Annotated in this window: 31 protein-coding genes and 1 pseudogene (1 of these 32 only partly in view); 13 read left to right on the forward strand and 19 right to left on the reverse strand. The window is 69.9% G+C overall.

What is annotated here, in order from left to right:
• The first annotated feature begins 59 nt into the window (after positions 1-59).
• A complete protein-coding gene (locus OZ403_RS07840; protein ID WP_140788696.1) occupies positions 60-530 on the forward strand; it encodes a YqaA family protein in 471 nt (156 codons plus the stop codon).
• A gap of 159 nt (positions 531-689) precedes the next feature.
• Complete coding sequence (locus OZ403_RS07845; RefSeq protein WP_268783819.1) at positions 690-2,423, forward strand: lamin tail domain-containing protein; 1,734 nt, start codon at positions 690-692, stop codon at positions 2,421-2,423.
• Between the two features lie 75 nt (positions 2,424-2,498).
• On the opposite strand, the gene OZ403_RS07850 is transcribed toward OZ403_RS07845, so the two are convergent.
• Positions 2,499-3,683 carry an AI-2E family transporter gene (locus OZ403_RS07850; protein ID WP_268783820.1) on the reverse strand — a complete coding sequence of 395 codons (1,185 nt, stop codon included), beginning with the start codon at positions 3,681-3,683 and terminating at the stop codon, positions 2,499-2,501.
• Positions 3,684-3,804: 121 nt separating this feature from the next.
• Between OZ403_RS07850 and OZ403_RS07855 the strand changes: the two genes are divergently transcribed.
• Entirely contained in the window at positions 3,805-4,221 is a 417-nt protein-coding gene (locus OZ403_RS07855) for a DoxX family protein (RefSeq protein ID WP_140788702.1), read from the forward strand.
• A gap of 1 nt (position 4,222) precedes the next feature.
• Here the strand turns inward: OZ403_RS07855 and OZ403_RS07860 are convergent, their stop codons facing one another.
• From OZ403_RS07860 to OZ403_RS07880, 5 genes are all read right to left on the reverse strand, one after another.
• Positions 4,223-5,482, reverse strand: a complete 1,260-nt coding sequence (locus tag OZ403_RS07860; protein WP_268783821.1) for a threonine/serine ThrE exporter family protein — start codon at positions 5,480-5,482, stop codon at positions 4,223-4,225.
• Positions 5,483-5,619: 137 nt separating this feature from the next.
• Positions 5,620-6,063 carry a hypothetical protein gene (locus OZ403_RS07865; protein ID WP_268783822.1) on the reverse strand — a complete coding sequence of 148 codons (444 nt, stop codon included), beginning with the start codon at positions 6,061-6,063 and terminating at the stop codon, positions 5,620-5,622.
• Between the two features lies 1 nt (position 6,064).
• Positions 6,065-6,481, reverse strand: coding sequence for a hypothetical protein (locus tag OZ403_RS07870; protein WP_268783823.1), 417 nt, complete (start codon positions 6,479-6,481; stop codon positions 6,065-6,067).
• Entirely contained in the window at positions 6,478-6,906 is a 429-nt protein-coding gene (locus OZ403_RS07875) for a phage holin family protein (protein WP_140788708.1), read from the reverse strand. Before OZ403_RS07875 ends, OZ403_RS07870 begins: the two co-directional genes overlap by 4 nt.
• A 14-nt stretch (positions 6,907-6,920) precedes the next feature.
• Positions 6,921-7,358 carry a hypothetical protein gene (locus OZ403_RS07880; RefSeq protein WP_140788710.1) on the reverse strand — a complete coding sequence of 146 codons (438 nt, stop codon included), beginning with the start codon at positions 7,356-7,358 and terminating at the stop codon, positions 6,921-6,923.
• Positions 7,359-7,544: 186 nt separating this feature from the next.
• Here OZ403_RS07880 and OZ403_RS07885 point away from each other — a divergent pair, with 186 nt between their 5' ends.
• A complete protein-coding gene (locus tag OZ403_RS07885; protein ID WP_140788712.1) occupies positions 7,545-8,345 on the forward strand; it encodes a pseudouridine synthase in 801 nt (266 codons plus the stop codon).
• 32 nt (positions 8,346-8,377) lie between these two features.
• Complete coding sequence (locus tag OZ403_RS07890) at positions 8,378-9,937, forward strand: hypothetical protein (RefSeq protein ID WP_268783824.1); 1,560 nt, start codon at positions 8,378-8,380, stop codon at positions 9,935-9,937.
• Between the two features lie 18 nt (positions 9,938-9,955).
• Here the strand turns inward: OZ403_RS07890 and OZ403_RS07895 are convergent, their stop codons facing one another.
• From OZ403_RS07895 to OZ403_RS07935, 9 genes are all read right to left on the reverse strand, one after another.
• Positions 9,956-10,780, reverse strand: coding sequence for an aminotransferase class IV (locus tag OZ403_RS07895; protein WP_268783825.1), 825 nt, complete (start codon positions 10,778-10,780; stop codon positions 9,956-9,958).
• A gap of 17 nt (positions 10,781-10,797) precedes the next feature.
• Positions 10,798-11,367, reverse strand: a complete 570-nt coding sequence (locus OZ403_RS07900; protein ID WP_140788718.1) for an anthranilate synthase component II — start codon at positions 11,365-11,367, stop codon at positions 10,798-10,800.
• On the reverse strand, positions 11,364-12,818 hold the full coding sequence (locus OZ403_RS07905; RefSeq protein ID WP_140853362.1) for an anthranilate synthase component I family protein: 1,455 nt from the start codon (positions 12,816-12,818) through the stop codon (positions 11,364-11,366). Before OZ403_RS07905 ends, OZ403_RS07900 begins: the two co-directional genes overlap by 4 nt.
• A gap of 224 nt (positions 12,819-13,042) precedes the next feature.
• Complete coding sequence (locus OZ403_RS07910) at positions 13,043-16,519, reverse strand: helicase HerA domain-containing protein (protein WP_268783826.1); 3,477 nt, start codon at positions 16,517-16,519, stop codon at positions 13,043-13,045.
• Positions 16,520-16,539: 20 nt separating this feature from the next.
• Complete coding sequence (locus OZ403_RS07915) at positions 16,540-17,649, reverse strand: hypothetical protein (protein WP_268783827.1); 1,110 nt, start codon at positions 17,647-17,649, stop codon at positions 16,540-16,542.
• On the reverse strand, positions 17,636-18,859 hold the full coding sequence (locus OZ403_RS07920; protein ID WP_140873725.1) for an endonuclease domain-containing protein: 1,224 nt from the start codon (positions 18,857-18,859) through the stop codon (positions 17,636-17,638). Before OZ403_RS07920 ends, OZ403_RS07915 begins: the two co-directional genes overlap by 14 nt.
• A gap of 192 nt (positions 18,860-19,051) precedes the next feature.
• Positions 19,052-20,629, reverse strand: a complete 1,578-nt coding sequence (gene mhpA, locus OZ403_RS07925; protein ID WP_140788725.1) for a bifunctional 3-(3-hydroxy-phenyl)propionate/3-hydroxycinnamic acid hydroxylase MhpA — start codon at positions 20,627-20,629, stop codon at positions 19,052-19,054.
• A gap of 39 nt (positions 20,630-20,668) precedes the next feature.
• The gene (locus OZ403_RS07930) at positions 20,669-21,616 is read right to left on the reverse strand and encodes an SDR family oxidoreductase (protein ID WP_140788726.1); all 948 of its coding nucleotides are present in this window, start codon (positions 21,614-21,616) and stop codon (positions 20,669-20,671) included.
• Positions 21,613-22,434, reverse strand: coding sequence for a 1-acyl-sn-glycerol-3-phosphate acyltransferase (locus tag OZ403_RS07935; protein ID WP_174259221.1), 822 nt, complete (start codon positions 22,432-22,434; stop codon positions 21,613-21,615). The genes OZ403_RS07930 and OZ403_RS07935 overlap by 4 nt, the downstream gene beginning before the upstream one ends.
• Before the next feature lie 115 nt (positions 22,435-22,549).
• Here OZ403_RS07935 and OZ403_RS07940 point away from each other — a divergent pair, with 115 nt between their 5' ends.
• Genes OZ403_RS07940 through OZ403_RS07950 form a run of 3 tightly spaced genes read left to right on the forward strand, consistent with a single transcriptional unit; the run spans position 22,550 to position 26,039 of the window.
• Positions 22,550-23,500 (forward strand): ABC transporter ATP-binding protein, encoded by a 951-nt coding sequence (locus tag OZ403_RS07940; RefSeq protein WP_268783828.1) that lies wholly within the window; start codon positions 22,550-22,552, stop codon positions 23,498-23,500.
• A complete protein-coding gene (locus OZ403_RS07945) occupies positions 23,500-24,525 on the forward strand; it encodes an ABC transporter permease (RefSeq protein ID WP_140788729.1) in 1,026 nt (341 codons plus the stop codon). Before OZ403_RS07940 ends, OZ403_RS07945 begins: the two co-directional genes overlap by 1 nt.
• Before the next feature lie 14 nt (positions 24,526-24,539).
• The gene (locus OZ403_RS07950; RefSeq protein WP_268783829.1) at positions 24,540-26,039 is read left to right on the forward strand and encodes a class I SAM-dependent methyltransferase; all 1,500 of its coding nucleotides are present in this window, start codon (positions 24,540-24,542) and stop codon (positions 26,037-26,039) included.
• Between the two features lie 9 nt (positions 26,040-26,048).
• Here OZ403_RS07950 and OZ403_RS07955 read toward each other — a convergent pair whose 3' ends face one another.
• Positions 26,049-27,563 (reverse strand): class I SAM-dependent methyltransferase, encoded by a 1,515-nt coding sequence (locus tag OZ403_RS07955; RefSeq protein WP_268783830.1) that lies wholly within the window; start codon positions 27,561-27,563, stop codon positions 26,049-26,051.
• 90 nt (positions 27,564-27,653) lie between these two features.
• Here OZ403_RS07955 and OZ403_RS07960 point away from each other — a divergent pair, with 90 nt between their 5' ends.
• The 4 genes from OZ403_RS07960 to OZ403_RS07975 are packed head-to-tail and all read left to right on the forward strand — an operon-like array spanning position 27,654 to position 35,751.
• On the forward strand, positions 27,654-31,571 hold the full coding sequence (locus OZ403_RS07960; RefSeq protein ID WP_268783831.1) for an SDR family NAD(P)-dependent oxidoreductase: 3,918 nt from the start codon (positions 27,654-27,656) through the stop codon (positions 31,569-31,571).
• Positions 31,572-31,619: 48 nt separating this feature from the next.
• On the forward strand, positions 31,620-33,668 hold the full coding sequence (locus OZ403_RS07965; protein ID WP_140788733.1) for an ABC transporter permease: 2,049 nt from the start codon (positions 31,620-31,622) through the stop codon (positions 33,666-33,668).
• Positions 33,665-34,975: an ABC transporter permease gene (locus OZ403_RS07970; RefSeq protein ID WP_140788734.1), complete on the forward strand. Its 1,311-nt coding sequence runs from the start codon at positions 33,665-33,667 to the stop codon at positions 34,973-34,975. Before OZ403_RS07965 ends, OZ403_RS07970 begins: the two co-directional genes overlap by 4 nt.
• A complete protein-coding gene (locus tag OZ403_RS07975) occupies positions 34,975-35,751 on the forward strand; it encodes an outer membrane lipoprotein-sorting protein (RefSeq protein WP_268783832.1) in 777 nt (258 codons plus the stop codon). Before OZ403_RS07970 ends, OZ403_RS07975 begins: the two co-directional genes overlap by 1 nt.
• 9 nt (positions 35,752-35,760) lie before the next feature.
• Here the strand turns inward: OZ403_RS07975 and OZ403_RS39640 are convergent, their stop codons facing one another.
• The 3 genes and pseudogenes from OZ403_RS39640 to OZ403_RS07990 form a co-directional block, all read right to left on the reverse strand.
• Positions 35,761-36,507, reverse strand: coding sequence for a thioesterase domain-containing protein (locus OZ403_RS39640; protein WP_442929807.1), 747 nt, complete (start codon positions 36,505-36,507; stop codon positions 35,761-35,763).
• 110 nt (positions 36,508-36,617) lie between these two features.
• Positions 36,618-55,628 (reverse strand): annotated as a pseudogene (locus OZ403_RS07980) (amino acid adenylation domain-containing protein).
• Positions 55,629-55,648: 20 nt separating this feature from the next.
• On the reverse strand, positions 55,649-57,067 hold the full coding sequence (locus OZ403_RS07990; protein WP_140788745.1) for a hypothetical protein: 1,419 nt from the start codon (positions 57,065-57,067) through the stop codon (positions 55,649-55,651).
• Between the two features lie 476 nt (positions 57,068-57,543).
• On the opposite strand from OZ403_RS07990, the gene OZ403_RS07995 reads away from it, so the two are divergent.
• Positions 57,544-57,671: the 5' portion of a Xan family putative trans-acting RiPP leader peptide gene (locus OZ403_RS07995; RefSeq protein ID WP_140788747.1), read on the forward strand. Its footprint extends 55 nt past the window's final position; only the first 128 of its 183 coding nucleotides appear in the window; its start codon is at positions 57,544-57,546; its stop codon lies beyond the right edge, outside the window.

A 57,671-nucleotide genomic window follows, 5' to 3' on the forward strand; every position in this document is an offset into this window, starting at 1 on the left:
AGCGCGTGCGCCGCGGCGGGAGGCATGGCAGGCTTGGGGCTCTCACCTTCGAATCGTTGATGCCCGACCCGTCCGTCTTCGCCACCTGGGGCCTCCCGGGGCTGTTCCTCATCGCGATGCTCGCGGGCTCCGTGGTGCCAGTGCCGTCGGAGGCGCTGCTGGCCGCGCTCGTCTACGGCGGGACGGCGCCCGTCACCGCCATCGGAGTGGCCACCACGGGCAACGTGCTGGGCGCGCTGTCGCTCTATGTGCTGGGCCGGTGGGTGGCGGGCGGTGGTGGTGGCGCCTTGGGGCGCTGGTACGCGCGGCGCCGTGAGAAGGAGGGGCCTCGCATGCAGCGCGTGGAGGCCTGGACACGGAAGTGGGGCGCGCCCGCGCTCGTCATGTCCTGGCTGCCCGTGGTGGGTGACGCCTTCGTCATCGCCGGCGGCATGCTGGGGGTTCGCCCGCTGCCCTTCGTCTTCTTCGTCACGCTCGGCAAGGGCCTTCGTTACCTCGCTGTCGCCCTGTCCGCCGCCGCCGCGCTGTAGGGCCCGTCCCGGACGGTTTCACCGATGTCTCACGCAACGTGTCTGCGTTCCGCTCGATAAAGGAGACGGGTGAGCATCGCATTCCCCGTGAATCGGGTAGCGTGTGGATGTCTCATCCGACCACTCAACAGCTCCTTGTCAGGGGCAGGACCGGACATCATGCGTGACGACGCAACTCCTTCAAGCCATGTGCAGTCGAACTGGCGGCGACATGCCGCCGCGCTGTTGCTGGCGGTGCTCGCGGCGTGTGGTGGCGAGGACTCGGCGCTGGAGTCCGTGGGGCTCGACGGCGCGGAAGTCGGGCAGCGGCAGGACGCGCTGGGCGAGGTCCGACTTCGCCTGGTGGCGGCCAACACGTCCAGCGGCAACGGGCAGGACTACGACCCGGGCCACGGCATCCGCATCTTCCAGGGCACGGACGCTGACGTGGTGATGATTCAGGAGTTCAACTACAAGTCGAACTCCGCGGCGGACCTCCGCGGCTTCGTGGACACGGCGTTCGGCACGCAGTTCCACTACTACCGCGAGGGTGGGGCGCAGATTCCCAACGGCATCATCAGCCGCTACCCCATCATCGCCTCGGGCGAGTGGGATGACCCGTACGTCTCCAACCGCGACTTCGCCTGGGCGCGCATCGACGTGCCGGGCCCGAAGGACCTCTGGGCGGTGAGCGTGCACCTCCTCACCACGAGCAGCGGCAGCCGCAACTCGGAGGCCAGCAGTCTGGTCAGCCGCATCAAGGCCAACATCCCCGCGGGCGACTACCTCGTCATCGGCGGAGACTTGAACACCGGCAGCCGCAACGAGTCCGCTTTCGGCACGCTGTCCCAGGTGGTGCGCACGGCGGGCCCGCACCCGGCGGACAAGAATGGCAACACCAACACCAACGCGGGCCGCAACTCCCCGTATGACCACGTGCTGGTGGACAATGACTTGTTCGCGTACCAGACGCCCGTTGTCATCGGCGGCAGCACCTTCACCAACGGTCTGGTGGTGGATACGCGCGTCTACTCGCCGCTGAGCGACATCGCGCCCGCGCTGTCCGGTGACAGCGGGGCCTCCGGCATGCAGCACATGGCCGTCATCAAGGACTTCATCATCCCGGGCGACAGCTCGCCCGGCAACAATGCCTCCGTCACGGTGACGTCGCCCACCGGCGGTGAGAGCTGGGCGGGCGGGAGCGTGCGCAACATCACCTGGACGTCGACCAGTGTCACGAACGTGAAGCTGGAGTACACGCTCAATGGCAGCACCTGGAGCACCCTGGCCGCCAGCACGGCCGCCTCCGCGGGCAGCTATGCGTGGACGGTGCCGTCCAGCGCCACCACCACCGCGCGCGTCCGCATCAGCGACGCGTCCAACGCCAGCGTCAGCAACACCAGCAACGCGGCCTTCACCATCACCACGGCTCCGGCGGGTGGCACGGGCAATGTCATCATCAACGAGGTGATGGTCAACGAGCCGGGCTCGAACGTCGCGGGCGAGTTCGTGGAGTTGGTGAACACGGGCACCGGGGCGGTGGACCTGAGCGGGTGGACGGTGTCCGACGCGGCCAGCCTGCGTCACACCTTCCCCGGTGGCACCTCGCTGGCGGCGGGCGGCGTCATCGTGGTGTTCGGCGGCGCGGCGGGCATCCCGGCCGGCACGCCCAACGCGGTGTCCGCCTCCACGGGCACCCTGGGCCTGTCCAACAGCGGTGACACCGTCACCGTGAAGACGGCCACCGGCACGGTGGTGGAGTCCGCGGTGCTGTCCTCCGGTGTGAGTGGCACGGATGGCGTGTCCGCCAACCGCAGCCCGGACCTGGGCGCCACGGCGACCTTCGTGCTGCACACCAGCCTGTCCAGCCTGCAGGCCTCGCCGGGCCGTCGCGTCAACGGCTCGGCGTTCTGAGCCTCCCCGCTTGAAGTGTCGCGGCCCTGCTTCCCGTTCGCGCGGGAAGCGGGGCCGTGTTGTTTCAGTGGAGCCTCAGTGGTTCTCCGGCGGCGTGGGTGACAGGGGCACGCGCTCGCGCGTCTCCGCCGACAGCACGGAGGGGCGGATGATGAGGCCTTCGCCGCCCGGGCCTCCGGGCGTGGCCGGGTCCCCGGGGCGCGGCGTGGGCCGGCCGTAGTCGCGCTCGTAGATGCGCAGCAGGGCCAGGAAGAAGGCCACGATGAGGGGCCCCAACAGCAGGCCCACCGTGCCAAACGCGGCCAGGCCTCCGAGCAGCGCGAAGAAGACGATGGCCGCGTGCTGGTGCATGCCGCGCCTGGCCAGCAGCGGCTTCACGATGTTGTCCACCAGCCCCACCACCACCGTGCCCCAGATGGCGAGGAACAGCGCCGCCCACGGGTGGCCGCTGAAGAACATCAGCGCCGCGGCGACCAGCACCACGATGGCGGCGCCCACGGCGGGGATGAGCGCCATGAAGAACGCCACGCCCGCGAAGAACAGCGCCGCGGGGACGCGGGCGATGAGGAAACCGACGAGCGCCGCCGCCGCCTGCACGCCCGCGGTGGCCACCGACGAGACGAGCACCGCCACGGAGACACTGCGGAACTCCCGCAGGATTTCCCCCGTCTGGCCGCGCCGAAGTGGCGAGACGCTCTCCACCCACCTCACCAGCCGCGCGCCCTCCGTCAGCAGGAAGAAGAGGGCGATGAGCATCATCACCGTCTGGAACGCGATGGAGCCCGTCGCCGCCACCGCCCCGGTGACGGCCCGCGCCGCTGTGCCGCCCTGGGTGCTCACCTGCTGTTGTAGCGTCTCGTCGAGCTGGGCCTGCTCCAGGGGGATGCGCTCCAGCAGCCTCTCTACCGGGCCTCGCACGGGGCTGGGAAGCTTGCCAATCAGTCCTTCCATCCCTTCCCGCTGCACCGTGTCGGAGACGAACTTCACGCCGTCCGACACCTCGGTGACGACGAAGGCCGTGAGACCTCCCAGGGGGAGGAGCAGGGCCAGGATGACTCCCGAGACGATGACCCCCGCCGCCAGGTTGTTGTGTCCGCGGAGCTTCCGGCTCAGCCGCGAGTAGAGGCCGTAGAAGGTTCCCGCGAGCACCGCCGCCAGGAAGAATGCCTTGGCGAACGGGCGGACAACCAGGGCCAGCAGGATGATGGAGAGGATGATGAGGCCAGTGAACACCCGCCGGGCGGTCTGCTCGGTTGCCATACCCGCCAAGGTAGGGCTGCCATCACAGAAGGGTAGGGACGGGCGGCGCTTTTGCCTGCCCGCCTGCTGTCCTGCCAAGAAGACTTGGGCCCGGCCCCAAGGCGGCTAGAGTGGCCACGCCATGCCGCCCTTCGAATCCTCCCAATTCACTGTCTGGCTGCTCCAGGCGCTCTGCGCCGTCTTCCTGGCCATCCTCTTCCTCCAGTCTGGCCTCGACAAGGTCATCGACTGGAAGGGCAACCTGGGCTGGCTCACGGGCCACTTTTCCAAGAGCCCCCTGCGCGGCGTGGTGCCGCTGATGCTGGCCACCGTCACCGTGCTGGAGCTGGCGGCGGGCGCGCTCAGCGCCGCGGGGCTGGTGGCGCTGGTGGCCACGGGCAGCGCGACGCTGGCCTTCTGGGGCGCGCTGCTCTCCGCGGTGTCGCTGGTGGCGCTCTTCTTCGGCCAGCGGGTTGCGAAGGACTACGCCGGCGCGGGCGGGCTGGTGCACTACTTCCTGCTGACGCTGGTGGCGGTGTACGTCACCCGCCTGGGCTGAGTCAGAGCACCTTGCGCGTGGGGACCAGGGCGTTGGCGGACAGCAGTCCGGCCACCAGCGCCACGGCCACCATCAGCATGGAGAAGGCCGTGTCCACGCCGGCCACCACGTCCCGCTCCAGCAGGGATGACAGGCTGCGGAAGCCCACACTGCCGGGCACCAGCAGCATGAGCCCGGGCACCAGCGTGGTGATGGAGGGCTTGTTGCGCAGCCGGGCCAGCGCGTTGCTGCCCATGGCCAGCAGCAGCGCGCCTACGAAGGCACCCAGCTGAGCCCCCAGCAGCAGCGAGCCCAGACGGGCCCCCGCGAAGGCGAAGGTGCAGGCTCCGGCAATCCAGCCCCAGTCCCTGGGGCGCGCGCGGAAGAGCACGCACACCGCGAAGATGGCCACCAGCAGCATGGGCAGCTGCGTCCAGTCCGGCAGCGCGGGCGGCAGCGGCGTCACGGGCGGCGCGGGCAGCACCACCGACAGCCGGCTGCCCAGGGCCACGCCGAAGCCCAACTGGAGGAAGACGAGCGCTGCCGCCGTGAGCCGTGAGGTGCCGGAGATGAGGTTGCGGGTGGCCAGCTCGTTGATGGCCACCGTCAGGGACAAGCCGGGGAGCAGGACGATGAGGCCCGCCAGCGTGGCCACCTGCGCGGACAGCGGCCCCATCAGGCTCGCGGCCAGCGCGGCGACGGCGGAGGACAGGATGGCGGCCACCGGCTCCAGCACCCGGGCCGTGGTGGGCTGCTTCCGGGTGAGCACGCCCAGGGTACCGATGAGCAGGCTGCTGAACCCGGCCACCGCCATCTCCTTCAGGCCTCCGCCGAACAACCGCCCCGCGGCGCCGCCCGCGAGCGTCCAGCACAGGAGCTGGAGCGCGGGGCCGAAGCGCTCGGGCTGCGCGAGGATGGCGTCCACGCGCTGGGCCCCTTCCGTCGGGGGCACCTGACCGTGGATGACTTCGTCCGCCAGCGTGTCCAGCAGCGTCAGCCGTTCCAGGTCCATGTCCCCCGGCTCCACGCGGATGAGCGAGGTGCGCAGGGCCTCCGGCGGTCCGAAGGATGAGAAGATGGACGTGGGTGTGGAGAAGAAGCGCCCCTCCAGTCCGAAGCGCTCCGACACCCGCTGCATCAGCAGCTCCAGGCGATGCGCGGGCGTGCCGTAGCGGTGCAGCGCCTCGCCCAGCCGGATGGTGAAGGCGACGGCGGGGCCCGGCGGCGGGGGATGACTGACGGCAGTGAGGAGTTCGGGAGGGACGGCCACGGCGGCGCACATGGCAGAGGCTCCAGGCCGAGTCAAACGGCAGTGGGGCACACCCCTGGCTCCAGGGGGCCGCCCACCTGATTGGGCCCGGCGCCTCGCACCTTCAACGTCGCGGGTTCAGGTCCGCCTCCTCCTGGGAGTTCCGCCCATCAGAGCGTTTTTCCTGAATCCTCCAAGCGGGTTGTTTCGATGTGGCCCGCGCTGACGCTGGAGGTGTCGGACGCTGCCTGATTCGAGCTCCCTGTGCCGCCAGGCGCTTGCTGTTCCTCTCCCTGGAGCTTTTCCTGGAGTTGCCCACGGAGCTGGGAGACACCTTCTGTCGCGCGGCGCTTCGCGGGCTCGATGAGCTTGCGCTCCTTGCCGGTCACCGGCAGCAGGGCGGACGCCAGAATGCCCAGCGTGAGGCCTCCCACGGCCAGGAGCAGGGGTTGCTCATCCACCGTGCGGTTGAGCCAGTCGGAGGCCTGATGCTGGACGGCTTCACGCGAGGGAACCCGCTCGCGCGCATGTGAAGCCCGCTCCCGGGCCATGTGCACGGCGCCCGTGGTCCGCTCCCGAATCGCGCTGGCTTTATCGAGCGCCTTGCCCTTCACCTCAATGCGCCTTGTCGCTGGCGCTGGCCTTCATGTCGGTGTGGGGGCCTTCGCTGCCAGCCCCGGCGCGCAGGCCGTCATGGCGCCACCGTTCGTCTCTCCTCCATGCGAGCTCGCTGTCCTGGCGCGCCGCGCGTGTGGTGAAGGCCTTGCGCATCAGGGCCGAGCCAACGCCCGCTCCCGCGAGGGCGCCGAGCAGGCTCCAGCCCTTGGGCGAGTCGGCCCGGTCCTTCAATTCCATGCTCTGGTGCATCACTGTCTCCCTGGCCTGCGTCTTGAGTTCCGTGGCTTTCTCCACGGCGGCCTCCTTCGCGTGCTGTTTGAGCGCGGTGGCCTTGTGCGTGGCGGCCTCACGGGCGCGTTCCTTCAGCCGGTCGGGTTCGGCCTTCCGGGCCATTTCGCCCGCGAGTTCGCTCATGCGTGCCCGTGCATCTGCGATTTCATGGAGTGCGCGCTCCTGCTCGCCCATCGCCCATCCTCCTTGAGGGTTTGAATCGTTCGTTCAGGCCCGTGGACCCGCTTCATCCGATGGCGCCCGCTCCAGGCCATGGCGCCGCCCACCGCGAGCAGCACCGCCGCGACGATGAGGAGGGAGGCCCAGAGAGGCAGGGCATCGGCCAGCACCGCCACCAGGAAGGCGACAAAGGTGATGGCCCCTAGCAGCAGCACCCCGCCGCCGCCTGTCAGCAGGCCCGCTCCGGCAGATGCCTTCCTTGCCTCCGTTCGCAGCTCGGCGCGCGCCAGGGACACCTCGGCGCGGACCAGGCGGCGTGCCTGCTCGGTGAACTCGGAGAAGAGCGCTCCGAAGCCGCCTCCGTCCCGGTGGGGAATCGTGGGTTCCATGCTGGACGCTCCCCTCAGGACTTGATGAGCCGGCCGAGGACGAAGCCCGCGGCCACGCACCCCGCGATGAAGAGTCCGGGCCGCTCGCGGACCTGTGTCTGGGCATCCGCGAGCAGCTCTTCGGTGGTTTCGTTCTCCAGTCGGTCGGATGTGCGGCGAAGCAGCCCCGCCGCGCTGCCGAGCAGCGGCCGGGCCACTTTCGCCTCGTCTCTGTCCGAGATGCTCTCCAGCGTGGAGACGAGTCCCCGCATTCCCTTGGCCACGTCACCCCGGCGGCTCTCGACCTGGCGGTAGAGATGCTCCTTCGCGGCGCTGCCCAATTGCTTCGCCTGCTCCTTGCCGGCCTGCCCGATTCCGGACGTACCGGACTCGCCACGGGCGATGCGGGAGCCCTCTTCCGAGCGCTGTCCGTACCCGCTGCCTTGGATGCTGCCGTCAATGACGCTTCCCATGCTGACTCCTTCAGGTTCCGAGGGGGCAAACTGTCGCGGGGGCTTCACAGGTCATCGTCCCCGCGTGCCTTCACCTCAGAAGGTAGACATGCTGCATGGCTGGCCTGGACGGAGACTGGTACGCAGGCAGGGTGGGCGGTGGAGGGCGCGGGCGAAGGTGGGTGGAATGAGAGAGGACGTGGGTGGATGGTGCGCAAGCAGCGGACCCCGAGGTGGCTGGAAGCGGCACGGCGGAGGGGACCGGAGGACGTGCAACCCTCTGGAAGGTCGGACTGGTTGGCGAGGGCCCTGGGGAAGGCCGGAGTGATGCCTCGCGCCCAGGCGGAAGCAGCCATCCGCGAGGGACGGGTGACGCTCGATGGGCGGGTGGAGCACGAGCCCTTCGCGCCGGTGCGTCCGGGGATGGAAGTGCGGGTGGACGGGCTGGCGCGGCACCTGGAGGCGCCCGTGTTGGCGCTGATGTTCCATAAGCCAGTGGGGCTGGTGGTGCACGGCTCGGACGCGGAAGGCGTGGGCACCGTGTTCGAGTGTCTGCGTGAGCGGCTCACCCATCCGCTGCGCGACTATGAGTGGCTCGCGGTGGGCCGTCTGGACCGGGACACCACGGGGTTGCTGCTCTTCACCAACGACGAGCGTCTGGTCCAACACGGGACGTCGCCCGAGCGGCACCTGCCCAAGCGCTACGTGGCGGGCGTGGTGGGGCCGCCGCCGGAGGATGCGCTCCGTCGGCTGCGTGAGGGCCTGGTGCTGGAGGACGGCCCGACGCGGCCCGCGGGTGCCCGGCTGCGCGCGCCGGACGTGGTGGAGCTCACCCTGACGGAAGGGCGCAACCACCAGGTGAAGCGGATGCTGGCGGCGGTGGGACATCCGGTGCGGACCCTGCACCGCGAGGCCGTGGGCGGCGTGACGCTGGACGTGCCCGAGGGCGCGTGGCGGTTGCTGACGGACGAGGAGGTGTCCCAGGGGTTGTCCTTCTCCGTTTCCTGAGGCGCCGCCCGCCGAGTGTAGACTTCGGGGCCATGGACGATTCCGCGGCCCGTGAGCGTGGCGGCTTCCCCGCTCGGGCCTTCTGGCTCGGTGTCTTCGGCGTCACGGCGGCCTTCAGCCTCTTCTGCCTGGGCGTCGAGTACACGCCGGACTCGCTGCACTACCTCTCCGTGGCACGTGGGCTGCTGTCGGGCTCGGGGTTGTCGGGCACGCTGCTCGCGGTGGACACGGCCATGCCCCGGCCGCTGGACTTGTGGCCGCCCCTGTTTCCCATGGCCTGGGCGGCCCTGTTGTGGCTGGGGCCGGATTCGGCGGTCGTCACCCTGCACCTGCTGTGCTTCGCCGTGCTCGCCGCGGCGCTCTTCTCCATGGCTCCCGAGGGACAGGGCGCGCGCTACATCTGGACGTGCGCGGTGCTCATCGTCCTCTACCGTCCCTTCGGGCACGTGGCGGCGGCGGCGTGGTCCGAGCCCTTGTGCGTCGCATTGCTCGCGCTCGCCCTGGCGTGGGAGGTCCGGGGCGCGGACAGTGCCGGCTGTTCCTTCCTGGTGGGGGCGCTGCTGGGCCTGGCGGTGCTGACTCGCTACGCGGCGCTGTTCGTCCTGCCCGGGCTCCTGTTGTGGCGCTTCGTCCGGGCGCGTGAGGCGGGGGGGCCGCGGCGGCATGCCGTGCATGCACTGGCGCTGGGCGCGGGGCTCGGACTCGTGGTGGCGCCGTGGTTCGTCCGGAACGGTGTGTTGTTCGGCAGCGCCATGGGGCCTCCGAGGGCGCCACGTGGCGCGGGGCTCGTGTCCTCGCTGCTCAGTGGGGTGGAGACCCTGTTGGGGGAGGCGTCCTTCGGCGCGTTTGGTGTGCTCTGCGTGGCGGCCACGGTGTGGCTGCTGCTGCCCGCGCTGCGCGGTGTTCGAGGGGAGCGCCTGCCGGATGCATCGCTGGAGCGGCTGCAGCCCGCGGCGCTGATGGCCATGTCGTATGTCGCGGGCCTGTTCTGGACGGCCACCCGCACGCAGATGGACACGCTGGATGGCCGGCTGCTGGCGCCGCTGGGCGTGGGGCTGGTGCCGGTGACGGCGGCGGTGTTGGTGTCGCTCGTGGAGCGTTCCCGGTTGATGTCACCTCCGGTGCTCATCATCACCGGAGTGGTGGTGGTGGCGGGACACCTCTGGGCGCCGCTGCACGCGCGCGTCCGTCAGCCCCGGCAAGGGCTCCATCACCTTCGCGAGCGCATTGCCCCGCTGCCGGCGTGGGTAGAGGCCCACGTCACCGAGCGGGACCTGCTCCTGGGGCCGCAGCTCTGGTGGGTCCATCCCTTCTCACGTGCCCCCGTGGTGGCGGATGGCTACCCCGAGCGAGGCTTCCTGACGCGTCAGACACTGGGGGCCTACCTGCGGCGGCACGGCGCCGCCTACGAGCGCTTCTTCTGGTTCGATACCAGGCCTCCGCCCGTCGACGCGGCTGCCTTCGAGGCCGTCGAGGTCGCCCGGTTGGAGACGAACGCCTACTGGTCCACCGTGTGGAACACCGTCTGGGAAATCCGTCCCGTGGGCCGCGCGTCTCCCGTGGACGGACGCGAGGCGGTCCCCGCGCCGTAGGCATCCTCCGCGTGGGCCTCAGCGCTCGCGCGCCGCGACGGCCTCGACGAGGCTCCGAAGGCCCTGGGCCAGCGCCAGACTGGTGGGGAGCGGTCGGCCGAGGAGGCTCGGTACGCCGGTGGCCACCTGGGCGGAGTTGGTGAAGACGCAGGCGCTCACCTGCGCGAGCTGTGCGAACGAGAAAGGCCGCTCCACGATGGGCAGTGTCCCCACATGTCCGGCCTCCAGAAGCACTTCGCGGATGATGCCGGGGAGACACGGCGCGGACAGAGGCGGCGTGACGAGTACCCCGCCGCACTGGAAGAAGACGTTGGCCGTGGGCAGCTCGCAGACCTCGCCGGCCTCATTGCCGAGCAGGGGCAGGCGCTCCATCACGCTGTACTGCCGGAAGTAGGCGAGGCCTTTGTGATTCAGCGTGGACTCGCCGCGGCGGTAGGCCCCCGGCTCCTGACTGTCCAGGGCCCGTCCCTCGCGGTGCATCCGCTCCAGGTCTGGGGCGTGCTCGCGGAAGGTGAGCAGCACGTGGCCATCACTTGCCGACAACTTGCCCACACCGCGGAACGTGGGGCCCATCGCGGCGTCGGCTCGCAGGCAGCGCTCAATCGCTTCGCGCACCGCGGCTTCAGCGAGGTGCTCCGACGGTGGCGTGCGGACGGCGCCGGGGAAGGCGGCCAGGCTCGCGCGCAGCCGCGCCAGGTGCCGGGCGAGGAACCAGGGCTCGCCGGCCTCGATGCGGAAGGTGGTGAAGAAGCCCGCGCCGAAGAAGAAGCCCTGCGCGAAGTCCCGCAGGTGCAGTTCTTCCCAGCGCCGTACCTCACCGTCCATCGCGACCGTGGAGAACATGGCGGCCTCCCGTGCGCTCAGTGCGCCGGCTCCAGGAAGTTGGCGAGCAGCTGGGGCCCCTGGGGCGTGAGGAACGATTCGGGGTGGAACTGGACGCCTTCCAGGCGCGGCAGCTCGCGGTGCTTGAGGCCCATGATGAGCCCATCCTGCCACGCCGTCACTTCCAGGCACGCCGGCAGGCTCTCCGCGTCCACGACCAGGGAGTGGTAACGGGCCGCGGTGAAGGGGGCGGGCAGTCCCCGGAAGACGCCCTGGCCCGAGTGCTCGATGGCCGCCGTCTTGCCGTGCACGGGCACCGGTGCGCGCACCACCTTCGCGCCGAACACCTGGCCCAAGCACTGATGTCCCAAGCACACCCCGAGCACGGGCACCCGCCCGCCCAGGGTCCGGATGACGTCCATGGACACGCCAGCTTCGTGGGGCGTGCAGGGACCGGGCGAGATGAGGATGTGGTCGGGCCGGAGCGCTTCGACCTGCGCGACAGTGATGGCGTCATTGCGCACCACCTTCAGCTCGGCGCCCTGGGCACCCAGCGCTTGCACGAGGTTGAAGGTGAAGGAATCGAAGTTGTCGATGACGAGAATCATCCCGGCCTCCCCACCGATGCCAGGGCCAGGAGCTGCGAGCGCGCCTTGTTGAGCGTCTCCTTGTATTCCTGTCGAGGCTGCGAGTCGTGGACGATGCCGCCTCCCACCTGCGCGTAGGCCTGGCCGTCCTTCACCACCAGCGTGCGGATGACGATGTTCAAATCCAAATCACCCGTGAAGGACAGGTACCCCAGCGAGCCCGTATAGAGCCCCCGCGCATGTGGCTCCAGCTCGGTGATGATTTGCATCGTGCGTATCTTCGGCACGCCCGTAATCGTCCCCCCTGGGAAGAGCGCGCCCACCACGTCCAGCGGCTCCACGCCCGGCGCGAGCTGGCCGACGACCTCCGATTCAATGTGGAGGACGTGGGCGTACTCGACGATGTCCATCAGCTTCGTCACCTCGACCGAGCCATAGGTGCACACCCGGCCCAGGTCGTTGCGCTCCAGGTCCACCAGCATGGCGTGCTCGGCGCGCTCCTTCTCGTTGGTGCGCAGTTCGTGGACGAAGCGCGCTTCCTCTTCGGGCGTGCCCCGCCGACGCGTTCCGGCGATGGGCCGCGTGGTGGCCTGGCCGTTCTCCACGCGTACCAGCCGCTCCGGTGAGGCGCTGACGACGTGGAAGCCGTCACCTTCGAGATAGCTGGCGAAGTGGACGGGGTTGATGGCGGACAGCGTCTCGTAGAGCGCGAGCGGCTCACCGGGAAAGTCCACCTCCAGCCGCTGTGAGAGATTGACCTGATACGTGTCACCGGCGCGGATGTACTCGCGCACGCGCTCGACCGCGTCCAGGTAGGCATCGTGGGTGAAGTTGGAGCGATACGCCGAGGTGGGCCCATCCATCGCGGGTGGCACGCGTGGCGCAGTGGGCGTAGCGGTGCGGACGTGGGCCTCCAACGCGTCCAACCTGCGCTCACAGTCCTCCCAGTCCGAGCCCGTCGCCACCGCGAGCAATTGGCCCTCGTGGTGGTCCACCGTCAGGAAGGTATCGATGAACGCCAGGTCGATCTCAGGCAGGCGCAGGTCGTCTCGTGGGTGCCGGGGCAGGGACTCGAAGCAGTGCGCGGCCTCGTAGCCGAAGAAGCCCACCGCGCCGCCGCAGAAGAGCGGCATTCCGGGATGACGGACGCCACGCCACCGGCGCAGCAGCGAGCGCAGTACCTCCAGCGGCGTGCCCTGCTGGAGCGCGCCGTCAATGAAGCACTGTCCCTCTTTCGTGGTGAAGCGCAGGAAGGGCTTCGCGCCGAGGAACGAATAGCGCCCCTCGGCGCTGACCCGGGTGCTCTCCAGCAGGAACCGGCTTTCCGCTGGGAGGGCTCGCAGGAGGTCCACGGGACGCAGCGCTCCGAGCGGGAGCCGCCGCACCACGGGCACCTGGTTGTAGCCCTGGGCCACGAACGTCTCGAAGGACGTCCGGTCCGGGAAGCGCGTGGGAGAGGGCGGGCGGCTCATGTCGAGGCGCTTGATACCAGGAACGGCGGCGGCCGCCGCCTGGAAGGAACGTTCCGTCCAGGCCGCCTCGGCGATGGGCCCCCCTTGGGCAGGGCGTCACGGTGGACTGAACGTTCCGTCCATGCCGCCTCGTTCCATGGGCCCCCCTTGGGAGGGGGGCGCGGTGGAAGGAACGTTCCTTCCACGCCACCTCGTCCGGGGGCGCCCTGTAGTAGGCAGTGCGGTCAGCGTGAGCCGCGTTCCCGCGTGCGGCGTGCCTCCTTGAGGATTTCGTCCTCGGAGAGCTGGTCGGTGCGAATCGCGGAGCGGTCTGCCTTCAGTTGCTGGACCTTCCCCTCGCGCAGGACATGGAACTGGCCCGGCTTCTGGCCGGGGAGGCGGGTTTCGGCGTCAATGCGGGCCTCGGTGAACATGGGCTTGAGCTTCTTCAGGGCGTTGTCTTCCTTCACCCCGCCGACGAACCAGGTGCGCACGTTCTCCCGGCACTTGTAGTCCAGGTCTCCCGGGCTCTGCGTGCCCAGCATGACGCCCACACCCGCCGAGCGCGCGCGCTTGAGCAGGTTCTCCATCGGCTGCTTCGTCGCGGGCTTGCTCGTCGCGGGCAGATAGATGTCGGCTTCGTCGAAGAGAATGACGGCCTGGAGCTTGGATGCGGGGTGCTGGCTGGTCCAGCGGTTCGCCTCCAGCAGCAATTGAGACACCCAGAAGCGGACGCGGCTGAGGTCTCCCAGGTACTTTGTGCTGATGATGCTCAGTCGCGTCTTGCCCGGTGTGCTCGCGGCGCCGCGCCCAAGCAGTTCGCTGATATCCAGACGTTCTCCACCCGTTGCCAGCAGGGGGCGGAGGTCGAGCCGGAGCACTTCGAGGTCCTGGGCGAGCTTGGCGAACGTCTTCGTCGGAAGGCCCCCCGTTTCCTGCCGGAGCGACTCGTCCTGCTCCGCGACGAACTTCTGGACCATCTCCAAGGTCAGTTCTGTGCCCGGAGGCCGCTGGACCAACAGGCGCAAGGCCTGCGTGAGCAGCGCCCGGGCTGCCTTGTCATTGGGGCTGGTCTTGTATTCGAGCATGCCTGCGATGGCGTCCGCAGCCTGCTGCACGCCCTGCTCACGCTCTTCCGGCGGCAGGCTTTCAAGGCCGCGTGGAATCACAGGGATGGCCAGCGGCCGTCCGTCGGAGCGGCCCGGCGTGTAGAGCGCGACCTCGACGCGCTCGCGCAGCAGGCGGCGCCGCTCGATGAGGGCGGGGTCGTCCAGACGTTCCTCCCAGGAGAGGTCTCGCGCGTACGCGGCGAGGTCCCCCTTCCGGTCGACGAGGATGGCGGGCACGCCTCGGAGGAGCAGTTGCTCCAGGACGTTGAGCGCCAGCGTCGTCTTCCCGCTTCCCGTCGTGCCCAGGAAGGCGCTGTGGCGGGTCAACTCAGAGGGGTCCACGGTCACCACCTGGCTGAACACACCTTCCGAGGAGCCAATCCGCAGTGGCCCCGTGAGTGTTTCCGAGAGAGGCGGGGCGGAGGGGCTCTCGTTGCCCCTGAAGCCGATGGGGGGCTTCATTCCCTGGGGCGGTGTCACGGTGCGGCCCGTCAGCATCGGCGATTCGATGGTGATGTCCTGCAACGGGTCATCCGAAAGGGATTCGGCCCGGCCTTGCCTGGCTCCCTGGGCGACGATGGGCTCGCGGGCGGAGCGCACGTCTCTGGCCTCCAGTGCGCTCGTTCCGGCACGGGCAGGAGGAGGGGTGGACTTCGCTCCCGAGAGGACTTCGGCCGGGACAGGCGTTCCATACGGCAAGGTCGGTGGGCTGTTGAACAGCTCCGTCTGTGCCTTGGTTGCGGTGCTCCGGGCTCCGACATTGGCCGTCGGGACACCCGTGCCACCCTTGGGCGTGGTGTCCGGCTTCTCCAGCCCCAGGATGTCGCCCACGGACTTGAGCCGGGTGATGGGGCGAGCCGTCCGGCTCCATTCCAGGAGGGCGGCTTCACCCGCATGCCGCTCACGGAAGGTGCGCAGGGCCATGAGGTCCCGAAGCTCCGTGTCTCCGACGACGACCCGGCGCCCGCCTTTGCGGAGCAGCGCGCCCAGTTGCTCGGCGACGACACCGCCGGGGCGGGCCGGAGGGAAGTCGGTGGTCCGCACAATCACAGGTGTCTTTCCCGAGGCTTTCTTGAGCGCTTCGGTCATCTGCCTGCCGAGGCCGCCGCCACGCGAGTCCCTCTCACACAGCGCGACGAGGAGCTTGCTTCCCTCCGGGCGGACCTGGACGTCCAGCATCTCCTTGTCCTTGGGCTTGACGTCGAAGCGCTTCGCATCTCCGAGCTCCTTGCCGCCGGCTTCAATGGCCCAGGCCAGCAGTTCCGCGACATCCGCGGGCTCTTCGGGCGGGTCAATTCGCAGGGTGGCGCGGAAGTCCGTCCACAGCTGGTCCATGTCCGGCTTGGAGGCTTGGGGCTGCTGAGCCACATGTGGCTTCGCCACGCCCTGTCCCTGGGGACGCTGCAGCGGGAAGCTGGCGGGCAGCTTGCCATCTTGGATGGCGCGGTCGCGGTAGCGGCGGCACTCATCCAGGACGTCACGGGCGCGGTGTCCGCCCAGCGCGTCGAAGCCGTTCGCCGGAATGGGCCAGGTCGGGTCCGACGGGGAGACCGTGAAGCCTCGCTGTTCGAACAGGTCTTGCAGTCGCCGCGCCGCGAGGTCCCTGGCCGTATCGGCCGTCACCGTCTGCTCCAGCGTCACGGGCTCGGGGTCGTTCTCGATGCGATCCACCGTTCCTTGGTTGAGCAGGGGCTTCATCTTCGCCCAGTAGTCGGCGAGGCAGCAGAAGACCACGACAGCGCGAGGCACCTTGCTCGCGATGGCTGCCAAGCTGTTCATCGCGCGCCGGAAGGAGCTCTCCATCTGCGGGCGCTGCTCGAAGTCGCTGACGTCCTCGACCTGGTCGACGCAGAGCACGAGCGCCTGGCCCAGGCCGCCCATCAGCCGTCCCAGATGTTCCACCATCCGCGCCGGCGCATCGTCGGCGGTCCGGGGGATGAGGTTGCCAATGACGCGCTGGTCCGCCTCGGACAGTTCCTCGCAGCGCAGCCAGTGGAAGATGCGGCGGTTGAGCCGAGGGTCTCTTCGATGCAGGTAGATGAGGGCGCGCAGCAGGTCGACTTCCACTTCCCGGAAGCGAGGGTCCAGCAGCAGCTCGTCCGCCACGGCCCGGATGGTGCCGTGCAGCTCTTCATCCTCCAGAATCTTCTCGTCCTGCAGGTGCAGCACGAACGCGCTGTTGCACTGGGCCATGAGCGCGTCCGACAGGTGCATCAGCCCGCTGTCGTCATCGCCTCCCGCCCGAACGAACGGCTTGTCCAGGGAATCGATGAGGTTGGACAGGATGTAGCGGTCGTACTGTGTCGCATCGACGGTCATCGGCATGTAGCCGACGAAGCCCTTCCGCTGACCATGCGCGAGGTTGCGGAAGGCGCGCACCAGGTGCGTCTTGCCGCTGCCGGATTCGCCGAGCAGGAGCAGCAGCTTTCCGGCGCTCGGGGGCGTGTCCGAGGAAGCCTTGTCGAGCAGCCGCTTGAAGGAACGGCGAGCCGGCGCGTTGAGGGCCTCTACGTCGAACGGGTCCGCCTGCCAGATGTGCTGGCCCTGTTCGACGCTGGTGAAGACCTCGCGAGAGTCATCAAGGAAGATCTCGAGACGGGGGTCGTTGGCCACGGGGCGCTCCTGGGTTCGGGCTAGACGACAACGAAGTGGAAGCTGGCGCCGAAGGACCGGACCTCGGACTCGGCGACGTCCTTCGGATCCATGGCGGACACGAGGTCCGCGCGCGTTAGCGACAACAGGCGGGTCCGGTTGGCCTCCAGGAGCGCCGCGTCGAATGCCTCGCGGGTGCTCCACTCCGGCTGGAGGGCCTTCCACACGTGGGAGATGAAGACCTTGTTCTCGCCGAAGCGGCCCGTGGGAAGGGCGCGGGCGACCGACAACACGCGCTCGGCGAAGGCGGCCGGAGAGGGAGGGGCGCCCGGCTTCGTGTCGGCCCCGTCGTCGCTGCGGCGAGGGATCGCGGTTTCATCCGGCGTAGTGCCCTGTGTAGCAGCGCCCGCCCCAAACGGCGTCGAGGCCGGTGCCGCCGGGCTCGTTGACGCACGGGCTGCTGGCTTGTCCTCGGAGGCGCCGGCGTCCTGTGCAACAGCCCACCGTCGCATCAGTGACAAGCGCACGGCCTCCGCATCCACGCGGGGGGCGCCAGCCGCACGTGCCGCGAGCTGCTCCACGCCCTTGCGCGGGTCCGTCGTTTTCGCGTCCAGCATCTGCCCGAGCAGGTGGGCCTGCACCGCGCTCAGGGTGAAAGGCCGGTTCGTCTCGACGCCGAGCTGCCGCCACAACAACCGGTCCCGCGTTTGCGCCAGGGTGAGGCCTTCCTCGGCGTCCAGTCCATGCTGGCGCTGAAGCGCGGCGGCGCGCACGCCGTCGGCGCCCTTCATCCGCGCCACCACCGTCTTCGATGGCGGCAGGTCCAAGCTGTGCGCCACCAGGTGCGTGGCCTTCAGCTTCTTCCACGTCAGCCCGCGCGGCGGCTGGTCCAACTGGAGGAAGCGCAGCACCTCTGTCCGGCCCTTGGGCGTCAGCTCCAAGCCGCTGCGCCCGCGCACCGCCACGGTTCCTCCGCCCAGCAGCGCCTCCATGAGCGCCTCGAAACGGAGCTTCCATTCCGCACGGCTGAGCTGATGCTCCACGAAGGGCCGGAGCGCATCATCCAACTCCTTGCGCGTGCCGCGCCGCTCGCTGCGCGTCATGAGCCAGGATAAGGCAATGCCTGACAGCCGGTGGTCAGCGCTTCCCATTCGATGCTTCCTTCCCGGTGAACTCACCCCTGCGGGTGGCAATCAACGTGTCGAGGGTTTCAAGAATCTCTTCCAGTCGCGTCACCACGTCGTCCGCGAGGAAGCGGACCACCCAGTAGCCCGAGCACTGGAGCGCAACGTCCTTGCGCCGGTCTCGGCGGAAGCCGTCGGGGCTGCGGAAGTGGAAGTAGCCGTCGATTTCCACGGCCAGGTTCAGCTCCGTGCAGAGCAGGTCCACTTCCAGCCTTCGGCCACCTCCGACCGGGTCCACGTGGCCATTGAGGACGAAGAGGCCCCGGGTGGAGGCATGGTCCTGGAGCCGGGCGTGCAGGAACTTCTCCGCCTCGCTCCGGGCGCGGCCATTGGCGTCCCGGTAGGCCGAGGCGATGGTGCGCACCGCTGAGTCGTAGAGCGCGACGACCTGTTCGGACGAGCCTTCCTGCTGGAGCCGGGCGCGCGTGGACGCCACCGCGGCATCGGGGAGTTCGCGGGTGTCTTCGTCGAGCTCCGGCTCGGGTAGGTCCAGCCGGCCTTCCCGCAGCATGGCGAGGATGTGGGACTCCTCCCTCCGGAGGTACTCGGCGAGTACCTCGGCGGCGAGCACGCAACCCGTCGTGAGCGCGGGGGCCGCGGTGCACAGGGCCGCGGCGGTGCGGAGCGCCCGGAAGTCAGAGGGGCCGGCCCGCACGCGCAGGGCCGGCGTGCTTCCGGCGGGGACCAATGCCATCAGCGCCTGGAGGGCCGGCAGCGGCGCGCGCGCAATGGCCTGGCTCACCGCGTCTGGAAGCGCACCGGACGGCGGCGGGGCCGGGCTCTCCAGCAGGGCCCGGCACAGCTCCCAGGTGGCGGACTGTCCCTGCGGGGGCGTCAGGCCTTCCATCAACACCTGCAGTTGGTGCGCCGTCTTGCCTCGGAACTGGAGCGTCTGTGCCCGGTTCGGCGGCTGGGAGCGAACGACGAACGCCTCCGCGTCACCCAGCAGGTCCCGTTCCCTGGCGAGCGCCGCCGCCCACGCCGAGACGACGGCGCGCACGTCATCCCCGTCCACGATGACGACACTCAGCCCCCGGCGGTGAATCCACTCCGTCCAGACGGTCAGCGCCCGCTCCGGCGGCCCGACGAGCGTGCTCAGCGTTGCAATGCCTTGCGCGCGTCTCCGGGCATGCCGGTCCAGTGAGTCGAGAAGCGCTGCATCCAGTCGTGGCTGCAAGCCATTTCCCCCGAGGTCGCGTGGTGGTCTGCCATCGCGGAGGGTTGGAAGCCTGCTCCTCTCATGGACTCCGATGCAACCCCGGGGGGAGGTATGGACAGATGAGAGTGATTATGCTCGGGCGAGTCAGGCATTACATCCCGAGGTCTTCCGGACCCCCGTGCTTGCAATGTCTGTCGTCCGTGCAACAGCTCACACGTCCTCCACGCCCAGCGCCGCGCGCAGCTCGGGCATCCGGGCCAGGGGCACCGCGCCGAAGACGAAGCGGTCCGGCCGCACCACGGCCACGTCGGCGCCGTGCTCCCGGAACCACTCGGACAGCCTGCCGGTGTGGTCCTCCACGCTGTCGTCGCCCAGTCCCGGGACACCCGCAGAGCGCACGGTGACGGCGCGGGCACCCAGGGACTCGGCCAGTTCGCGGGCCACCTCCGTCCCCGGGCTGCGGCCCCGGCTCAGCACGGCGAAGCCGGAGCCCAGGCTGTCATCCAGCAGGTGCTCCTCACCGGACGCGCGCCGAACGCGAGGTTGGGGAAGGTAGCTTCCTTCAGCGGCCTTCCGGCCCGAGCGGCGGCCGCCCAGCAGCCAGCCTTCCTCGATGGCGGGCGCCGGCTTGAAGCGGAAGCCCTCTACGAAGCGGCGCGCGGCTGGAACGGCCTGGAGGCCCCGGAGCACGGTGTCCCGGACCCACGCCATGGGCGTGCTGCGCGCGGTGAACACGGAGCCCAGCCTCGCGGTGGCCTCCAGCAAGGCGCGCACGTGCGGACGGCGCTCCACGGCGTAGGTGTCCAGCAGGGCCTCGGGGGCGCGGCCCTGGAGGACCCACGCCAGCTTCCACGCGAGGTTCGCCGCGTCGCGCAGTCCGGACACCAGGCCCTGACCCATGAAGGGCGGCAACAGGTGGGCCGCGTCTCCCGCCAGGAAGGTGCGGCCCACGCGCCAGCGCTGCGCCACCACCGAATGAAAGCTGTAGAGCTGCGCGCGCTCCACCGTCACCCGGTCCGGATTCACATAAGGCCCAATCAAGCGGCGAATCGTGCCGGGCTGCGTCATCTCCTCGCCCGTCTCGCCCAGGCGCAGGCGGAACTCCCAGCGGAACCGCCCCAAGGGACCGCGCCCCACGAAGCCGGGGCGGGCCGGGTCGCAGACGACATGACATTCGGCGGGTGCGTCTTCCTCCGCCACGGTGCCGGAGATGGCAATCCACGGCTCCTGGCCGCCGCGTCCTTCCATGGGGATGCCCAGCAGCGCGCGCACCGTGCTCCGCCCGCCGTCGCAGGCCACCAGGTAGCGGGCGCGCACCCCGTGCCGGACACCGGACGTGCGGTAGCGCACGGTGACGCCCGCGCCGTCCTGTTCCAGCGATTCCACCTCGGTGCCCGTGCGCAGCTCGGCGGCGGGGAAGCGGGAGAGGCCCTCGCGCAGGGCCTTCTCCAGGAGTGGTTGGTGGAAGAACCAGATGGGCGCGTGGCCGTAACCGAAGTCCACCTGGCCCAGTTGGACCTGGGCAATGGGTTGGCCGCCCACGCCGGTGAAGGTGACGTGCCGGCCCTGGCGCAGGTCGGGCTTCAGCGCGTCGAGCAGGCCCGCGGCCTGGTAGATGCGCAGGGCCTCGTCGTCACAGGAGAAGGCCCGGGGTTGGCCATGCGGCGCGGCCTCCCGTTCGAGGACGAGCACTCGCACGCCCTGGAGTCCCAGGAGGTTGGCGGTGAGCACGCCCACCGGCCCGCCTCCCGCGATGACTACCTCCACTTCCTCGATGTCGGCCGACATGGACTTCCCCCCGGAAGCAGGTCCGCTGCGGGGAGAAGTCTAACGTCCTTGGCCGCCCGCGGGGAGGATGGGCGCGGATTCGCGGTAGATGCGCAGCGAGTCCGCCACGCTGTGGCGATATTCGAAGCCCGTGGCGTCCAGGAAGCGGCGGTTGTCCACGACGATGGGGAAGCGCAGGTGGTCCAGTGCGCCCATCGACAGGCGGGGGAGGCCCGCCCGGCCCAGCAGCATCGACAGGAGCGGCGCGGGCAATGGCACCGCCGTGCGACCCGTCTCCCGGACGATGACGGACAGCGGAATCGGCGGAGGGCCCGCCACGTTGAAGAGGCCCCGGACCTGCTTCTCCAGCGCCAGCGTCAACGCCGTCACCACGTCTTCCTCCTGGAGGACGTGGAACAGCGGGTCGTACCCGAGCACCAGCGGTACGCGACGACCCTTGAGGAAGGAGGACAGCGTGCCGGTGCCGGGAGCCCCCAGCGTGTAGGGCAGCCGCAGCACGGCCGTCGTTATCTTCGGCAGGCGCCACAGCGCGGTGGCCGCGTACAGGTCGGCGGCCACCAGGTCCGCCAGCTCCGGAATGGCCTCCAGCGCGCGGGGTGGCTCGTCCTCGGAGTGGTACAGCGGCGAGTCCGGCGCCGCGCCGTAGAAGGTGTGCCGCCCCACGAAGAGGACCTGCTTCACGCCGTGGGCCGCGCAGTGGTCGAACACCGCCTTGGTGCCGTCCAGGTTGATGCGTCCACGCTCCTTGCCCGGCACCGTGAACGCGGTGACGGTGGCCATGTGCACCACGGCTTCGGGACGCCAGCGGCGGAAGACGTCCTCCGCGGCGCGCTTGCGCACGTCGCCCCGGTAGACCTGGATGCCGGCCTCGTTGGCCTCGGGCCAGGGGCGGGTGTCGATGCCCGCCACCTGATGTCCGCGCGCGTGCAGGTGCAGCGCGAGCTGGCGGGCAATGCCTCCGGAGATGCCTGGAATCAGCACCCTCATGGCAGCAGGTTCCTTCCAATCCGCCGGCTGTGCCGCTGCGCGCGGCCGCGCTCGATGAGCCCCGCGATGCGCTGCTTCACCTTCGCCACATAACCCTCGATGACGTGGTCCTCTTCATCCCCCGTGCCCTGGAAGACGAGCGGCTCGCCGTAATGGATTTCCAACTGCACCGGCAAAGGCAGCGGCAACAGGTAGGGCGTCAACGGGACGTAGGGCACGCCGAGCAGCTTCCCCAGCGTGTACGCGTTGAACACGGTGGGGACGGCCGAGCCCCCGCCCAGGAACGCGAAGGGGATGATGGGCGAGCGCGTCTGCAGCGCCAGGCGGACGAAGCCGGTGCCGAAGTCCACCAGCGAGTAGCGCTCGTTGTAGAGCTTGGCCGTGCCACGCGCGCCCTCGGGGAAGATCATCAGCAGCCGGTCATCCTCCAGCAGCCGCTTCGCGTGTTCGGGCAGCCCGATGAACTGGCCGGTGCGGCTGGCCCACAGCGAGGACACAGGGAAGTTGTGGAGGAAGCGCTCCACCATGCCCTGCGCCAGCCGGGGCGGGTCCATCTCCAACATGGTGGACGTCAGCACCATGGCGCCGTCCACCGCCACGCCGCCAGAGTGGTTGCCCACCAGCATTCCGCGGCCCCGCGGGGGGATGTGCTCCACCCCGTAGCAGCGCACGCGGAAGTAGTACCGGTAGATGGCGCCAAAGACGCGCAGCGCATGTTTCACGTGAGACTTGGAGATGCCGTACGGGTCGACGCCGTATTCGTTGAACGGCAGTTCCAGCCGGTCCACCCGGGCTTCCAATGAGTCGGTCAGGGCCACGGGGGCACCGTAGCACCCCGACGTGCCCAGCCCCGCCGCTTTCCACACCGGGTTCGTTGGGCACCCGCCGGGTGTTGAGCGATACTCGCCCGCGCTCCCCCCAGCCCCCCCATCCATGACACACCAGGACGAGCTCGCCATCGAGGTGAAGGGTTTGGTCAAACGTTTCGGCGACGTCACCGCCGTGGACGGAATCGACCTGGACATCCGCCGCGGCGAGTGCGTGGGCCTCCTGGGCCCCAACGGCGCGGGGAAGACGACGACCGTGGAAATCCTCGAGGGCCTCCAGATGGCCACCTCGGGGGAGGTGCGGCTCCTGGGTTTGCGCTGGGAGACGGACGCGCCGGTGCTGCGAGAGCGCATTGGCATGACGCTCCAGGAGACGCGGCTGGTGGATCAGCTCACGGTGGAGGAGATGGTGCGGCTGTTCACCTCCTTCTACCCACGCCCCCTGGAGGTCGAGGCGCTCATCGGGCTGGTGCAGCTGGGTGAGAAGCGCCATGCCCGGGTGGGCAAGCTCTCCGGTGGCCAGAAGCAGCGGCTGGCGCTAGCGCTGGGGCTGGCGGGCGACCCGGACGTGCTCTTCCTGGACGAGCCCACCACCGGACTGGACCCCCAGTCGCGCCGCGCGTTGTGGGACGTGGTGGCGCAGCTCAAGGCGCGCGGGCGCACCGTGGTGTTGACCACGCATTACATGGATGAGGCCGAGGTGCTGTGCGACAGGCTGGTCATCATCGACCGGGGCCGGGTGATTGCGCGCGGGACGCCGCGGGACATCATCACCTCGCTGGGCGCGGAGCAGGTCATCGAGCTGGAGGCGGAGCCGTCGCCGGACCTGGAGCGGCTGCGTCCCCTTCCCGCGGTGGTGGCCGCGCAGCGGCACGCCGGCCGCATCACCCTGCGGGTGCGGGAGCTGCACCTGGCGTTGCCGGAGGTGCTGCGCGAGGTGGCGGCGGGGGGCGGCCAGTTGCTGCACCTGTCCACCCGGCGGCCCACGCTGGATGATGTCTTCATCGACATGACGGGCCGCTCCCTGCGCGAGTCCGCGGAAGAGAAGGCGGCCTGATGAACGCCCTGGGCCAGCTGGTGTTGATGCGGCTGCGCATGTTGATGCGGCAGCCGGAGGTGCTGTTCTGGACGTTCATCTTCCCCGTCGTCACCACGCTGTTCCTGGGGTTGGCGTTCCGGAACGACTCCCTGGGCCCGGTGCGTGTGGCCGTGGCGGAGGGGCCGGGCGCACCGGCGCTGATGGCGAAGCTGGAGGGTGTGCCGGAGCTGTCGGCCGAGGTCGCGGACGAGGCGTCCGCCCGGCGGCGACTGGCGCGCGGGCAGCTCTCCCTGGTGCTGCTGCCGGGCACCGTGCCCGAGGCGCTGGTAGACCCCAGCCAGGCGGAGGGCCGCACCGCGCGGCTCCTGGTGGAGCAGGCGCTCGCCGCGCCGGAAGACACCGCGCGTCCCGCCGTGGTGAAGGCCACGCCGGTGTCGGAGCCGGGAAACCGCTACGTCGACTTCCTCATCCCCGGCCTGCTGGGCTTGTCGTTGATGTCCAGCAGCCTGTGGGTGGTGGCGGGCTCGCTGGTGGCGATGCGCGGAGGCAAGCTGCTGAAGCGGCTGGCCGCGACGCCCATGCGGCGCTCCCAGTTCTTCCTGTCCTACATGCTGGCGCGCGCGGGGTTCGCGCTGGCAGAGGTCCTCTTCTTCTGTGCCTTCGCGCGCTGGCTCTTCGGCGTGCCGATGTTCGGCAGCTACTTCACATTGACGCTCGTGGGGCTCGCGGGTGCGCTGTGCTTCGCCGCGCTCGGCGTGCTCGTGGCCATCCGGGCGCGGACGGAGGAGGCGGTGGGCGGGCTCGTCAACCTCGTCTCGCTGCCGATGATGTTCGTCTCCGGCGTCTTCTTCGCGTCGGGGAACTTCCCCTCTTGGTTGCAGCCCGTCATCCGGGCCCTGCCGCTCACGGCCATCAATGACTCGCTGCGGGCCGTCATGCTGGAGGGCGCGGGCCTGGCTTCACTGGGTGCGCCCATGTTGGTGCTGGCCGCGTGGACCGTGGTGCCACTGCTGTTGGCCCTTCGTTGGTTCCGCTGGACGTAAAGGAGCGCTGCTTCGTGTCACAGCCCGTTTCCGCGCCGTCCCCCGCCTTCGTTCAGCAGCTCAACTTCCACGCGCGAGACGCCAGCAACGAAGCGGCGGCACTCCAGGCCGCCTTCGCGCTCGGCCTCTTCGGACACCTTCCGGAGACGGGCTCGCGCGAGCCGGTGTCCCTGGATGCGCTCGCGAAGCGGGTGGGTGGCACCTGGCGAGGGACGCGCTCCGTCGTCGAGCCGCTGGTCGCGTTGGGCTTCGTCCACCTGGAGGACGGGCGGGGGTATTCGTTGCCCGCGTCGACCGCGGCCTTCCTCCGGGATGAGGCGTTCACCGCGGGGCTGCGGGAGGCGCGGCGGTGGTGGCATCCGCTGTCGCTGCTGCCCCAGGCCGTGCGCGGTGGCGGCCCCGTGGAGTGGGGCGGGGAGTCGTGGGACGTGCTCGGGTGGTACCGCGCGCTGTTCCTGTCGCCTGCGCCATCCACCCCGAGCGCCGAGGCCCGGGACTTCCATGACCGCTTCGCCCGCCACCCCGCGCGCACGCTGGCGTTGGTGACGGCCGCGGAGCTGGACGTGCTGGTGAAGCTGGTGCGAGGGCCTGTGCCGCTGGACGTGCTGGCGGGGGAGGTGGGTGCGTCGGCGGAGGCGCTGGAGGTGCTCCTGGGCGCGCTGGCGGCGATGGGCATCGTCCAGGCACAGGAGACAGGCTGGGGTTTCACGGAGGCCGCGGGCCGGGCGCTGGACGCGCAGAGTCTCCCGTACTTCCAGCGGGCGCTGCCGGCGACCATGGCCTACTGGGAGGCGCTGGGGCACCTGGACGAGGCGGTGCGGGAGCAGCGCTTCCGGTTGGACTTGCGCGACCCGGAGACGGCGCGCCGCATCTACCAGGAGAACGCCTCGCGCATCTCCAGCATCTTCGCTTCGCACCTGCGGCTGAGCCGGCAGGCCGCGGCGCTGGTGCGGTCGATGCGGCCTTTGGCACAGGCGCGCGTGTTGGACGTGGGCACGGGCTCGGGCGTGTGGGGCGCGGCCTTCGGGTTGGCGGACCCCACCACGCACGTCACCTACCTGGATTCGCCGCACGTGCTGGACGCGGTGCGCCCCCACCTGACGAAGCTGAAGCTGGAGGCCCGTTCCGAGCTGTGGGCGGGGGACTGCCTCTCCGTGGACTACGGCGAGTCCCGCTACGACGTCATCCTGCTGCCGCAAATCATCCCCGCGTTGCCGCCCTCGGAACTTCCGAGCTTCTTCGCTCGGCTGGCCCGGGCGCTGCGTCCCGGCGGGCTGCTGCTCATCTCCGGTTACCTGCTGACGGACCGGCGCGATGGCCCTCTGGACGCGCTCTACTTCGCGCTGCGCCGGTACGTGACGAACGAGGGCGACGTGCTCTCCCTTCCGGAGTTCCGCGCGCTGCTGTCGCCCGTGGGCCTCACGGAGGCTCGCGGCTTCGACATGCCCATCCAGCAGGTCGTCATCGCTCACCGGGGCGACGTCGCGTGGGCGGAGCCCGTGTCGTCGCGTTGAGCTTCCGCGTCAGGCCGCGCTCTTTCGGGAACTGTCCGGAGGCGGCGCCAGCGTCGTGGGCAGGGGCACGCCAGGGCGCGCGGCCAGCACCAGTTCCTGGGTGGGCAGGGGAATACACACGCTGGAGGACAGCCCCACGTCCGCCAGGAACTGGCCGTACTCCGAGGCGGACAGCAGGTCCCCCTCATTGGTCATGAAGCGGCGCAGTCCGAAGTAGAGGTGGTCCAACGGGCCATCTCGGCGCTCGTCGAGGACGTACTCCGCGATGACGAGGACGCCGCCGGGCCGCAGGGCGCGCGCCACGCGGGCGAACATGCCTGGGAGGTCTTCGGGCCGCAGCACGTTGAGCACCTGCGGGAGGATGATGAGGTCGAAGTCCGCCTCGCCGAAGTCCTGGGTGAAGAGGTTGCCTGGCCAGAAGCGCGCGCGGTCCGACACCTTCAGCGCCTCCACGTTGCGGCGCACCTGCTCCAGCACCACCGCCTGGTCGAAGTAGGTGACGTGCGTGGTGGGTGTGGCACGCGCGAAGGCCGCGCCCCACACACCCGAGCCGGTGCCGATGTCCAGCACCTGGGCACCTTCCAGGGCACGGGCTTGGGCGACCGTCGTGGCGGCGCGCCGGCTGAGCTGGAAGTGCGAGGCGAACACCGCCGTAATCTGGCTCGAGTTGTCCGCGTAGAAGCGCTGGCTCAGCTCCGGGTCCTTCAGGTCCAGGATGAAGCGCTCCTCGCGCACCGTCTCATCCAACCGGCCCAAGGCCTCCCAGTACCGCTCGGACACGGACAGCGAGCGCAGCAGGTAGGGCAGGGCCTTCCCGTCCAAGAGTCGCCGGGCCTCGTCCGTCAGCCGCCACGTTGCTCCTTCCTGCTGGGCGATGCCGAGCTGCTCCAGCAATGCGACCAGCAGCGACAGTCCCTCGCCGCCGAGCCCCGTGGCGGCTCCCAGCGTCTGCTCGGTATGCGCCTGCGAGGACAGGGCCTCCAGCAGCCCCAGCCGGCCCGAGGCCAGCAGCACCTGCATGCGGAGGGCGCTGCGCGCGAAGCGGTCGAAGAAGTCCTCGGCCTCAGGTGAGGGCCCCGGTGCGGGAGCCGTGAGGAACAGCGCGCGGTAGTGGCCGAGCACGTCCCAGCTCGCGCCACCGTGCGCCACCGGTCCGCCTTGTTTCACCGCCTCGTCCAGCCGCCCACCGGCGTCCCACCATGGATACTGGGCTTCGAGCCGTTTCCGGAAATCCACGTCGCGCAGGAACGCCGCGGCGGTGGGGGTGAGCGCCAGCTCGCGCGCGTCGTCGAGATGGACGAAACCCAGGCAGACGAGCAACTCCGTCAGCGCCCGAGTTCCCCGGTGTGTGCACTGGATGCGCCGTGCCAGCTCCGTCATCGACACGGGCGGGGCTCCCCCCTTCACCGGTAGTGCGTCGAAGAGTCCCAGTGACAGTGCGGTGCGGAGCAGGGCCGACTCGTTCGAGGCATTGCGCGCCCAGAAGTGGAGGGACTGCGCCAGGGTGCGACGGTCGACGGTCATCGATACCTCGTCCGGGGGGATTTCAGCTTCGCCCTTCACTGTCCCGGGGCGCAACCCCGGGGCGGCGGGCCCTGCGCTACGATGGCGCCCATGGCTCCTCGAACGACTCCGGTGGACGCGGCCCTTCACCTCCTGCGCGAGGATTCGCGGGTCCAGGACGTCCACGTAGGGGAGCTCTCCGGAACCGCGACGGCATGGGTGGTGCCTCGTCGCGCGGTCCAGGCCTCGGCCCTGGAGTCGCTGCTGCGCGAGCACCTGGGAGACGCCGCTCCGGCCGTGGCGCTGGTGGACGCGCTGCCGCTCCAGGACACGGGGACGCCGGATGAGGCGCGGCTCGCGCGGTGGACGTCCGCCACGCCCGCCATGCTCCAGCAGATGGAATCGCGATGGCGAAGCTCCGGCCGGGAGGTGGCCGTGCTGGCCGGGCCCCGCGTGCGGGAGGAGCGCTACACCCCCTTGGATGAGCTCCTGCCCGGGCCGCTGATGCCCAGGCCAGGCGAGGCGTCGGGCGCTTCGTCCCAGACGTCCTCCGCGGATGCTGTCGACTTGGAGCAAGCCCCGCCCGCGCTGCTCGATGGCGGCCCGCCGTGCCGGCCGGAGGGAGAGCCTCGCCTGCTTGGGGAGATGCTCCTCCGGGCCGTGACGCTGCATCCGGAGAAGACGCTGACATTCATCGATGTGGAGGGCCGCCGCGAGGTGCTGCGCTTCGATGCGCTCTGGCGCGAGGCGCTGCGGCTGTGCGGTGGCCTGCAAGCACGCGGGCTGAAAGCGGGGGACCGGGCTGTGCTCGTGTTGGAGCGCCCAGGCGAGGTCATCCGGGCGTTCTGGGCGTGCACGCTCGCTGGCGTGGTGCCGTCGCTGCTGGCCTGGCCCGCTTCGTTCGAGCGCTCGCATCCCACGATGGCGCGCGTGCTGTCGGTGGCGAAGCGCCTGGGCGGGCCGTGGGTCCTCGCGGGGCCCGCCGCGGTCGGCACGCTGGAGGCCGAGGGGCTTCGAGTGGCCACGCTCGCCGCGCTGGACACGGGGGGGGACGGACAGCCATCCGCCGTGCCCGAGGGCGCTCCCGCGCTGATGTCGTTCACCTCCGGCAGCACCGGGCTGCCCAAGGGCGTGGTGCTCACGCACGACAACCTGCTGGACATGTGTGACGCGATGATGGCGGGCGGCTGGTATACGCCTCAGGACGTGGGCGTGAGCTGGATGCCGCTGGACCACGTCGCGGGCATCACCTATTCGCACCTGCTCTGCCTGCGGGCGCGCACGTCGCATGCGCTCGTGTCCCGCGACCATGTCCTGGCGGACGTGCTGCGGTGGATGGACCTGCTGTCCGAGCTGAAGGGGACCCATGGGTGGGCGCCCAACTTCGCGTTCGGACTGGTGGCGGACCGGTTGGAGCGCGGCGAGCGCCGTGCCTGGACCTTGTCGCATGTGCGGGTGCTGAGCTGCGCGGGTGAGCCGCTCGTCGCGCGGACGCTTCAGCGCTTCACGGATGCGCTGGCGGGTGAGGGGCTTCGGCGGGACGTGGTGTGTCCGGGCTGGGGCATGGCGGAGACCACCTCCTTCTTCACCAACACCCGGGGCGTCCGGACGCATGACGGAGAGGCCGCCGTGGAGCTGGGACCGCCGCCCGCGGGCTCGGCGCTGCGCATCGTGGATGACGCGGACCAGGTGGTGCCCCAGGGGCGCGTGGGGCATCTCCAGGTGCGGGGCGCCTCGGTGCTGGCGGGCTACCTGGATGACCCGGAGCTCAATGCCCGCTCCTTTACCACCGACGGATGGTTTCGCACGGGGGACCTCGCCTGGGTTCGCAACGGGCAGATGGCCATCACCGGACGCGAGAAGGAAGTCCTCATCCTCCACGGCAACAACGTCTATCCGCAGGAGATAGAGACGGTGGTGGAGGAGGTGCCGGGCGTGTTGCCCACGTACTCCGTGGCATGCGCCACGCGCGTGGGCGGCGCGCAGACGGATGAAATCGTCGTCTTCTTCGTCCCCGCGCCAGACGCGCCTCCGCTGGGCGGACTGCTGCGCGCCATCCGCGAGGCCGTGGGACGGCGGCTGGGCTTCCAGGTGGCATGGCTGGTGCCGCTCGCCCGGCAGCAGGTGCCGCGCACGGAGCTGGGCAAGCGCGGGCGCACCGAGCTGCGCCGACGCTTCGAAGCCGGGGAACTGGCCGAGGAGCGCCGCGTGGCGGAGCGGTTGTTGGGTGGCCGCTTCACGTTGCCCCCGTGCCTCGCCGTGCCTCGCTGGCGGCAGCGGCAGCCCGGCGCTGGCGGCGCGGATGCGGGGGCCGTGCTCGTCGTGGGAGACGCCTCCTGGGCCGAGGCGCTGCGCGCGCGGATGGCTCCTCGGGAGGTGCTGCACGCGGAGCCGGAGGATGGCTCCGCGCTGTCGCGGCACCTGCCCTCCGCCGAGCGCCGGGTGCACGAAGTCGTCTACGTGGCGGCGCCGTCCACTGGCGCGCCTTCGCGGGACACCCTGGTGCACGCGGTGGCGCCCCTGTTGGGGTTGGTTCAGTCCCTGGCGCCGCTCGTGGAAGCCGCGCCCTGCCGGCTGCGCGTGGTCGTGCCTCAAGTGGGGGCTTCGCTCGAGACCGGGGCGGGAGCCCACCTGCTGCCGGGGTTGCTCCGCGCGGCGGAGGCGGAAGTGCTGGGCCTGGAGACCTCGCTCCTGTGGGTTCCGCAAGAGCGCCCGGCCGCGGTGGACAGCGTGGCCACCGAGCTGGCGCAGCCGCGTCCGGCGTTCGAGCTGGCCTGGCGGGAAGGGCGCCGCTGGGAGCGCGGGTTCGTGGCCTGGACGCCGTCCCAGGTCCCCGAACCGGTGCGCCTGAAAAAGGCGGGCTTCTACGTGGTGACGGGAGCGCTGGGCGGACTGGGACAGGCCTGGGCGCGCCATCTGCGAAACGGCCTGGGCGCGCGCCTGCTACTCGTGGGGCGCCGCCAGCGGGACGCCGCCGTGGCGTCGCTGGAGCGTGAGCTGGGGGCGGCGGAGTATGTCACGGCCGATGTCACGGAGCCGGAGGCGCTGCGGCGGGTGTTGGCCGACGCGGAGGCTCGCCACGGCCAGCGGCTTGATGGCGCCTTCCACTTCGCGGGCACGCTGAACTCCGTGCCCCTCATGCGCGAGGCGCCCGCGCCGTTCGTGGAGGGCGCCGCGGCCCATGTGCTGGGCGCCGTGGCGCTCGCGGACGCGTTCCGGGAGCGGCCGGAGGCCCTGCTCGTCTTCGCTTCCTCGTTGATGGGGACGCTAGGGGCAGGGCTCCACGCGGGTTACTGCGCGGCCACGGGCTTCCTGGACCGGTATGCGGAGGCGCTCGTGACAGACGGCCGGCGCGCGGTGTCGGTGGCCTTCAGCTCCGTGCGCGACACGGGCATGGCCCGTGGACTGACGGCGTCGCCCCCAGGCTACCGGATGCTGGAACTACCCCAGGCCTTGGCCGCCCTCGCGTTGGCGGTGGAGTCGGGCGAGGCCCGCGTGCTGGCGGGTGTCGAGGGTTCAGCGCTGCCCTGGCGGACCGTGGGGCTGGGGGAGGGGGAGTCGTTGGACGTGGCGCACGTGTTCCTCGCGGCGGGCGGCTCGGGGGCGGCCGGTGTGGACGGAGCGGGGGCACAGGTGCACGTGCTGGAGTCGTTGCCCAGGCAGGCCAGTGGCGCCGTGGACCGCGAGGCGCTTGGTGCGATGCTGTCGGGCGGCGGCGCGCGCATCCCGGAGGGGCCGCTGGAGGTCGTGGTGGCGGAGGCCTTCCGCGACGTGCTAGGCGTGGATGACGTGGGCGCGCACGCGGACTTCTTCGTGCTCGGGGGCAGCTCGCTGCAGGCCACTCGCGTCCTGGCTCGTGTCCAGGAGCGCACCGGCTTGCGGCTGCCCGTGACGGCGCTGTTCGAACACGCTTCCGTCGCGAGGCTCGCGGCGCACGTCCGGCATCTCGTCGACCCCGAGCAGCTCGATGTTTCACTGCTCACCGATGCGCAGGTGGCCCTGCTGCTCAGCGTCATGCAGGCTTCCTGAGTGCGGCGCTTGTTTTCACGGGACTCGAATCCTTAGGATTCGGGGTTCATGCTTTTCCACTTCGCGCTGCAGAGCGTGCGCTCCCGCCCCCGGAGCTGGCTCGTCGGCCTGCTCGCGGCCAGCATGGCGGCCCTACTGACGCTGGGGCTGTCCCTGGTCGGCAGCATCTACGACGGCACCCGTCTCAGCATGATTGAGAGCGGGGCGGGCCATCTCCAGGTCTACAACGCCAACTCCGCCGAAGGGCCGCAGATGTCGCTGGGGCCGGGCGGGGCTCCGGAGATGGTGCCCCTGCCGGACTACGCCCGCACCCGCGAGCTGTTGCTCGGTGTGGACGGCGTTCGCGACGTCGTTCCCCTGGAGGTGGGAACCGGCCGGGTGTTCCGCGGCAACTATCTGGACGAGAAGCTCTCCGCGGTGCGCGACGTGGCGCGCGCGCCGGTCTCGGCCGAAAGGGACGCGCGGCTGGGCCGCATGGCCGATGACCTCCGGCGCGCGCTCGAACGCGTCGCTCGGGACTCGCGTCGCCGCGAAGAGGCCTTCTCCCAAAGTGCCGGGAGCGATGAGGACACGCGCGCGCTGGAGCAGGCATTGACGCCGTCCTTCTGGGAGCGCTTCGTGGCCGAGCCCCTCCCGGTGCTGGAGTTCCTGGAGAACCGGGTGGCCAAGCAGGTGGGCGAAGGCGAGTCCATGTACCTCGACTACGTGGGCACGGACCTGGGGGGCTTCGCGAAGGCGTTCGGCCGTTTCGAGCTCGTCTCCGGCGAGCTGCCTCCACGGGGCACGCGAGGATTGCTGCTGGGGCAGGCCGTCTATGAGCGTTCCTTCAAACTGCCCATGGCCGTCCGGTTGGACGAGCTGAAGCGTGAGCGGGAGCGAGGGGCGACCTTCGCGGGCGACGAGCGGCTGGGCACGCTGGTGGAGCGCAGCCTCGCGGAGATTCCCGACCTGCTGTCGCGCCTGGACGTGGAGCGAGCCACGGCGCTGCGGGCCGCGCTGGAGGCGGTGCTAGGGCAGCCCGGGGAGCTGGAGCCGCTGCTGGAGAAGTTCTGGGCGCTGGATGACGGCAACTTCGACGCGCGCTTCCAGGCGTTCTACAGCACGCTGGCGCCACACCTGCCGCTGTACCGGGTGCGTCCGGGGGACACGCTGGTGCTCAAGGGCACGCTGGACAACGACCCGGGCGTGGCCGTGAAGGTATGGGGCACCTACCGCTTCCGGGGACTGGGCGGGGACGGCAGCCAGGCCAATGGCGCATCGCTCCTGGACCTGGCCACCGTGCGTCACCTGTCCGGGCGGATGACGCGCGAGCAGATGGAGGAGGCGAAGCAGTTGCTGGCCTCCGTGGGCATGGATGCGAAGGCGGAAGCCCCGTCGTTCGACACGTTCAGCCCGCCGCAGATGCTCGACGCGGAACCGTCGGCACCCACCGACGAAGCGCCGGCGCCCACCTTCGCGCGCGCGTCGCTGCCCCCCACCTTCGATGCGGCGGACCTGGAGGATGGCATCTTCCACGCCGCGCTCGTCCTGACGCAGGACGCCGACCCGGACGCCGTGGCGGAGCGCATCCAGCAGCTCGCGCAGGCGAAGGGCGTGCCCCTGGCGACGGCGGATTGGCGCGAGGTGGGCGGCTTCGTCACCGGCATGGTGGGGATGACGCAGGTGCTGCTGGTGGCGCTTGGCGGGATGATGGGGCTGTTCGTGCTGGGCGTCTCGGCGGGAACCTTGTTGCTGCTGGCCCGTGAGCGGGTCGGCGAGGTGGGCACCCTGCGCGCGGTGGGCATGCAGCGCCGGGATGTCTTCCTCGGGCTGATGCTGGAGGGACTGGTGCTGGGGTTGGTGGGAAGCCTGCTGGGCCATGGCCTGGGCGCGGCGCTGCTGTGGGGCCTTGGCTCGGACGGCATCGCGGTTCGGGACGAGGCGTTGCAGTTCTTCCTGGGCGGCGCGGTGCTCCGGCCAGAGCTGGCGGCGTGGCACGCGGCCGTGGTGGGCATAGGGGTGACGCTGGTGGTGCTGGTCGCCACCTGGATTCCGGCGTGGCGCGGCAGCGCGGTGACGCCAGCGGTGGCCATGCGCCTGCGGGAGATGGACGGATGAGGGGCCTTCTTGGCATCGCGTTGCGCAACCTGTTCCTCCGCCGTGAGCAGGGGCTGCTGCTCTTCGCCGTCATCGCCGCCGCCAGCGGCGTGTTGGTGGGAGTGATGTCCCTGAGCGCGGGTGTCGCCGCGACGCAGAAGGACGTCGTGACGACGTTCCTCAGCGGTGAGCTGAACGTGGGCGGGTACTTCAAGGTCCATCCCGACAGCATCTCGCCGGTGGTGGGTGACGCCGCGAAGGTGCGGGCCGTCGTGGAGCCCCTGGTTCCGGGTGGCTGTCTGCTGCGAGAGCGAGGACGGGGACAGGCCACCGCGGGCGCGGGCCGTCACCGGGTGCGCTCCTATGTGGTGGCGTTGGACGTGGAGGGCGAGGGCGCCGCGCTGCGCCGCTTCAAGGTGAAGGACGGCGCGCTGGAGACGCTGGCGCGGCCGCGCACGGTGGCCCTGTCCACGCAGTTGGCCGGGCGGCTCCATGTGCGCGTGGGTGACATGGCGACGCTCTTCACGCAGACGGTGGGCGGCCAGCGCAACGCGCTCGACGTGGAGGTGGTGGCCATCACCGAGCGCGCGGGCCTGCTGGGCGAGAGCGCGGGCATCCTCGTCTCCAACGCGACGCTGCGCGAGCTGGACGGTTACCGGCCCGGCTCCGCGGGCGTGTTGCAGGTGGCCTGCGCCGGCGTGGACGGTGGCGGGCTGGACGTGGACGGGCTTGCGGGCCAGTTCCGTGATTCGTTGCGGCAGGCGGGGTTCACCGTGCTGCCACCGGCGCGCGAGGCCTACGGCGACAAGCTGTCACCCCTGCTGCGCGAAGGCTGGGCGGGGCAGCGCGTGGACGTGACGACGTGGGAGGACGAGTCCGCCTTCCTCGGCTTCATCTCCGCGGGCCTGGCGGCGCTGACGGTGCTGGTGGGCGCCATCACCCTGGCGGTGGTGATGATGGGGCTGTTCGTCTCCCTGAGCGTCGCCGTGCGGGAGCGGACGCGCGAGGTGGGCACCCTGCGCGCGGTGGGCATGCATCGCCGGTCCGTGGTCGGCATGTTCATGCTGGAAGGCATGTTGCTGGGCGCGGTGTCCTCCGGCCTGGGCGCGGCGGTGGCCGCGGGCGTGTGCGTCCTGCTTCGCGATGCGATTTCCCTCCCGGAGGCCCTGTCCGGCTTCCTCTTCAGCGACACCCTCCCGCTGGCGCCGGGCCCCGGGCATGTGGTGGCCGCCGTCGTCCTGGCCACGGTGGGGGCGACCCTGGCGTCCATCATCCCGGCTGCTCGCGCTTCCTCCCTCTCTCCTCGCTCCGCCATGGACTCGCTCTGATGCGCATTCGAATTCCGCTGCCTTCATTCGTCCTCGCGCTGTTGCTGATACCCGTGCTGGCTGCCGCGGCGGAGGCCAAGCCCTCCGCGGACGAGCTGGTGCGCCAGGTGGACAAGCGCATGTCCATGCAGAGCGACTACCGGGGCGTGGTCCGCATCCGGGAGACGCGCAAGGACGGCATCGAGCGGCTCATCGAGATGCAGGTGTACCGCCGGGACTCGTCGCAGAACTTCCTCATGGTCATCACCCAGCCGCGGAACATGGCGGGGGGCGGCTACCTGCGCATCGGGAAGAACCTGTGGGAGTACAACGCGGCGCTGGGCCACTGGGAGCGCACCACGCGGCGGGCCAACATCGTGGGCACCATCGCCTGCGAAGGGGACTTCGACCGCTCCCGCCTGGCGGAGGACTACACGGCCGTGGACGAGGGGGAGGAAGTCATCCAGGGCACGCGCTACCGCAAGCTGTACCTCTCCGCGCGGCCCGACACCGAGGTGAGCTTCGCGCACCTGCGGCTGTGGCTGGACCCGGACCTCAACATCGTCAAGCGCATCGGCTATGCGCCCTCCGGGCGGGTGCTCCGCACGGACCTGGTCCGCAGCTACCAGAAGCTCAAGGACCCCGTCACCCAGCAGCCCATCATCCACTACCGCGAGGTCTTCGAGCAGGAGGAGGAGGAGGGCACGCAGCTGGTGGTGCGCTACGAGGACGTGCAGCTGGCGCCCCTGAGCCCCAACCTCTTCACGAAGTCGTGGCTGGAGGGGCGCCTGCGCTAGCCGCGCCGGCTACGTCTGGCCGAGCGCTTTCTCCACCAGGTACCGCGCCAGCACACTCACGGTCGGGGGCTCGATGGCCCCCGAGTGCCCACCCGGCAGCGGCACCACGTCGATGCGCTCGCGGGGCACGTCCTGGCTCCAGCCGAGCGTCTCGTCCAGCGACGGGTTGCCCTCGGCCCGGAAGAGCAGCAGCCGCGCGCGCACGTCGGGCACGCGCCAGGTGCGCACCTGCGGCGGGAGGATTTCTCCGGCCAGGTGCCACATGCGCTTCAGGTCCGCGCCGGTGAAGTGGGGCGCCACGGTGCCCCGCTCCCTGGCACGGGCCGCCACGCGCTCCCATTGCGCGCCCTCCGATGACAGGCCCGCGAGCTCCGCTTCCAGCGCCGCGTCGAGCACCTCGAAGGTCTTCGCGAGCTGGAGCACCGGCGGCAGCGTCAGCGGCGCTACGGCATTGAGCGCCCGGACGGTCAGGGTGTCGATGAGGGCGAGCATGCGCACCTCCTCGCCCGAAGCCTCGAGCGCCGCGGCGACGCCGTAGGCCGGGTACCCACCGAAGGAGAATCCGGCGAGCAGGTAGGGCCCGTGAGGCTGCACGGCGCGAATGTCCTCCGCGTAGGCGGCGACGCGCGCCTCGAAGGTGTCGAACCCGCGGTGCGACATCGTCTCTGGCGCCTGCAGGCCGTGGCAGCGCAGGTGCGGCGACAGCAGGGGTACGAGGTGGCGGTAGTAGTGCAGCTCCCCATCACCGGGGTGCATGAGGAAGAGCCGCGGTGCCTCCGCGGAGGCTTCCGGCCCGGACAGGCGCACCACGCTGGAGAGCGGAGGCCCCTGCTCCAGCAACTCCCGGAGCGCGTCGGTGGTCTCCTTCAGCACGGGGTACTGGAAGAGGGTGGCCAAGGGAACCGGAAGGCCGAATTCCTCCTCCATGCGCGCCAGGAGGCGCATGCCCAGGATGGAGTCTCCGCCGTGCTGGAAGAAGTCGTCGTCGGGCCCCAGGCCGGGCTGGTTGAGGACCTCTCGCCACAGGTTCAACAGCCGCATCTCCAGCGTGGAGCGGAGCTCCAGGGCCGTGGTGGGGTTCGCCGTGGGCTCTGGCGCCTTCGTGGCCGCGGCGTGGGCCTCCGGGTCGGGCAGGGCATGGCGGTCCACCTTGCCGTTGGCGTTGATGGGGAGCGCCTCCATGACGACGAAAGCCGCGGGCACCATGTACGACGGAAGCTGCTCCGCCACGTGCCCGCGCAGTGCCTCGACGGCCACGGCATCCGGTGGCGCCTGGACATAGGCCGCGAGCTGCTGGAGCCCCGTGGACGCGGTGCGGGCCAGCACCACCGCCTCCTCCACGCGTGGGAAGCGGCGCAGGCAGGCCTCGATTTCCGCCAGCTCGATGCGGAAGCCACGAATCTTCACCTGGTGGTCCGCGCGGCCCAGGAAGCGCAGGCGTCCGTCGGGTAGCATCCGGGCCAGGTCCCCCGTGTGGTACATGCGCGCGCCCGGCTCGGCGGAGAACGGGTCGGGGATGAATCGCTCGGCCGTCATGTCCGGCGCTCGCAGGTACCCGCGGGAGAGCGCCGCACCGCCGATGTACACGCGCCCTGGAAGGCCCGGCAGCACCGGCGTCAGGTGTTCGTCCAGGAGGTAGAAGCGCACGCGCGGAATCGGACGGCCAATGGGGAACGTGGCGTCGGTGCCCACGCCTTCCGCGCCGGGGATGTCACACGTGGCGGAGGTAATCGTGCACTCGGTGGGGCCGTAGACGTTGAGCCACGGGGCATGGCCGCCGCCCACGCGCACCCAGGCCTCGTACGTCTCGCGCTTGAGGACGTCACCGCCGGGGGCCAGCAGCCGCAGCCGCGCGGGCACCCGCTGCCCCAGCGCTTCCATCTGACGAATCCACTCCTCGATGTACGTGGGCGGCAGGCTGATGATGGTGATGTCCGTCTCCTCCAGGTACGGCGTCATCGCGTGCGCGGGCACCAGCCCGCTGCGCATCACCACCGTGGCGCCCACCGCGAGCGGCGGGTAGAGGTCCTCCGCCGCGGCGTCGAAGCTCAGCGGCGCGAACTGGAGCATCCGGTCCCCGGGCCGCAGTCCGAAGCGCGCGGCCATGGCGAGGTTGTGGTTGACCACGGAGCGGTGCTCCACCATCACCCCCTTGGGCTCGCCCGTGGAGCCCGAGGTGAAGACGATGTAGGCGAGCTGGGTGTCCGCCACCGCGCGCGGTCCGGGCTCCAGGTCCTCCGCCACGTGCTCGGGCCGAGGCGGTACCTCCACGTCTGGTACCAGCCCCTGGTGCGCGGCCAGGGCCTCCGCGTCCGCCCACAACCTGCGAACGCCGGCGCGCTCCAGCACGGTGCGCTTGCGGGGTTCGGGCCAGTTGATGTCCAGCGGGACGTAAGCGCCTCCCGCCTTGAGGATGCCCAGCAGCGCGGCCATGCCCTGCGCGGAAGGCTCCATCACGATGGCCACCCGCTCCTCGGGACGCAGGCCGCGTTCGAGCAGGTACCGCGCCAGCAGGTTGGCGCGGGCATTCAGCTCCGCGTAGCTCCAGGTCGTCGTGTCATGGGCCACCGCGGGCGCGTTCGGAGTGCGGCGCACCTGGGACTCGAAGAACGTGTGGATGCAGGTGCCGGCGGGCACGTCCTGTGGTCCACCCGCGAGAGCTGACAGCAATTGCGCCTGCTGGGCCGCCGAGAGCAAGGGCAGCCGAGACAATGGCGCGTCCGGGGCACGCACGGCCTGAGACAGCAGGTGCTCGAACGCATGGGCCATGCGGCTGGACGTCGCAGGGGTGAAGAGGGCGCTGTCGGTGGCGAGCAGCCCCTCCATGCCACCTCCGGGGTGCTCCACCAGACTGAGCACCACGTCGTACGCGGGAATGACGCTGTCGCCGAGCAGCTCCGACGCGGAGAGTCCCTCGAAGGAAGGGCTGGAGAAGCGGTCCAGGACGAGCAGGGCCTGTGCCAGGAGCGGCGCGGTGCGGCTGGCGTCGGGCTGCACGGCGTCCGCGATGCGCTTGAAGGGCACCTCTTGATGAGTGGTGGCGTGCAGCACCACGCCGTGGGCGCGGCGGAGCAGCTCACGGAAGGAAGGCTGCCCGGAGACATCGGTGCACAGGGGCAGGATGTTCGCGAAGTAGCCGACCCGGTGCTCCGTCTGCGGCAGGGTGCGTCCGGAGGACGGCGAGGCCACGACCACGTGCGACTGGGCGCTCAGCCGGTGGAGCCAGGCCTGCATCAACGCGAGGGTCGCGGTGAAGGTGGAGACGCCCTCCTGGCGCGCGAGTGCTTCCAGTGCGCTCAGGTCCCCGGACGCGAGTGTCAGCCGCGTGGGGCGCATGTTCGCGTTGAGCGCGGGAGCGCGGCGCGGGAAGTCGGTGGGCAGGTCCAACACCGGCGGCGCGTGGGCCAGGGCCTGCTTCCAGGACTCGAGGCTCGCGTCCACCTGACGCTGGTGCTCCGGGCTGCGTTGCCAGAGCGCGAAGTCGCCGTATTGGATGTCGGGTGGAAGTGGCGCGGGCGCGCCGGTGCGAGCCGCTCGATACGCCGCGACCAGTTCCTCCATGAACGCCTGCGTGCCCACGCCATCGGTGACGAGGTGGCTGAGCGAGGCGATGAAGGCATGCAGCAGCCCCGTCGTGTCGAGCTGGAGCAACTCGAAGCGATAGAGGGGGCCCTTCTGGATGTCGAAGTGCCGCTGGGCCTCTCGCGTAGCGGCTGCGCGCGCGGTGTGCTGCGCCTCTTCGAGCGGCAGGTGTGACAGGTCCGTTCGCGAGAGGACCGGACGCTGCGGGCCGTGCACCCTGGCGATGACGCGGTCTGCTTCCAGGTGGAAGGTCGTTCGCAGGGTCTCGTTGTGCTCCAGCACGGTTTCGAGGGCGGCTTCGAGCTTCGCCGCGTCGAGTGCGCCTTCGAGCACGAGGGACACCTGCACCACGTAGGGCGGAGCGTCCGGGAGCTGGAGCGCGTACCACAGGCGTTCCTGGACCAGCGACGCGGGGATTCGCGATGGCCTGGGGCTCGCGGGCCGCAGGACGTCTTGGGCCTGCGCCGCCGTGCCGATCACCTGGGCAAGCGCGGCGACGGAGGGAGAGGAGAAGAGAGAGGAGAGAGGAAGCTCGACGCCGAAGGAGGAGCGGATGCGAGCTGCGAGGCGAGTGGCGCTGAGGGAGTGTCCGCCGAGAGAGAAGAAGTCGTCGTGGCGAGAGAGGGAGGAGAGGCCGAGGACCTGGCAGAAGAGTTGAGCGAGGAGCTCCTCGACGTGGCCCTGAGGAGGAAGAGAGGGGGGAGAGTCGTCGGAGGGGAGAGGGAGGGAGGCGAGGGCGCGGCGGTCGACTTTGCCGTTGGGAGAGGTGGGGAGGGAGTCGAGGGAGAGGAGGCGAGAGGGCACCAAGGGTGCCGGGAGAGAGAGGGCGAGAGAGGGGAGGAGGGAGTCGGAGGAGAAGCCGGGGAGGAGGGAGACGAAGGCGACGAGGCGGACGTCGGAGGAGTGGGGAGAGGAGAGAGGAAGGACGGCGGCCTGACGGACGCCGGGGAGGAGGGAGAGGGCGGCCTCGACTTCCTCGGGCTCGACGCGGACGCCGCGCACCTTCACCTGGAAGTCAGTGCGTCCGAGGTAGGAGAGAGTGCCGTCGGGATTCCAGCGGACGCGGTCGCCGGTGCGGTAGAGGCGGGCGCCGGGGGTGGAGGAGAAGGCGTCAGGGACGAAGCGCTCGGCGGTGAGGTGAGGAAGAGCGCGGTAGCCGCGAGCGAGGCCTGCGCCGCCGAGGAAGAGCTCGCCCGGGACGCCGATGGGGACGGGGAGGCCCGCGTCGTCGAGGACGTAGGCGCGCACGCGAGGAAGGGGGCGTCCGAGGAGGGGAGGCGCGCCCGGGGAGAGGAGGTGGAGGGAGGAGAGGCAGGTGGCCTCGCAAGGGCCGTAGCCGTTGAGGAGGCGCACGGGGCCCTGGGAGAGGCGAAGGAGGAGAGAAGGGGGAGGAGGCTCGCCGCCGAGTTGGAGGAAGGAGAGGTTGAGGAAGGCGGCTTCAGCGCCGGCCTCTTCGAGGGCGGCGAGGAGGACGGAGGGTGTGGCGAGGAGGTGGGTGGCGCGGTAGCGGGAGGCGTGCCGGGAGAGTGAGTCGGGGCCAGTGGGGCGGAGGACGACGCGAGCGCCGCGAGTGAGGGGGTAGAGCAACTCGAGGACGTGGACGTCGAAGGCGACGGAGGCGGCGGCGAGGGTGCAGTCGCCAGGGAGAGAGGGGTAGAGGGCGTCAGCGGCGTCGAAGAGGTGAGAGAGGCTGCGGTGGGAGACTTCGACGGCCTTGGGTTGGCCGGTGGTGCCTGAGGTGAAGAGGACGAGGGCGAGGTGGTGAGGCGAGGCTGGGCGCAGCGGCGCGGAGTCGAGGCCGAATGCATCAGGCGAGACGAGGCGTACGCCAGTCAGCGGCTGGGAGAAGAGGCAGTGAGAAGCGACAACGAGGCGCGCTCCCGCCTGCTGAATGAGAGAAGCCCTGCGAGCCTCAGGGTGCGAAGGCTCCAGAGGAAGGTAAGCAGCGCCCGCCTTGAGGACAGCGAGGAGGGAGACGAGGAGCGAAGCAGAGCGCTCGACGCAGACGGCGACGACGGACTCGGGGCCGGCGCCAAGGGCCGAGAGGTGGCCTGCGAGGGCAGACGCGCGAGCGTCGAGCTGCTGGTAGGTGAGGGAGTCGTCGGAGTCGGCGACGAGCAGCGCGGTGGCGGCAGGCGTCCGCGCAACCTGAGCGTCCCAGAGCGAGACGAAGGTAGCGAGGGAGTCGAAGGGCCGCTCAGTGGCATTGAAGTCATGCAGCACTCGCTGGCGCTCCTCGGCGGAGAGCAGCGAGTGCGAGGCAAGCGGGGCCTGAGGAGCGGCGAGCGCGCTTTCGAGCAGCCGCAGGTAGTGCCCGAGCATCCGCTCCACGCTGCCTGCTTCGTACAGGTCACTGCTGTACTCCGCTCCAACATGCAGGCTGTCACCGTCTTCGAAGACATGCAGTGACAGATCCAGCTTTGCACTGGATGGGGAGACGGGGACCGAACGAGAGGACAGGGCTCCAAGGTGAAGCGGAGCGCCAGCGCGATTCCAGACGAAGGCGACCTGAACGAGCGGCGCGTGGTTGGGGCTGCGCTGGATGCCGAGGGCGTGGACAACGCGCTCGAAGGGAGCGTCCTGGTGAGAGAAGGCGTTGAGAGAAGTGGTGCGCGTGCGGGAGAGGAGCGAGGAGAAGGAGTCGTCGGAGAGGAAGCGTGTACGAAGGACGACGGTGTTGACGAAGAGGCCGACGACGTCCTCGGTGGCAGGGTGCGTGCGTCCGGAGACAGGAACGCCAACGCAGACGTCCAGCTGTCCGGAGTAGCGGTGCAGCAGCCCGGCGAAGGCGGCCTGGAGCGCCATGAACGGCGTCACCCCGTGCTCGCGGCAGAAGGCTCGCAGCGCCTGGGTGAGGGCTGGTGAGAGTTGCTGTCCCTCAATGGAGCCTCCCCTTCCAGTGAGGACGGAGGGGCGCGGTTTGTCGGTGGGAAGCTGAAGCAGCCGTGGCGCGTCGGCGAGCTGGCGCACCCAGTATTCGCGCTGGCGTTCTTCACGCTCCTGGAGCCGAGGCATGCGCTGCCATACGGCCACGTCGGCCCAGCTCAGGTCCACCGGCGCGAGCGAGGGAAGCGAATCCTGGGTGAAGGCGAGATATGCCTCGGCCATCTCTCGCATCAAGACGGACAGCGACGTCCCATCCACCAGCAGGTGGTGGAAGACGAGCAACAAGACATGCCGCTGTGGCGTGAGCTGCCACAGGCGGAACCGGTAGAGCGGTCCTTCCGCCATCGAGAAGGGGCGATCTGCTTCGTGTCGAAGATGTGCCGTCAGCGTTGTGGCGGATGCGTCTGGCTCCAGATGCTCCACGGACAGCACGCGCGGAGCGGCTGGTTGCAACAGTGGGACGGGATGTCCGTCGCGTGAAGCGGGAACCGCCAATCGCAGCACCGTGTGTCGCGAGACCATCCAGTGGAGCGCGGCTTCCAGTGCCTCGATGTCCAGGGGCCCCGTGAGCTCCAGTGCTTCGGGCATGTGGTAGGCGCTGGAGTCGGGCTGCAACTGGTGCAGGAACCACATGCGCTCCTGCGAGTACGAAAGCCGCGCGCGCTCATCGTCGTGACGAGGCGTCGGCGCTGGCAGTGACGTCTCGGTAGCGCCCTGGATTCCCTCCAACTCACGAGCAAGCGCGGCGACGGAGGGAGAGGAGAAGAGAGAGGAGAGAGGAAGCTCGACGCCGAAGGAGGAGCGGATGCGAGCTGCGAGGCGAGTGGCGCTGAGGGAGTGTCCGCCGAGAGAGAAGAAGTCGTCGTGGCGAGAGAGGGAGGAGAGGCCGAGGACCTGGCAGAAGAGTTGAGCGAGGAGCTCCTCGACGTGGCCCTGAGGAGGAAGAGAGGGGGGAGAGTCGTCGGAGGGGAGAGGGAGGGAGGCGAGGGCGCGGCGGTCGACTTTGCCGTTGGGAGAGGTGGGGAGGGAGTCGAGGGAGAGGAGGCGAGAGGGCACCAAGGGTGCCGGGAGAGAGAGGGCGAGAGAGGGGAGGAGGGAGTCGGAGGAGAAGCCGGGGAGGAGGGAGACGAAGGCGACGAGGCGGACGTCGGAGGAGTGGGGAGAGGAGAGAGGAAGGACGGCGGCCTGACGGACGCCGGGGAGGAGGGAGAGGGCGGCCTCGACTTCCTCGGGCTCGACGCGGACGCCGCGCACCTTCACCTGGAAGTCAGTGCGTCCGAGGTAGGAGAGAGTGCCGTCGGGATTCCAGCGGACGCGGTCGCCGGTGCGGTAGAGGCGGGCGCCGGGGGTGGAGGAGAAGGCGTCAGGGACGAAGCGCTCGGCGGTGAGGTGAGGAAGAGCGCGGTAGCCGCGAGCGAGGCCTGCGCCGCCGAGGAAGAGCTCGCCCGGGACGCCGATGGGGACGGGGAGGCCCGCGTCGTCGAGGACGTAGGCGCGCACGCGAGGAAGGGGGCGTCCGAGGAGGGGAGGCGCGCCCGGGGAGAGGAGGTGGAGGGAGGAGAGGCAGGTGGCCTCGCAAGGGCCGTAGCCGTTGAGGAGGCGCACGGGGCCCTGGGAGAGGCGAAGGAGGAGAGAAGGGGGAGGAGGCTCGCCGCCGAGTTGGAGGAAGGAGAGGTTGAGGAAGGCGGCTTCAGCGCCGGCCTCTTCGAGGGCGGCGAGGAGGACGGAGGGTGTGGCGAGGAGGTGGGTGGCGCGGTAGCGGGAGGCGTGCCGGGAGAGTGAGTCGGGGCCAGTGGGGCGGAGGACGACGCGAGCGCCGCGAGTGAGGGGGTAGAGCAACTCGAGGACGTGGACGTCGAAGGCGACGGAGGCGGCGGCGAGGGTGCAGTCGCCAGGGAGAGAGGGGTAGAGGGCGTCAGCGGCGTCGAAGAGGTGAGAGAGGCTGCGGTGGGAGACTTCGACGGCCTTGGGTTGGCCGGTGGTGCCTGAGGTGAAGAGGACGAGGGCGAGGTGGTGAGGCGAGGCTGGGCGCAGCGGCGCGGAGTCGAGGCCGAATGCATCAGGCGAGACGAGGCGTACGCCAGTCAGCGGCTGGGAGAAGAGGCAGTGAGAAGCGACAACGAGGCGCGCTCCCGCCTGCTGAATGAGAGAAGCCCTGCGAGCCTCAGGGTGCGAAGGCTCCAGAGGAAGGTAAGCAGCGCCCGCCTTGAGGACAGCGAGGAGGGAGACGAGGAGCGAAGCAGAGCGCTCGACGCAGACGGCGACGACGGACTCGGGGCCGGCGCCAAGGGCCGAGAGGTGGCCTGCGAGGGCAGACGCGCGAGCGTCGAGCTGCTGGTAGGTGAGGGAGTCGTCGGAGTCGGCGACGAGCAGCGCGGTGGCGGCAGGCGTCCGCGCAACCTGAGCGTCCCAGAGCGAGACGAAGGTAGCGAGGGAGTCGAAGGGCCGCTCAGTGGCATTGAAGTCATGCAGCACTCGCTGGCGCTCCTCGGCGGAGAGCAGCGAGTGTGAGGCAAGCGGGGCCTGAGGCGCGGCGAGCGCGCTTTCGAGCAGCCGCAGGTAGTGCCCGAGCATCCGCTCCACGCTGCCTGCTTCGTACAGGTCACTGCTGTACTCCGTCGCGAGCTCAAAACCCTGCGAGTCCTCGCGCACCAGCAGCGCGAGATCCAGCTTCGCGCTGGAAGACGGAACGGAAAGCGGACGAGAAGCGCTGGCCCCGAGGTGAAGCGGAGCGCCAGCGCGATTCCAGACGAAGGCGACCTGGACGAGCGGCGCGTGGTTGGCGCTGCGCTGGATGCCGAGGGCGTGGACGACGCGCTCGAAGGGAGCGTCCTGGTGAGAGAAGGCGTCGAGAGAAGTGGTGCGCGTGCGGGAGAGGAGTGAGGAGAAGGAGTCGTCGGAGAGGAAGCGTGTACGAAGGACGACGGTGTTGACGAAGAGGCCGACGACGTCCTCGGTGGCAGGGTGCGTGCGTCCGGAGACAGGAACGCCAACGCAGACGTCCAGCTGTCCGGAGTAGCGGTGCAGCAGCCCGGCGAAGGCGGCCTGGAGCGCCATGAACGGCGTCACCCCGTGCTCGCGGCAGAAGGCTCGCAGCGTTCCATCCAGCTCGGCCGAAAGACGGAGACCGGAAACGAGTCCACCCTTGCCCGTGAGCGCGGCGGGACGCGGTGTGTCCGTGGGAAGCTGAAGCAACGGTGGCGCGTCGGCGAGCTCGCGCATCCAGTACGTCAGGTGTGCATCCTCATGCGCGCGCAGAGGCTCGGTGCGCTGCCAGGTGGCGACGTCCGCGTTGTCCAGTGCGACGCGTGGAGCCGCAGGAGACCCTCCCTGTTGGAAGGACGGGTACGCCTCCGCCAGTTCGTTCAGCAGCAGGGAAAGGCTGTGCCCGTCGACCAGCAGGTGGTGGAAGACGAGCAACAGGACGTGATGCTCAGAAGAGAGCCGCCACAGGTGGAAGCGGTACAGCGGCCCATCCTCCATGGAGAACGGGCGCTCGGCTTCCTGCTGCAAGCACTGTTCGAGTGCCTCTGGCGCGAGCTCAAGCGTCTCCACCTCCAGCACGCGCTCCGGAACAGCGATGAGCCTCGGCGCCGGGTTCCCGTCGGAAGAGGCAGGCACCACCAGCCGCAACACGGCATGCCGTGAGACCAGCCATTGGAGCGAAGCTTCCAGTGCCGCCACGTCCAGCGGTCCCGTGAGTTCCAGGGCCTCGGGCAGGTGATAGGCGCTGGACTCGGGCTGCAACCGGTGCAGGAGCCACATCCGTTCCTGCGCGGACGAAAGCACCGCGCGTTCGCCATCCTCACGACGCTCGGGCGCCGGCAACACGAGCCCCGCGGTGCCCTGGACTCGAGCCAGTTCCCGCGCGAGTCCAGCCACGCTCGGCGATGCGAACAGGGCGGTGAGTGGCAGCGCGGCGCCGAAGGACTGCCGGACCCGGGCCATCAGCCGTGTGGCACTGAGCGAATGCCCCCCCAGGCTGAAGAAGTCATCGTCTCGGGCGACAGACGTGACACCGAGCACCTGGCAGAACACCTGCGCCAGAAGCTCTTCCACGGGACCCCGTGGAGGCTCACCCCGAGGCGCTGACTCCACCGCGTGCGAGGGCAGTGCCGCCAGGGCTCCACGGTCCACCTTGCCACTGGTTGTCGTGGGGAGTGCATCCACCGCGAGGATGGCGGAAGGCACCATGTGCTCTGGCAGCAGTTGCTTCAGGTGCGCCCGAAGGGACGCCAGTTCTAGCGTGGAGGCGCGCACGGACTGGGGCACCACGTAGGCAACCAGGCGCGAGTCACCCGGGGCGTCCTCTCGCACCAGGGCCACCGCGGCGCGCACGCCGGGGGCTGCAAGGAGCGCTGTTTCCACTTCCGCCAGCTCGATGCGGAAGCCCCGCACCTTCACCTGGGTGTCGACGCGGCCCAGGTACTCCAGCGTTCCATGGGCCCGCCACCGGACCTGGTCACCCGTGCGGTAGAGCCGCTCGCCGGGCGTGGTGCCGAAGGGGTTGGGAATGAAGCGCTCGGCGGTGAGCGCCGGCTGGCCCAGGTAACCACGCGCCAGGCTCGCTCCCGCGATGTACAGCTCGCCCGGAAGGCCCAGTGGCACGGGCTCCAGGTGCGCATCCAGGACGTACATGCACACGTTGGCGAACGGCCGTCCGATGGAGGGCCGCCCGGCGTCGATGGGATGCGCGGTGACGTCCACCGTGCACTCGGTGGGGCCATACACGTTGAAGCAGGTGAGGCCCGGATGGCGGACGAGCCGCTCCCACAGCACCTCGTCCACGGCTTCGCCGCCCACGAGCACGCGCAGCGGGTGACGCCCACCCAAGCCCTCGTCCAGCAGCAGCCGCAGGTGCGACGGGACACAATCGAAGACGTCCACACGCTGTTCCACCAGCCATGCGCACAGCTTCGAAACATCGTCACGGACAGGTTGGGGAACGACGCAGAGCGTGTGCCCGTCCGCCAGTTGCACCAGTTGCTGAACCGAGGCGTCGAACGAAATCGATGCGTTGAGGCTGACGCGCAGCGGGCCTGTCGTGCCGGCGTAGGCGGACTCCGCCAGCGCTGCACGCAGGTTCATCATCGAGCCGTGCTGCACCATGATGCCCTTGGGCTGGCCGGTGCTTCCGGACGTGTAGATGACGTAGGCCAGATGCTCCGGCGCGGTGACGCGAGGTGGGTTGGCGTCACCCTGCGCTGGCATGTCCGCCACGGCGTCCACGCACAGGGTGGGGATGCCGAATGGCTCGACGGACGCGAGCAGCGACGATTGAGTCAGCGCCAGCTGGACTCCACTGTCCTGGAGCACGCGCGCGATTCGTTCGCGAGGATAGGCCGCGTCCACGGGAACGTAGGCCCCGCCTGCCTTCAGGATGCCGAGCACGCCGGTGGCCAGGTCCACCCCGCGCTCCAGGATGAGGGCCACGCGGACTTCGGGGGCGACGCCGCGGGCTCGCAGGGCCCAGGCCACCTGGTTCGCTCGGCGATTGAGCGCGTCATAGGTGAGTGCCTGCCGGCCATCGACGACGGCGAGCGCGTCCGGTGTCCGGAGCGCCCACGCCTCGAAGCGCTCGTGCAATGCGCCTTCCCAGGCAAACATCCGCTGCGTGTCGTTCCAGGCGCGCAGCAACTGCCCCCGCTCGCTGTCGGACGCCATGGGCAGGGTGTCCAGCCGAGAGGATGGCGACTGGAGCGCATGTTCGAGCAGGCGCGAGTAATGGCTCTGCAGGCGTTCGACGGTTTCGGCCTCGAACAGGTCGGTGCTGTAGCTGGCGGCGAGTGAGAACCCCTCCGGCGACTCGGTCATCACGACCGACAGGTCGAACTGGCTCGTGGCCAGCTCGGGCCACAGGGGCCGTCCGTGGAGTCCAGGCAGTGCTTCCGCCAGGGCGTGTCCGGCGCGAATCAATCCGAACATCACCTGGAAGAGCGGGGAGTGGCGCGGACTGCGCTGCACATCCAGGGCCTGCACCACCCGCTCGAAGGGGGCGTCCTGGTGGGCGATGCTTTCGAGCACGGTGGTACGGACCCGTGCGAGCAGGGACGCGAAGGAATCCTCCGGCTGCGCGTGCGTGCGCAGCACCACCGTGTTGACGAAGAGGCCGACGACGTCCTCGGTGGCCGGGTGGGTTCGCCCCGCCATCGGGGTGCCCACACAGACTTCGGGCTGGTCCGAGTAACGGTGGAGCAGTGCCGCGAAGGCCGCGTAGAGCACCATGAACGGTGTCACGCCCTGCAGGCGGCAGAAGTCGTGAAGGGCCGCCGACACCTCAGGTGCCAGGGGCCGCTGTGCGGTCACTCGCCCCTGACTCGACAGCACGGCGGGACGAGGCTTGTCCGTGGGAAGCGAGAGCAGCCGGGGTGCATCCGCGAGCTGGCGGGTCCAATAGGCCAGGTGCGCGTCTTCGTGCGCGAGCACGGCCTCGGTTCGTTGCCAGGCCGCGACATCGGCCCAGTCCAGCGTCACGGGCGGCAGCTCGGGAGCTGCGGCCTGCTGGAACGCCCGATAGGCCACGCCCAGTTCGCGCACCAGGACGGAGAGGGCCAGTTCATCCACCAGCAGGTGGTGGAATACGAGCAGCAGCGCATGCCGCTCGGGTGAGAGCCGCCACAGGTGGAAGCGGTAGAGCGGGCCCTCCGCCATGGGGAAGACGCGCTCGGCTTCGAGGCGCAGCCGCTCTTCCAGCACAAGCGGCGCGTCCGACAGCGTCTGCACGGTCAGGACGCGCTCAGGGACGTCACGGAGGAAGGGAGCAGGACGTCCTTCGTCAGAGGGGACGGCGAGCCGCAGCACGGCATGGCGTGACACCAGCCAGCGGAGAGCGGACTCCAGCGCATCGACGTCCAGAGCGCCCTGAAGGAGAGCGGCTTCGGGGATGTGGTAGGCGGAGGAGTCGGGCTGGAGTTGCTGGATGAACCACAAGCGCTCCTGAGTGGAGGAGAGCACCGGCGCGGAGGCCTCGGCTCTCGGAGTGGGCGCAGGCAGGAGCGACGTCCCGGTGCCCGACAGTCCTTCGACTTCGCGAGCGAGAGAAGCGACGGAAGGGGCGGAGAAGAAGGAGGAGAGAGGGAGGTCGACGCCGAGAGAAGAGCGGATGCGAGCGACGAGACGGGTGGCGCTGAGGGAGTGGCCACCGAGGGAGAAGAAGTCGTCGTTGCGGGAGAGAGAGGAGAGGCCGAGGACCTGGCAGAAGAGCTGAGCGAGAGCGACTTCGAGAGGGCCGGAGGGCGACTGGAAGGGCGCGTCGGAGGAAGAGGCGGGGAGAGGAAGGGAGGAGAGGGCGCGGCGGTCGACTTTGCCGTTGGTGGTGGTGGGGAGAGAGGGGAGTGAGACGAGGGGAGAAGGAAGGAGTGCCTCGGGGAGGAGGCGTGAGAGTTGGTGTCGGAGTGAGGAGGGGAGGAAGGGGGTGGCGTCGTCGAGGACGAGGAAGGCGACGAGGCGGACGTCGGAGGAGTGAGGAGAGGAGAGAGGAAGGACGGCGGCCTGACGGACGCCCGGGAGGCGGCAGAGGGCGGCCTCGACTTCCTCGGGCTCGACACGGACGCCGCGCACCTTGAGCTGGAAGTCGGTGCGTCCGAGGTAGGAGAGAGTGCCGTCGGGATTCCAGCGGACACGGTCGCCGGTGCGGTAGAGGCGAGCGCCGGGGGTGGAGGAGAAGGCGTCGGGGACGAAGCGCTCAGCGGTGAGGTGAGGCAGGGCGCGGTAGCCGCGAGCGAGGCCTTCGCCGCCGAGGAAGAGCTCGCCCGGGACGCCGATGGGAGTGGGAAGTCCGGCCTCGTCGAGGACGTAGGCTTGAGAGCGAGCCAGCGGCTGGCCCAGGCGGACGGGGCGGTGGGCTTCCACCTTCTCGGCCACCACGCAGATGGTCGTCTCCGTCGGGCCGTAGGTATTGAGCAGTTGCAGGGACGAATCCTGGAGCTGCCGCGTCAACGGGTCCGGCAGCGCCTCGCCTCCCGAGATGAGGCGCTTGAGTGAGCGAAGCGCCGCAACGGCTCCGGGCTCCTCCATCGCGTGGCCAGCGACGACGGCGTGGTGCTGACGTGAGTGATGCCGTGGCGGGCAATGTCTCCTCCCAACCCCAGCGGCCCCACGTCACGCAGAATGACCGTGGCGCCTCGAGTGAGCCCGTAGAACAGCTCTTCCAGGTGGATGTCGAAGGAGAAGCTGCTGGAGGAGGCCCAGCAGTCACCGGGGCGCGTGTCGTAGAGGGCGTCGAAGGAGTCGAAGGCGTGGACGAGGGAGCGGTGAGAAAGCTCGACGCCCTTGGGCTGGCCAGTAGAGCCGGAGGTGAAGAGGAGGTAGGCGAGCGAGTCCGGAAGGACGAGAGGAAGGGGGAGCGAAGAAGAGGAAGCCGGGGGCGTCGGCTGGACGAGGGGAATCGTCAGCGAGGAGTCGGAGAAGAACTCCGGGCGGGAGAGGACGAAGCGAGCGCGGGCGCGGTGGAGGAGAGAGGCACGGCGCTCGGGCGGGTGCGTGGCTTCGAGGGGAAGGCAGGTAGCGCCACTGAGGAGGATGGCGAGGAGGCCGACGACGGCGTCATCGGAGCGCTCGAGGCACAGGCCGACGACGTCCTCTGGGAGGACGCCCAGGCCCAGCAGGTGCTGGGCAAGACGGGTGGCGCGGGCGTGGAGCTGGGAGAAGGAGAAGCGAAGGCCGGAGGAGGCGAGGACAAGGGCGGTGGCGTCGGGAGTGCGAGCGACCTGCGCCGTCCAGAGGGAGGCCACCGAGGCGAGGGAGTCGAAAGGCCTGGAGGTGGCGTTGAAGGAGAAGAGGACCTGCTGGCGCTCGGAGGAGGAGAGCAGGTCGATGGAGGCGAGAGGCGCGGAGGGAGCAGCGAGGGCGCCCTCGAGCAGGCGCAGGTAGTGGCCCACCATGCGCTGGATGGAGTCGTGCTCGAACAGGTCGGTGCTGTACTGCACCGTCACGCCGAAACCTTCCGTGCTGGCGTGCACCGTCAGCGACAGATCGAAGTGCGTGGTGTGGATGTCCAGTTCCAGCGGGCGCGCATCAAGCCCAGGGAATGCGCCCGTCAACGCATCGCCCTGCTGGTACAGGTCGAACATCACCTGGAAGAGCGGTGAGTGAGCGGGAGTGCGCTCCACGCCAAGCGCACGGACGATGCGCTCGAAGGGAACGTCCTGGTGGGACATGGCCTCTAGGGTGGTGGCGCGGACCTCGGAGAGCAGCGAGTCGAAGGAACTCTTCGCGCGCACCTGGCTGCGCAGCACCAGCGTGTTCACCAGGGTACCGACGATGTCCTCGGTGGCCGGATGGGTGCGGCCCGCGACGGGCGTGCCCACGCAGAAGTCGGACTGCTGCGAATAGCGGTGCAGCAGCGCGGCGAAGGCCGCGTAGAACACCATGAATGGCGTGACTTGCCGCTCGCGGCAGAGTGCGCGCACGGCCTCGTTCAGGTGAATGGACAGCGGCTCACGGCGGGTCAGCCGTCCCCGAGGTGAGAGGAGGGGGGGCCGCGCCTTGTCCGTGGGAAGCGAAAGGACTGCCGGTGCGCCGGTGAGCTGCTGTTTCCAGTAATCGAGCTGCGCGTCCTCGCTCGCGAGCACAGGGGCACTGCGCTGCCAGACCGCCACGTCCGCCCAGTCCAGTGTCAGAGGCGGCAGCTCGGGAGCTGCGGCCTGCTGGAACGCCCGATAGGCCACGCCCAATTCGCGGACCAGGATGGACAGGGACAAGCCATCCACCGCCAGGTGGTGGAAGACGAGCGACAGGACGTGGTGCTCGGCGGACAGCGTCAGCAGGCTGAAGCGATAGAGCGGGCCATGCTCCATCGAGAACGGCGTGTCGATCTCCTGACGCGTCCAGGGCTGCACCTCGTCGGCGTCCTCCGCCTTCTGGTGACGGAGGACGCGCTCAGGGACGTCACGGAGGAAGGGAGCAGGACGTCCTTCGTCAGAGGGGACGGCGAGTCGCAGCACGGCATGGCGTGACACCAGCCAGCGGAGAGCGGACTCCAGCGCATCGACGTCCAGAGCGCCCTGAAGGAGAGCGGCTTCGGGGATGTGGTAGGCGGAGGAGTCGGGCTGGAGTTGCTGGATGAACCACAAGCGCTCCTGAGTGGAGGAGAGCACCGGCGCGGAGGCCTCGGCTCTCGGAGTGGGCGCAGGCAGGAGCGACGTCCCGGTGCCCGACAGTCCTTCGACTTCGCGAGCGAGAGAAGCGACGGAAGGGGCGGAGAAGAAGGAGGAGAGAGGGAGGTCGACGCCGAGAGAAGAGCGGATGCGAGCGACGAGACGGGTGGCGCTGAGGGAGTGGCCACCGAGGGAGAAGAAGTCGTCGTTGCGGGAGAGAGAGGAGAGGCCGAGGACCTGGCAGAAGAGCTGAGCGAGAGCGACTTCGAGAGGGCCGGAGGGCGACTGGAAGGGCGCGTCGGAGGAAGAGGCGGGGAGAGGAAGGGAGGAGAGGGCGCGGCGGTCGACTTTGCCGTTGGTGGTGGTGGGGAGAGAGGGGAGTGAGACGAGGGGAGAAGGAAGGAGTGCCTCGGGGAGGAGGCGTGAGAGTTGGTGTCGGAGTGAGGAGGGGAGGAAGGGGGTGGCGTCGTCGAGGACGAGGAAGGCGACGAGGCGGACGTCGGAGGAGTGAGGAGAGGAGAGAGGAAGGACGGCGGCCTGACGGACGCCCGGGAGGCGGCAGAGGGCGGCCTCGACTTCCTCGGGCTCGACACGGACGCCGCGCACCTTGAGCTGGAAGTCGGTGCGTCCGAGGTAGGAGAGAGTGCCGTCGGGATTCCAGCGGACACGGTCGCCGGTGCGGTAGAGGCGGGCGCCGGGGGTGGAGGAGAAGGCGTCGGGGACGAAGCGCTCAGCGGTGAGGTGAGGCAGGGCGCGGTAGCCGCGAGCGAGGCCTTCGCCGCCGAGGAAGAGCTCGCCCGGGACGCCGATGGGAGTGGGCAGGCCGGCCTCGTCGAGGACGTAGGCTTGAGAGCGAGCCAGCGGCTGGCCCAGGCGGACGGGGCGGTGGGCTTCCACCTTCTCGGCCACCACGCAGATGGTCGTCTCCGTCGGGCCGTAGGCATTGATGAGCGACGTTCGCGTCAGCGCCAATTGCTCCACCAGTGGCTCGGGCAAGGCCTCACCGCCCACGACAATGGCCTTCATGGAACGCAGCGCTTCGGGCGCTCCAGGTTCCTCCATCGCGGTGGCCAGCGATGAAGGTGTGATGACGATGTGGGTGATGCCGTGGCGGGTGATGTCGCGCCCCAGCCCCAGCGGCCCCACGTCGCGCAGCACCGTCGTCCCTCCGCGTGTCAGGCAGAAGAGGACATCCTCCAGATGCATGTCGAAGGAGAAGCTGCTGGAGGAGGCCCAGCAGTCACCGGGGCGAGTGTCGTAGAGGGCGTCGAAGGAGTCGAAGGCGTGGACGAGGGAGCGGTGAGAAAGCTCGACGCCCTTGGGCTCGCCAGTAGAGCCGGAGGTGAAGAGGAGGTAGGCGAGCGAGTCCGGAAGGACGAGAGGAAGGGGGAGCGAAGAAGAGGAAGCCGGAGGCGTTGGCTGGACGAGGGGAATCGTCAGCGAGGAGTCGGAGAAGAACTCCGGGCGGGAGAGGACGAAGCGAGCGCGGGCGCGGTGGAGGAGAGAGGCACGGCGCTCGGGCGGGTGCGTGGCTTCGAGGGGAAGGCAGGTAGCGCCACTGAGGAGGATGGCGAGGAGGCCGACGACGGCGTCATCGGAGCGCTCGAGGCACAGGCCGACGACGTCCTCTGGGAGGACGCCCAGGCCCAGCAGGTGCTGGGCAAGACGGGTGGCGCGGGCGTGGAGCTGGGAGAAGGAGAAGCGAAGGCCGGAGGAGGCGAGGACAAGGGCGGTGGCGTCGGGAGTGCGAGCGACCTGCGCCGTCCAGAGGGAGGCCACCGAGGCGAGGGAGTCGAAAGGCCTGGAGGTGGCGTTGAAGGAGAAGAGGACCTGCTGGCGCTCGGAGGAGGAGAGCAGGTCGATGGAGGCGAGAGGCGCGGAGGGAGCAGCGAGGGCGCCCTCGAGCAGGCGCAGGTAGTGGCCCACCATGCGCTGGATGGAGTCGTGCTCGAACAGGTCGGTGCTGTACTGCACCGTCACGCCGAAGCCAGAGGGGCCTTCGATGATGGTGAGCGACAGGTCGAACTGGCTGGTCCCGGTATCCACATGGAGCGCGCGAGCGCCCACGCCCGAGAACGCGCCCGCCAGCGAGTCCTCTTCCTGGTACAGGTCGAACATCACCTGGAAGAGCGGTGAGTGACCGGGGTTGCGCTCCGCTTGCACCGCCTCGATGACTCGCTCGAACGGTGCTTCCTGGTGTGAGTACGCGGCGAGCGCGCATTCCCTCGCACGCGTCAGCAGCCCGGCGAAGGTGTCACCCGTCCGCACCTGGGCGCGCAGGACCACGGTGTTGATGAACAGCCCGACCACGCCTTCCAGGGACAGGTGCGTGCGGCCCGCGACGGGCGTGCCCACGCAGAAGTCGGACTGCTGCGAGTAGCGGTGCAGCAGCGCGGCGAAGGCCGTGTAGAACACCATGAACGGGGTGACCTGCCGCTCGCGGCAGAGTGTGCGCACGGCCTCGGCCAGCGCCGAAGAGACTGGGAGCAGCTGGGTCTGGACGCCCTGGTCCGTGCGCACCGGCGGGCGCGGCTTGTCGGTGGGCATCTCCAGGATGTGCGGAACCCCGGCGAGCTGCTCCTTCCAATACGCGACGTGGGCCGCCTCGCGCGCCGCGACAGCGGGCGTCCGCTGCCAGGCCGCGAAGTCCGTGTACTCCAGCGGCAGAGGCGTCAGGTCGGGGGCCTGCCCACGGACGCGCGCCGTGTAGAGGACGCCCAGCTCGCGCATCAACACGTTGTAGCTCCAGCCGTCCACCACGAGGTGGTGCAGGGACAACGTGAAGACGTGCCGCTGTGCGGACATGCGGAAGAGGCAGAAGCGATACAGGGGCCCCTGGGCCAGGACGAAGGGCCGCTGGGCTTCTTCCCGCAACCGGCGCTCCAGCAACGTCTCGGGCGCCGCATCGGTCGAGAGGTCCTCGGTCACCAGGACCTGTGCGGCGACGTCTTGCACACCCAGCAGGGGATGTCCCTCGGGTGAGGAGGGCATGATGGAGCGGAGCGCGCGGTGCCGTGCCAGCAGTTGCCGCAGCGCCGCGTCGAGCGCGCCGGCATCCACGTCACCGGCGAGCTCCACCGCGCGCACCACGTTGTACGCGGCGGACGCGGGAGCAAGCTGGTGCAGGAACCACATCCGCTCCTGCGCGGAGGAGGGCTCCGCTCGCGTGTCGTCCCCGCGCCGGGTGGGCCCCGTGCCCTGGAGGGTGTTCTGTCCGGTGGCGGTGTCCGGAGTGCCGCGCTTCAGCAGCTTCTGCAGCAGCGCGCGCTTCTCCTCCGGAGTCAGCGAGTCCAGGTCGGTACGCGAGGTCATGTCGATGCTCGGGGGGAACTTCACATCTTGATGTAGACGCTGACGCCCGTGCGGAAGAGCGGCAGGCCCATGGGCGGGATTTCCACCACGGAGGCGTCAGGCTGGAAGCGGAACTCGGTGCCGCGTGGCCCCAGTGGCGCTTCGACGAAGAGCTGCGCCACCACGTCTCGCAGCACGGCGATGTCGAAGTCGATGCGGCCCAGCATCGAGGGGTCACTCAGGTTCGTCAGCGCGGTGAGCGTCAGGCGGGGCTCGAACTGGCTGCGCCGGTCGATGCTGACCAGGGCCATGCCATAAGCACGTCCGAAGAACAGAGGCCGGTAGTCCGCGGTGGAGCGCTGCCACGTCAGCTGCGCGCGATCATCCGTGCCCAGCGAGTTGTAGAAGCCCTCCAGCCGGATGATGGTGCGGTAGACGTCCGCCACGCGGAAGGTGCCCTTGATGCCGCCACTGACCTGCGGCTTCGGGCCCCCGAAGGGGCGCTCGACGTAGCCGGCCTCCCCGCGCTCCCACAGGCGCGCGGGGAGGTCTTGCAGGAGTGCCATCTCCGCGTTGAGGTCGAAGGGCCCCAAGCCCACCGACCAGTCGATGCCATACCGGGGGCGGCGGCCCTGCTGGAAGGCCGCCGACAGCGCCAGCTCGCTGGGGCCGAGCACCACCTCCGCGCGCAGCGCTCCGCCATAGCGTACCGGGCGGTCCTCCGGTCCGTTCAGGTCCGCCGTGGCGATGAGCCACAGGCTGGAGGCCATCTCCTCCCACGGCACGTTCACCTTCAGCATGTCCACGCCGGTGCGCAGGTCCACCGGGTCGAGCGGCCGGGGATTGGGCGCCTGGAGGAAGTCCGTGGGATTCCAGATGCGGGAGCTGCCCCAGCGCACCTGCTGGCGGCCCGCGGTGATGAAGACGCGGTGGGCCAGGCCGAAGCGGAACCAGAACTGGTCCAGGACCGACTTCGGCGTGGAGAACTGCATGTCGAGCGGATCGTAGAGAAGCCGCCCGCGCACGAACCCGCGAATCTGCTCGGAGGGATTGATGTCCAGATACAGGTCCGCGAGCGATGGCAGCACGGGCGTCAGCGGCGTTCCCGGGCCGCCGCGCGAGGCGCTCAGCTCCGCGCGCTGGAAGTAGGCGCCGCCCAGCGTGAGGATGTCCGGAGGCCCATCATCGTTCGCGGCTCGCGGAGGGCCTCCATCCACGAACTGTGGCTGGCGGAAGGTCTCGCGGATGTCCGTCTTGGACGGCTGCTTGTCCGCGTGGGTGGGCGAGGGCTCGGGGAAGGTGTCGTCATCCGACGCCTCCATCGACACCGGGCGCACCATCAACGGGTCCCACGTGTCCGAAGGCTCCTCCACCACGGCGGGTTGCACCATCAGCGGGTCGGGTGTGTCGACTCGCGCGGGGAGGTTCGGCTCGGCGGGAGGCGGTGGCGCCTGAGTCACGGGCGCTTCCGGCGCGACTTCGGGTGGGCTCGGGGCTTGCGCCGGTTCGGCTGTCTCGGATGAGACGGAGCGCGATGTCTTTGTTTCACTCCGGGCCCGGGCCGGGGTCGTGCGCTTCTTTTTCGTGACGCGGCGTTTGGTGAGGCTCGATGCGTTCGGCTTCTGTGTGCGCCGGACCTTGGCGGGAGGCTCCACGGCGGTGCCCGTGGCTTCTGGCGGCGCAGCCGTGGTGAGCGCTGCCCCGAGGAGAATCAGTGCAGCGGACGTAATGGTGAAGGGCATCGTGAAGCCACGAAGGGGAGGCGGGGGCCTGCCAGGGGAGACCGCGCGACGGACAGTGCGGTGTGTTGCACAGTCGTGTCGCCCAGAGCCTAGCGCACCGTTTGGCCTGACGCACTCAAGGGCCAGCCCGCGTTGACATCTCATGAGCCACCACGGCAGCATTGCAACCCCCTCACCCCCTGGAGTCCACTTCGATGGCGTCGGAAGACACGTTCCAGCAGGTGCATCACCCCGTGGATGCTTCCTCCGTGAGTGCCCAGCCCTCGGAGCCCTCCGCGGAGCTCGCCGCCGCTCCCGAAAAGCTCGACGAGATTGAGGAGAT

It is taken from the genome of Myxococcus sp. NMCA1 (assembly GCF_026810205.1).
Lineage (GTDB): Bacteria > Myxococcota > Myxococcia > Myxococcales > Myxococcaceae > Myxococcus > Myxococcus xanthus_A.

Coding starts and splice junctions, on each gene's coding strand:
- OZ403_RS07840 (WP_140788696.1), top strand. CDS start 60: ATGCCCGACCCGTCCGTCTTCGCCACCTGGGGCCTCCCGGGGCTGTTC.
- OZ403_RS07845 (WP_268783819.1), top strand. CDS start 690: ATGCGTGACGACGCAACTCCTTCAAGCCATGTGCAGTCGAACTGGCGG.
- OZ403_RS07850 (WP_268783820.1), bottom strand. CDS start 3,683: ATGGCAACCGAGCAGACCGCCCGGCGGGTGTTCACTGGCCTCATCATC.
- OZ403_RS07855 (WP_140788702.1), top strand. CDS start 3,805: ATGCCGCCCTTCGAATCCTCCCAATTCACTGTCTGGCTGCTCCAGGCG.
- OZ403_RS07860 (WP_268783821.1), bottom strand. CDS start 5,482: ATGTGCGCCGCCGTGGCCGTCCCTCCCGAACTCCTCACTGCCGTCAGT.
- OZ403_RS07870 (WP_268783823.1), bottom strand. CDS start 6,481: ATGAGCGAACTCGCGGGCGAAATGGCCCGGAAGGCCGAACCCGACCGG.
- OZ403_RS07875 (WP_140788708.1), bottom strand. CDS start 6,906: ATGGAACCCACGATTCCCCACCGGGACGGAGGCGGCTTCGGAGCGCTC.
- OZ403_RS07880 (WP_140788710.1), bottom strand. CDS start 7,358: ATGGGAAGCGTCATTGACGGCAGCATCCAAGGCAGCGGGTACGGACAG.
- OZ403_RS07885 (WP_140788712.1), top strand. CDS start 7,545: ATGGTGCGCAAGCAGCGGACCCCGAGGTGGCTGGAAGCGGCACGGCGG.
- OZ403_RS07890 (WP_268783824.1), top strand. CDS start 8,378: ATGGACGATTCCGCGGCCCGTGAGCGTGGCGGCTTCCCCGCTCGGGCC.
- OZ403_RS07895 (WP_268783825.1), bottom strand. CDS start 10,780: ATGTTCTCCACGGTCGCGATGGACGGTGAGGTACGGCGCTGGGAAGAA.
- OZ403_RS07900 (WP_140788718.1), bottom strand. CDS start 11,367: ATGATTCTCGTCATCGACAACTTCGATTCCTTCACCTTCAACCTCGTG.
- OZ403_RS07905 (WP_140853362.1), bottom strand. CDS start 12,818: ATGAGCCGCCCGCCCTCTCCCACGCGCTTCCCGGACCGGACGTCCTTC.
- OZ403_RS07915 (WP_268783827.1), bottom strand. CDS start 17,649: ATGGGAAGCGCTGACCACCGGCTGTCAGGCATTGCCTTATCCTGGCTC.
- mhpA (WP_140788725.1), bottom strand. CDS start 20,629: ATGTCGGCCGACATCGAGGAAGTGGAGGTAGTCATCGCGGGAGGCGGG.
- OZ403_RS07930 (WP_140788726.1), bottom strand. CDS start 21,616: ATGAGGGTGCTGATTCCAGGCATCTCCGGAGGCATTGCCCGCCAGCTC.
- OZ403_RS07940 (WP_268783828.1), top strand. CDS start 22,550: ATGACACACCAGGACGAGCTCGCCATCGAGGTGAAGGGTTTGGTCAAA.
- OZ403_RS07945 (WP_140788729.1), top strand. CDS start 23,500: ATGAACGCCCTGGGCCAGCTGGTGTTGATGCGGCTGCGCATGTTGATG.
- OZ403_RS07955 (WP_268783830.1), bottom strand. CDS start 27,563: ATGACCGTCGACCGTCGCACCCTGGCGCAGTCCCTCCACTTCTGGGCG.
- OZ403_RS07960 (WP_268783831.1), top strand. CDS start 27,654: ATGGCTCCTCGAACGACTCCGGTGGACGCGGCCCTTCACCTCCTGCGC.
- OZ403_RS07965 (WP_140788733.1), top strand. CDS start 31,620: ATGCTTTTCCACTTCGCGCTGCAGAGCGTGCGCTCCCGCCCCCGGAGC.
- OZ403_RS07970 (WP_140788734.1), top strand. CDS start 33,665: ATGAGGGGCCTTCTTGGCATCGCGTTGCGCAACCTGTTCCTCCGCCGT.
- OZ403_RS07975 (WP_268783832.1), top strand. CDS start 34,975: ATGCGCATTCGAATTCCGCTGCCTTCATTCGTCCTCGCGCTGTTGCTG.
- OZ403_RS39640 (WP_442929807.1), bottom strand. CDS start 36,507: ATGCACCCCGGTGATGGGGAGCTGCACTACTACCGCCACCTCGTACCC.